The organism is Enterobacter sp. UPMP2052 (assembly GCF_053709675.1).
Genome location: NZ_JBSKJR010000001.1, coordinates 1,895,425 through 1,952,666, shown reverse-complemented (window position 1 = coordinate 1,952,666; position 57,242 = coordinate 1,895,425). Strand labels below are relative to the sequence as shown.

Annotated in this window: 50 protein-coding genes and 1 riboswitch (2 of these 51 only partly in view); of the genes, 21 read left to right on the top strand and 29 right to left on the bottom strand. The window is 57.3% G+C overall.

Translation table 11 applies throughout. The annotated features are described in order from the left end of the window. Both bioD and uvrB read left to right on the top strand, forming a co-directional pair. Positions 1-483, top strand: the 3' portion of a protein-coding gene (bioD, locus tag ACWKX3_RS09030) for a dethiobiotin synthase (protein ID WP_454541616.1). It extends 207 nt beyond the left edge of the window; only the last 483 of its 690 coding nucleotides appear in the window; its start codon lies off the left edge, out of view; its stop codon occupies positions 481-483. Positions 484-1,030: 547 nt separating this feature from the next. Then, positions 1,031-3,046 (top strand): excinuclease ABC subunit UvrB, encoded by a 2,016-nt coding sequence (gene uvrB, locus ACWKX3_RS09025; protein WP_101738021.1) that lies wholly within the window; start codon positions 1,031-1,033, stop codon positions 3,044-3,046. An 89-nt stretch (positions 3,047-3,135) separates the two neighbouring features. Here uvrB and yvcK read toward each other — a convergent pair whose 3' ends face one another. Then, positions 3,136-4,044 carry a uridine diphosphate-N-acetylglucosamine-binding protein YvcK gene (gene yvcK, locus ACWKX3_RS09020; RefSeq protein ID WP_101738020.1) on the bottom strand — a complete coding sequence of 303 codons (909 nt, stop codon included), beginning with the start codon at positions 4,042-4,044 and terminating at the stop codon, positions 3,136-3,138. 226 nt (positions 4,045-4,270) lie between these two features. Then, positions 4,271-4,405: riboswitch (molybdenum cofactor riboswitch) on the top strand. On the opposite strand from yvcK, the gene moaA reads away from it, so the two are divergent. The 6 genes from moaA (at position 4,393) to ACWKX3_RS08990 (ending at position 7,866) form a co-directional block, all read left to right on the top strand. Further along, entirely contained in the window at positions 4,393-5,382 is a 990-nt protein-coding gene (gene moaA / locus ACWKX3_RS09015) for a GTP 3',8-cyclase MoaA (RefSeq protein ID WP_042321047.1), read from the top strand. Its footprint overlaps the riboswitch before it by 13 nt. Positions 5,383-5,406: 24 nt before the next feature. Then, positions 5,407-5,919, top strand: a complete 513-nt coding sequence (moaB, locus tag ACWKX3_RS09010; RefSeq protein WP_006177264.1) for a molybdenum cofactor biosynthesis protein B — start codon at positions 5,407-5,409, stop codon at positions 5,917-5,919. A gap of 3 nt (positions 5,920-5,922) precedes the next feature. Further along, the gene (moaC, locus tag ACWKX3_RS09005; RefSeq protein ID WP_454541615.1) at positions 5,923-6,408 is read left to right on the top strand and encodes a cyclic pyranopterin monophosphate synthase MoaC; all 486 of its coding nucleotides are present in this window, start codon (positions 5,923-5,925) and stop codon (positions 6,406-6,408) included. After that, entirely contained in the window at positions 6,401-6,646 is a 246-nt protein-coding gene (gene moaD, locus ACWKX3_RS09000; protein WP_454541614.1) for a molybdopterin synthase sulfur carrier subunit, read from the top strand. Before moaC ends, moaD begins: the two co-directional genes overlap by 8 nt. Before the next feature lies 1 nt (position 6,647). Next, positions 6,648-7,100: a molybdopterin synthase catalytic subunit MoaE gene (gene moaE, locus ACWKX3_RS08995; protein WP_006177267.1), complete on the top strand. Its 453-nt coding sequence runs from the start codon at positions 6,648-6,650 to the stop codon at positions 7,098-7,100. A 58-nt stretch (positions 7,101-7,158) separates the two neighbouring features. Next, positions 7,159-7,866: a Bax inhibitor-1/YccA family protein gene (locus ACWKX3_RS08990; protein WP_058610582.1), complete on the top strand. Its 708-nt coding sequence runs from the start codon at positions 7,159-7,161 to the stop codon at positions 7,864-7,866. Between the two features lie 109 nt (positions 7,867-7,975). Here the strand turns inward: ACWKX3_RS08990 and ACWKX3_RS08985 are convergent, their stop codons facing one another. Genes ACWKX3_RS08985 through ACWKX3_RS08975 form a run of 3 tightly spaced genes read right to left on the bottom strand, consistent with a single transcriptional unit; the run spans position 7,976 to position 10,934 of the window. Continuing rightward, complete coding sequence (locus tag ACWKX3_RS08985) at positions 7,976-8,938, bottom strand: lysylphosphatidylglycerol synthase domain-containing protein (protein ID WP_006177269.1); 963 nt, start codon at positions 8,936-8,938, stop codon at positions 7,976-7,978. Then, positions 8,938-10,176 carry a cardiolipin synthase ClsB gene (gene clsB, locus ACWKX3_RS08980; RefSeq protein ID WP_400443123.1) on the bottom strand — a complete coding sequence of 413 codons (1,239 nt, stop codon included), beginning with the start codon at positions 10,174-10,176 and terminating at the stop codon, positions 8,938-8,940. Before clsB ends, ACWKX3_RS08985 begins: the two co-directional genes overlap by 1 nt. Next, positions 10,173-10,934 (bottom strand): endonuclease/exonuclease/phosphatase family protein, encoded by a 762-nt coding sequence (locus tag ACWKX3_RS08975; RefSeq protein ID WP_006177271.1) that lies wholly within the window; start codon positions 10,932-10,934, stop codon positions 10,173-10,175. The genes clsB and ACWKX3_RS08975 overlap by 4 nt, the downstream gene beginning before the upstream one ends. Positions 10,935-11,067: 133 nt before the next feature. Here ACWKX3_RS08975 and ACWKX3_RS08970 point away from each other — a divergent pair, with 133 nt between their 5' ends. After that, positions 11,068-11,478: a YbhQ family protein gene (locus ACWKX3_RS08970; RefSeq protein WP_006177272.1), complete on the top strand. Its 411-nt coding sequence runs from the start codon at positions 11,068-11,070 to the stop codon at positions 11,476-11,478. On the opposite strand, the gene ACWKX3_RS08965 is transcribed toward ACWKX3_RS08970, so the two are convergent. Genes ACWKX3_RS08965 through cecR form a run of 5 tightly spaced genes read right to left on the bottom strand, consistent with a single transcriptional unit; the run spans position 11,440 to position 17,128 of the window. Next, positions 11,440-12,546, bottom strand: coding sequence for an ABC transporter permease (locus ACWKX3_RS08965; protein ID WP_400406282.1), 1,107 nt, complete (start codon positions 12,544-12,546; stop codon positions 11,440-11,442). The genes ACWKX3_RS08970 and ACWKX3_RS08965 overlap by 39 nt on opposite strands. A 57-nt stretch (positions 12,547-12,603) precedes the next feature. Then, the gene (locus ACWKX3_RS08960; RefSeq protein ID WP_042321052.1) at positions 12,604-13,737 is read right to left on the bottom strand and encodes an ABC transporter permease; all 1,134 of its coding nucleotides are present in this window, start codon (positions 13,735-13,737) and stop codon (positions 12,604-12,606) included. Then, positions 13,727-15,466 (bottom strand): ATP-binding cassette domain-containing protein, encoded by a 1,740-nt coding sequence (locus ACWKX3_RS08955; protein ID WP_400406288.1) that lies wholly within the window; start codon positions 15,464-15,466, stop codon positions 13,727-13,729. Before ACWKX3_RS08955 ends, ACWKX3_RS08960 begins: the two co-directional genes overlap by 11 nt. Then, on the bottom strand, positions 15,459-16,454 hold the full coding sequence (gene hlyD / locus ACWKX3_RS08950) for a secretion protein HlyD (RefSeq protein WP_006177276.1): 996 nt from the start codon (positions 16,452-16,454) through the stop codon (positions 15,459-15,461). Before hlyD ends, ACWKX3_RS08955 begins: the two co-directional genes overlap by 8 nt. After that, the gene (gene cecR / locus ACWKX3_RS08945) at positions 16,451-17,128 is read right to left on the bottom strand and encodes a transcriptional regulator CecR (RefSeq protein WP_137271820.1); all 678 of its coding nucleotides are present in this window, start codon (positions 17,126-17,128) and stop codon (positions 16,451-16,453) included. The genes hlyD and cecR overlap by 4 nt, the downstream gene beginning before the upstream one ends. 236 nt (positions 17,129-17,364) lie before the next feature. On the opposite strand from cecR, the gene rhlE reads away from it, so the two are divergent. After that, positions 17,365-18,738, top strand: coding sequence for an ATP-dependent RNA helicase RhlE (gene rhlE, locus ACWKX3_RS08940; RefSeq protein WP_088207636.1), 1,374 nt, complete (start codon positions 17,365-17,367; stop codon positions 18,736-18,738). Between the two features lie 722 nt (positions 18,739-19,460). Next, the gene (gene dinG / locus ACWKX3_RS08935) at positions 19,461-21,638 is read left to right on the top strand and encodes an ATP-dependent DNA helicase DinG (protein WP_058610588.1); all 2,178 of its coding nucleotides are present in this window, start codon (positions 19,461-19,463) and stop codon (positions 21,636-21,638) included. On the opposite strand, the gene ACWKX3_RS08930 is transcribed toward dinG, so the two are convergent. From ACWKX3_RS08930 to ACWKX3_RS08910, 5 genes are all read right to left on the bottom strand, one after another. Next, complete coding sequence (locus tag ACWKX3_RS08930) at positions 21,625-22,128, bottom strand: fimbrial protein (protein ID WP_006177280.1); 504 nt, start codon at positions 22,126-22,128, stop codon at positions 21,625-21,627. The two genes, dinG and ACWKX3_RS08930, sit on opposite strands and share 14 nt — an antisense overlap. A 6-nt stretch (positions 22,129-22,134) precedes the next feature. After that, positions 22,135-23,124: a fimbrial protein gene (locus ACWKX3_RS08925; protein ID WP_058610589.1), complete on the bottom strand. Its 990-nt coding sequence runs from the start codon at positions 23,122-23,124 to the stop codon at positions 22,135-22,137. A gap of 21 nt (positions 23,125-23,145) precedes the next feature. Beyond that, entirely contained in the window at positions 23,146-25,713 is a 2,568-nt protein-coding gene (locus ACWKX3_RS08920; protein ID WP_454541613.1) for a fimbria/pilus outer membrane usher protein, read from the bottom strand. A gap of 23 nt (positions 25,714-25,736) precedes the next feature. Next, complete coding sequence (locus tag ACWKX3_RS08915; RefSeq protein ID WP_220711242.1) at positions 25,737-26,411, bottom strand: fimbrial biogenesis chaperone; 675 nt, start codon at positions 26,409-26,411, stop codon at positions 25,737-25,739. A 63-nt stretch (positions 26,412-26,474) separates the two neighbouring features. After that, complete coding sequence (locus tag ACWKX3_RS08910) at positions 26,475-27,011, bottom strand: fimbrial protein (protein WP_006177284.1); 537 nt, start codon at positions 27,009-27,011, stop codon at positions 26,475-26,477. 248 nt (positions 27,012-27,259) lie between these two features. Between ACWKX3_RS08910 and ybiB the strand changes: the two genes are divergently transcribed. Then, complete coding sequence (gene ybiB, locus ACWKX3_RS08905) at positions 27,260-28,222, top strand: DNA-binding protein YbiB (RefSeq protein ID WP_202561884.1); 963 nt, start codon at positions 27,260-27,262, stop codon at positions 28,220-28,222. A 117-nt stretch (positions 28,223-28,339) separates the two neighbouring features. On the opposite strand, the gene ybiJ is transcribed toward ybiB, so the two are convergent. The 3 genes from ybiJ to mcbA form a co-directional block, all read right to left on the bottom strand. After that, positions 28,340-28,600 (bottom strand): DUF1471 family protein YbiJ, encoded by a 261-nt coding sequence (gene ybiJ, locus ACWKX3_RS08900; protein ID WP_006177287.1) that lies wholly within the window; start codon positions 28,598-28,600, stop codon positions 28,340-28,342. Positions 28,601-28,885: 285 nt separating this feature from the next. Next, complete coding sequence (locus ACWKX3_RS08895) at positions 28,886-29,152, bottom strand: DksA/TraR family C4-type zinc finger protein (RefSeq protein ID WP_006177289.1); 267 nt, start codon at positions 29,150-29,152, stop codon at positions 28,886-28,888. 136 nt (positions 29,153-29,288) lie between these two features. Next, positions 29,289-29,555 carry a DUF1471 family periplasmic protein McbA gene (mcbA, locus tag ACWKX3_RS08890; RefSeq protein WP_042321058.1) on the bottom strand — a complete coding sequence of 89 codons (267 nt, stop codon included), beginning with the start codon at positions 29,553-29,555 and terminating at the stop codon, positions 29,289-29,291. Between the two features lie 243 nt (positions 29,556-29,798). Here mcbA and rlmF point away from each other — a divergent pair, with 243 nt between their 5' ends. After that, positions 29,799-30,710, top strand: coding sequence for a 23S rRNA (adenine(1618)-N(6))-methyltransferase RlmF (gene rlmF / locus ACWKX3_RS08885; protein ID WP_454541612.1), 912 nt, complete (start codon positions 29,799-29,801; stop codon positions 30,708-30,710). 47 nt (positions 30,711-30,757) lie between these two features. Here the strand turns inward: rlmF and ybiO are convergent, their stop codons facing one another. From ybiO to rhtA, 6 genes are all read right to left on the bottom strand, one after another. Continuing rightward, positions 30,758-32,974: a mechanosensitive channel protein gene (ybiO, locus tag ACWKX3_RS08880; RefSeq protein WP_454541611.1), complete on the bottom strand. Its 2,217-nt coding sequence runs from the start codon at positions 32,972-32,974 to the stop codon at positions 30,758-30,760. 130 nt (positions 32,975-33,104) lie between these two features. Continuing rightward, on the bottom strand, positions 33,105-33,827 hold the full coding sequence (glnQ, locus tag ACWKX3_RS08875; RefSeq protein WP_006177294.1) for a glutamine ABC transporter ATP-binding protein GlnQ: 723 nt from the start codon (positions 33,825-33,827) through the stop codon (positions 33,105-33,107). Further along, positions 33,824-34,483: a glutamine ABC transporter permease GlnP gene (gene glnP / locus ACWKX3_RS08870; RefSeq protein ID WP_010428919.1), complete on the bottom strand. Its 660-nt coding sequence runs from the start codon at positions 34,481-34,483 to the stop codon at positions 33,824-33,826. Before glnP ends, glnQ begins: the two co-directional genes overlap by 4 nt. 99 nt (positions 34,484-34,582) lie before the next feature. Next, positions 34,583-35,326 (bottom strand): glutamine ABC transporter substrate-binding protein GlnH, encoded by a 744-nt coding sequence (gene glnH, locus ACWKX3_RS08865; RefSeq protein WP_006177296.1) that lies wholly within the window; start codon positions 35,324-35,326, stop codon positions 34,583-34,585. Positions 35,327-35,686: 360 nt separating this feature from the next. Continuing rightward, positions 35,687-36,190 carry a DNA starvation/stationary phase protection protein Dps gene (dps, locus tag ACWKX3_RS08860; RefSeq protein WP_006177298.1) on the bottom strand — a complete coding sequence of 168 codons (504 nt, stop codon included), beginning with the start codon at positions 36,188-36,190 and terminating at the stop codon, positions 35,687-35,689. 300 nt (positions 36,191-36,490) lie between these two features. Beyond that, positions 36,491-37,378, bottom strand: a complete 888-nt coding sequence (gene rhtA / locus ACWKX3_RS08855; protein ID WP_042321066.1) for a threonine/homoserine exporter RhtA — start codon at positions 37,376-37,378, stop codon at positions 36,491-36,493. Positions 37,379-37,732: 354 nt separating this feature from the next. On the opposite strand from rhtA, the gene ompX reads away from it, so the two are divergent. Continuing rightward, a complete protein-coding gene (gene ompX / locus ACWKX3_RS08850; protein ID WP_006177301.1) occupies positions 37,733-38,251 on the top strand; it encodes an outer membrane protein OmpX in 519 nt (172 codons plus the stop codon). 656 nt (positions 38,252-38,907) lie between these two features. Here the strand turns inward: ompX and ACWKX3_RS08845 are convergent. Both ACWKX3_RS08845 and mntS read right to left on the bottom strand, forming a co-directional pair. Further along, positions 38,908-40,491, bottom strand: coding sequence for a phosphoethanolamine transferase (locus ACWKX3_RS08845; RefSeq protein ID WP_454541610.1), 1,584 nt, complete (start codon positions 40,489-40,491; stop codon positions 38,908-38,910). Positions 40,492-40,770: 279 nt separating this feature from the next. Next, entirely contained in the window at positions 40,771-40,899 is a 129-nt protein-coding gene (mntS, locus tag ACWKX3_RS08840) for a manganase accumulation protein MntS (RefSeq protein WP_042321071.1), read from the bottom strand. Between the two features lie 182 nt (positions 40,900-41,081). Between mntS and mntR the strand changes: the two genes are divergently transcribed. From mntR to iroN, 7 genes are all read left to right on the top strand, one after another. Beyond that, the gene (gene mntR, locus ACWKX3_RS08835) at positions 41,082-41,555 is read left to right on the top strand and encodes a manganese-binding transcriptional regulator MntR (protein WP_042321075.1); all 474 of its coding nucleotides are present in this window, start codon (positions 41,082-41,084) and stop codon (positions 41,553-41,555) included. Beyond that, entirely contained in the window at positions 41,552-42,661 is a 1,110-nt protein-coding gene (locus tag ACWKX3_RS08830) for an anion transporter (RefSeq protein ID WP_058610597.1), read from the top strand. The genes mntR and ACWKX3_RS08830 overlap by 4 nt, the downstream gene beginning before the upstream one ends. A 100-nt stretch (positions 42,662-42,761) precedes the next feature. Beyond that, positions 42,762-43,856 (top strand): HlyD family secretion protein, encoded by a 1,095-nt coding sequence (locus ACWKX3_RS08825; RefSeq protein WP_058610598.1) that lies wholly within the window; start codon positions 42,762-42,764, stop codon positions 43,854-43,856. Next, positions 43,853-45,424, top strand: a complete 1,572-nt coding sequence (locus tag ACWKX3_RS08820) for a DHA2 family efflux MFS transporter permease subunit (RefSeq protein ID WP_006177309.1) — start codon at positions 43,853-43,855, stop codon at positions 45,422-45,424. Before ACWKX3_RS08825 ends, ACWKX3_RS08820 begins: the two co-directional genes overlap by 4 nt. Next, positions 45,424-46,947 carry an efflux transporter outer membrane subunit gene (locus ACWKX3_RS08815; RefSeq protein ID WP_454541609.1) on the top strand — a complete coding sequence of 508 codons (1,524 nt, stop codon included), beginning with the start codon at positions 45,424-45,426 and terminating at the stop codon, positions 46,945-46,947. The genes ACWKX3_RS08820 and ACWKX3_RS08815 overlap by 1 nt, the downstream gene beginning before the upstream one ends. A 103-nt stretch (positions 46,948-47,050) precedes the next feature. Further along, complete coding sequence (locus ACWKX3_RS08810; protein ID WP_102891202.1) at positions 47,051-48,091, top strand: aldo/keto reductase; 1,041 nt, start codon at positions 47,051-47,053, stop codon at positions 48,089-48,091. Between the two features lie 347 nt (positions 48,092-48,438). Then, entirely contained in the window at positions 48,439-50,613 is a 2,175-nt protein-coding gene (gene iroN / locus ACWKX3_RS08805) for a siderophore salmochelin receptor IroN (protein ID WP_454541608.1), read from the top strand. A 44-nt stretch (positions 50,614-50,657) separates the two neighbouring features. Here iroN and ACWKX3_RS08800 read toward each other — a convergent pair whose 3' ends face one another. The 4 genes from ACWKX3_RS08800 to iroB form a co-directional block, all read right to left on the bottom strand. After that, positions 50,658-51,614 (bottom strand): alpha/beta hydrolase, encoded by a 957-nt coding sequence (locus tag ACWKX3_RS08800; protein WP_454541607.1) that lies wholly within the window; start codon positions 51,612-51,614, stop codon positions 50,658-50,660. Between the two features lie 83 nt (positions 51,615-51,697). Continuing rightward, a complete protein-coding gene (locus ACWKX3_RS08795; RefSeq protein ID WP_454541606.1) occupies positions 51,698-52,927 on the bottom strand; it encodes an alpha/beta hydrolase-fold protein in 1,230 nt (409 codons plus the stop codon). A gap of 101 nt (positions 52,928-53,028) precedes the next feature. Then, complete coding sequence (gene iroC, locus ACWKX3_RS08790; RefSeq protein WP_454541605.1) at positions 53,029-56,688, bottom strand: salmochelin/enterobactin export ABC transporter IroC; 3,660 nt, start codon at positions 56,686-56,688, stop codon at positions 53,029-53,031. Between the two features lie 141 nt (positions 56,689-56,829). Further along, positions 56,830-57,242, bottom strand: the 3' end of a protein-coding gene (gene iroB, locus ACWKX3_RS08785; protein ID WP_058610605.1) for a salmochelin biosynthesis C-glycosyltransferase IroB. 703 nt of this gene lie beyond the right edge of the window; 413 of the gene's 1,116 nt are visible here — the last part of the coding sequence; the start codon falls outside the window, past its right edge; its stop codon occupies positions 56,830-56,832.

The window sequence follows — 57,242 nt, the reverse complement described above, 5'->3', positions numbered from 1 at the left end:
GCGGCGGTGAATCCCTATACCTTCGCGGAGCCAACCTCACCGCACATCATCAGCGCGGACGAGGGGCGTCCGATTGCGTTTGACGTACTTTCGGCCGGGCTGCGTACCCTGGAAGAACAGGCGGACTGGGTGCTGGTGGAAGGGGCGGGCGGCTGGTTTACGCCACTCTCAGAGCAGCATACCTTTGCCGACTGGGTTGAGGCAGAGAGGCTGCCGGTAATTCTGGTGGTCGGCGTTAAGCTTGGCTGTATCAACCACGCGGTGTTGACCGCGCAGGCCGTGCAGCAGTCAGGCCTGCGTCTGGCTGGCTGGATCGCGAACGATGTGGTCGCACCGGGCAAACGTCATCCGGAGTATCTGGCGACGCTTAAGCGAATGCTGCCCGCGCCGTTTCTGGGGGAGATCCCGTGGCTCAGCGGCAACGCAGAAAATGCTGAAACCGGGAAATACCTTGACCTCAGCGCATTGCAGAAATGTGATTAAGATCTCGCCAGTCCATAAGGATAAACCTCGCGCTTGCGCGTCAAAAAAGGGTGATAAAATTTTTTTGCTGCCGCTTCGTGGGAAAAACCGGGACGTTGCCGAGCGGCAGTCTGTATGGGCTGCACGCAGTTATCCACTATTCCTGTGGATAACCTTGTGTATGAGAGTTAGAAAACACGCGATAAGCGAGAGAATACGCGGCTTAAGCCTGAATTGATGCGAAACGCGGCTTTCGGAAATATCCTCTGTTAATCAACTTGTTAGATAAAAGCAATTGCCGTCACTAAACTGTCATCCACTGCCATAAAACTTTCATTACGTAGCTTGACAAATGTTAAAAAAGGAAAATTTTTGGGGATAACCGCGAACGCTGGTGTTTTATCTCGTCCCTGTCGATATTTCGACCGGGTTTACGCTCATCATCCGGCTGCTATGCTAAATATCCTGACATGCTACTGGTTTTTCATCCAGTGTTTTTTACTGGCAATCCTGGCAACAAGGAGTAAAATTACACGTCTGCCGCTAAATCCGTCATCAGGTCGTTGCCATGAGTAAACCGTTCAAATTGAATTCCGCTTTCCGTCCATCGGGGGATCAGCCTGAGGCGATTCGCCGCCTGGAAGAGGGGCTGGAAGATGGGCTTGCACACCAGACGCTGCTGGGGGTGACCGGCTCGGGTAAAACCTTTACCGTCGCCAACGTGATTGCCGACCTGCAGCGCCCAACCATGGTGCTGGCACCCAACAAAACCCTCGCGGCACAGCTTTACGGCGAGATGAAAGAGTTCTTCCCGGAAAACGCGGTGGAGTATTTCGTCTCTTACTACGATTACTACCAGCCGGAAGCCTACGTTCCCAGCTCTGACACCTTTATCGAAAAAGATGCCTCGGTGAACGAACACATCGAACAGATGCGTCTGTCGGCCACCAAAGCGCTGCTTGAGCGGCGTGATGTGGTGGTGGTCGCGTCGGTCTCGGCCATCTACGGCCTGGGCGACCCGGATCTGTACCTGAAGATGATGCTTCACCTCACGGTGGGGATGATTATCGACCAGCGTGCGATCCTGCGCCGGCTGGCAGAGCTGCAGTACACCCGCAACGACCAGGCTTTCCAGCGCGGCACGTTCCGCGTGCGCGGCGAGGTAATTGATATCTTCCCGGCGGAATCGGACGACATGGCCCTGCGCGTGGAGCTGTTCGACGAAGAGGTTGAGCGGCTGTCGCTGTTCGACCCGCTGACGGGGCACATTGAATCAGTGATCCAACGCTTTACCGTCTACCCTAAAACGCACTACGTCACGCCGCGCGAGCGTATCGTGCAGGCGATGGAAGATATCAAGGCCGAACTGGCAGACCGGCGCAAGGTGCTGCTGGCGAACAACAAGCTGCTCGAAGAGCAGCGTTTAAGCCAGCGAACCCAGTTTGACCTGGAGATGATGAACGAGCTGGGCTACTGCTCCGGCATCGAAAACTACTCGCGCTACCTCTCCGGGCGCGGGCCGGGCGAAGCGCCGCCGACGCTGTTTGACTACCTTCCTGCGGATGGCCTGCTGGTGATCGACGAATCCCACGTCACCATCCCGCAAATCGGCGGGATGTATCGCGGCGACCGCGCGCGTAAAGAGACGCTGGTGGAGTATGGCTTCCGCCTACCGTCGGCGCTGGATAACCGCCCGATGAAGTTTGAAGAGTTTGAGGCCCTCGCGCCGCAAACCATCTACGTGTCGGCAACGCCGGGCAACTACGAGCTGGAAAAATCCGGCGAGGACGTGGTTGATCAGGTGGTGCGTCCGACCGGGCTGCTCGACCCGATTATCGAAGTGCGTCCTGTCGCCACCCAGGTGGACGATCTGCTCTCGGAGATCCGTCTCCGCTCCGCTATTAACGAGCGCGTACTGGTCACCACGCTGACCAAACGTATGGCCGAAGACCTGACCGAATATCTGGAAGAGCACGGCGAGAAGGTGCGGTATCTGCACTCGGACATCGATACCGTTGAGCGTATGGAGATCATCCGCGACCTGCGCCTTGGCGAGTTTGACGTGCTGGTGGGGATCAACCTTCTGCGAGAAGGCCTGGACATGCCGGAGGTGTCGCTGGTTGCGATACTTGACGCCGACAAAGAGGGCTTCCTGCGTTCTGAACGTTCACTCATTCAGACCATTGGCCGTGCCGCCCGTAACGTCAACGGTAAGGCCATTCTGTACGGCGATAAGATCACCCCGTCAATGGCGAAAGCGATTGGCGAAACGGAACGTCGCCGCGAGAAGCAGCAGCGCTACAACGAAGAGCACGGCATCACGCCTCAGGGTCTGAACAAGAAAGTGGTGGATATTCTGGCGCTGGGTCAGAACATTGCGAAGACCAAAACCAAAGGGCGCGGGAAAGCCCGTCCAGTGGTGGAGGAGGATACCGTCGCGCTGACGCCGAAAGCGTTGCAGCAGAAGATCCACGAGCTGGAAGGGCAGATGATGCAGCACGCGCAGAATCTGGAGTTCGAGGAGGCCGCGCAAATCCGCGACCAGCTGCATCAGCTGAGGGATCTGTTCATCGCGGCATCGTAAGTGGTTTTTGCCCGGTGGCGCTGCGCTTACCGGGCCTACTTTTTTCCCCCTCTCCCTGTGGGTGAGGGCATCAGGCCGCAAAAACGTACCTAACCTAACGCCTGAATCGCCTTCTCCAGCGCGTCACGCAACAGGTGGCGGTCGTGGCGATATTTGATATCGCTCGCCTCCAGCGGCTCCTGCACCACCACGCGATCGCCAATGCCGGAGATATCCACTTTTGGTCCCACCACCACGCCGTCGATGATTTTCTTGCCGACGTACTGCTCCATCAGATCCAGTTTGTCCCCCAGCGACAGGCTCGCAGCCGCCGGACTGAGTTCGCGGCCTAAGTTACCGATATACACCATCGGTGCGGGCGTTCTGCGCAGCGCCTGGGCCAGCTCCTTCACCAGTAACAGCGGCATCAGGCTGGTGTAAAAACTGCCGGGGCCAATCAGGATAAGATCCGCTTCGCCAATCGCCTCGACGGCTTCCCGCGTGGCTGGCACGCTGGGGTAGGTCATGAGCTCTTTTGGCGGCAGCAGAAGCTGGTCGATATTCACTTCGCCATACACTTCATGTCCTTCGGCATCGATCGCCATTAAATCGACCGGTTGCTCTGACATGGGGATCAGAAACGCATCCACTTTCAGCAGATTACGAATCAAATTGATCGCTTCGAGAGGGCGCACGCTCAGGTGGTCCAGCGCCTTTAACATCAGGTTTCCGAGGTTATGCCCCGAAAGCTCGCCATTTCCACCAAAACGGTACTCAAACATGGCGGACGCCACGCTGGGTTCGGTGATTAACTGATTCAGACAGTTGCGCATATCGCCCCAGGCAATCCCGCCTTCCGCACGGCGGATCCGGCCCGTCGAGCCTCCGTTATCCGTCGTTGTCACTATCCCTGTCAGCCGCGAGCCGAGTGAGGATAATGAGGACATGACCCTGCCCAGGCCATGGCCTCCGCCCAGAGCGACCACCCGGTCAAGATCGGCAAAAGTGCGATTGCGCATTTATTTTCCTTATGAGGTTCTGACCGCGTAACAGTAACCCAACTACCCCGAAAAGACGATTGCTGACCCGATGCATAATGACGTAAATCAATGCGAAATTGCGGTTTTTAGGTATTCTGTCGTTAAAATGCACGATCGTGACGTTATGTAGAGAATTATATAGCGAAAAGCGATAATGGCGAAGTGGTGATTTACGCGCTACTATCGCCTTAACCACGTTTTCAAATTTGAAAACATACACTCTAGCCTTAGCGCCTGTGTCGAACAGATATGGCGCTCTGGCCGTGGCGGATTGCCACCAGGGTACAGAAAGAAATGACTGTGCCTCCCGTATCTGGAAAGGTGTACATGGCTTCACAACTTACTGATGCTTTCGCGCGTAAGTTTTTCTACTTACGTCTGTCGATTACCGATGTGTGCAACTTCCGTTGCACCTACTGTCTGCCTGACGGCTACAAGCCGGGCAGCGTCACCAATAACGGTTTTCTCTCCGTCGATGAAGTGCGTCGCGTTACGCGCGCGTTCTCAGAACTCGGTACTGAAAAAGTCCGTCTGACCGGCGGCGAGCCTTCTCTGCGTCGCGATTTTCCCGACATCATTGCCGCCGTGCGCGAAAATGAGCGCATCCGGCAAATTGCCGTGACCACTAACGGCTACCGTATGGCCCGTGACGTGGCGGCCTGGCGCGATGCGGGCCTGACGGCGATTAACGTCAGCGTGGACAGCCTCGACGCGCGCCAGTTTCACGCCATCACCGGACAGGACAAGTTCCGTCAGGTTATGGACGGCATTGACGCGGCGTTTGCAGCCGGTTTCGATAAAGTCAAAGTCAACACGGTTCTGATGCGTGATGTGAACCATCACCAGCTGGACACCTTCCTGGCGTGGATCAAACCGCGCCGCATTCAACTGCGTTTTATTGAGCTGATGGAAACCGGCGAAGGCAGCGAACTGTTCCGCCGCCATCATATTTCCGGCATGGTGCTGCGCGACGCGCTGCTGCGACGCGGCTGGATCCACCAGATCCGCCAGCGCAGCGATGGCCCGGCGCAGGTCTTTTGTCACCCCGATTACGAAGGGGAAATAGGGCTTATCATGCCGTATGAAAAAGACTTCTGCGCCAGCTGCAACCGCCTGCGCGTCTCGTCCATCGGCAAACTGCATTTGTGCCTGTTCGGCGACGGCGGTGTGGATCTGCGCGATCTGCTGGAGAACGATGCTCAGCAGGAGGCGCTTGAAGCGCGTATTTCTGAGGCGCTAACGCACAAAAAGCAGACCCACTTCCTGCATCAGGGCAACACCGGTATTACTCAGAACCTGTCCTACATTGGCGGGTAATCAGCTTTAAGAAGGAACCAGAAGATGAGTCAGGTAAGCGCAGAATTTATCCCGACACGCATTGCCATTCTTACCGTTTCCGAGCGCCGTGGCGAAGAGGACGACACCTCCGGCCACTGGCTGCGCGACGCGGCGCACGACGCCGGGCACCAGATCGTGGATAAAGCCATTGTGAAAGAGAACCGCTACGCCATTCGCGCGCAGGTGTCACAGTGGATCGCCAGCGATGAAGTGCAGGTGGTGCTGATTACCGGCGGCACCGGTTTTACCGCGGGCGACCAGGCCCCGGAAGCGTTGCTGCCGCTGTTTGACCGCGAAGTAGAAGGATTTGGTGAAGTGTTCCGCATGCTCTCGTTTGAAGAGATTGGCACCTCCACGCTGCAGTCCCGCGCCGTGGCGGGGATCGCCAATAAGACGCTGATTTTCGCCATGCCAGGCTCGACCAAAGCTTGCCGTACCGCGTGGGAGAACATCATCGCGCCACAGCTTGATGCCCGTACCCGTCCGTGTAATTTCCATCCTCATTTGAAGAAATAAGCTATGTCGCAACTGACCCACATTAACGCCGCTGGCGAAGCGCATATGGTCGACGTCTCTGCCAAAGCGGAAACGGTGCGCGAAGCGCGTGCCGAAGCCTTTGTCACCATGCTGCCAGACACCCTGGCAATGATCATTGACGGTAGCCACCACAAAGGCGACGTCTTTGCCACCGCCCGCATTGCCGGTATTCAGGCGGCAAAACGCACCTGGGAGTTAATCCCGCTCTGCCACCCGCTGATGCTCAGCAAGGTTGAAGTCAATCTGCAGGCGCAGCCGGAACACAGCCGCGTGCGCATTGAGTCGCTTTGTCGCTTAAGCGGTAAAACCGGCGTGGAGATGGAGGCGTTGACGGCGGCCTCCGTCTCGGCGTTGACCATCTACGACATGTGCAAGGCCGTGCAGAAAGATATGGTTATTGGCCCGGTTCGCCTGCTGGCGAAAAGCGGCGGCAAATCCGGTGATTTTAAGGTGGACAGCCATGATTAAGGTGCTCTTTTTTGCGCAGGTTCGTGAGCTGGTTGATACCGACAGCCTGACGCTTGATACCCCCTTTGAAAACGTGGCCGCGCTGCGCGCGCACCTTGCGGCACAGGGCGATCGCTGGGCGCTGGCGCTGGACGAAGGCAAGCTGCTGGCTGCCGTTAACCAGACGCTGGTTGAGTTTAGCTATCCGCTGACGGCGGGTGATGAAGTGGCGTTCTTCCCGCCGGTCACGGGGGGCTGATATGGACGACACCCGAATTCTGGTCAGCCCCGACCGCTTTAACGTCGGCACGGAATATGCCTGGCTGGCCGAGCGCGATGAAGATGGCGCGGTCGTCACCTTTACCGGCAAAGTGCGTAACCATAACCTCGGCGACAGCGTCAAGGCGTTAACCCTGGAGCACTATCCGGGCATGACCGAGAAATCCCTCGCGGAGATCGTCGTTGAAGCGCGGGGCCGCTGGCCGCTCGGGCGCGTCACGGTTATCCACCGCATCGGCGAAATGTGGCCGGGTGAAGAGATTGTGTTTGTTGGCGTGACCAGCGCACACCGCAGCAGCGCCTTTGCGGCGGGGGAGTTCATTATGGATTACCTCAAAACAAAAGCCCCGTTCTGGAAGCGTGAAGCGACGCCGGAAGGCGACCGCTGGGTAGAGTCGCGCGACAGCGACAAACAGGCCGCCAGCCGTTGGTAACAGGTTGACGCAGATGTGTTAGTCTTAACGTGTGTCTCTACTTAATCAGGAGTGAATCATGGACCGATTTCCGCGTTCCGATTCGATAGTACAGCAGACCCGTAGCGGCCTGCAGACGTATATGGCTCAGGTTTACGGCTGGATGACGGTCGGCCTGCTGTTGACCGCGTTTATCGCGTGGTATGCGGCAAACACGCCCGAGCTGATGATGTTTATCTTCTCCAGCAAAATCACCTTCTTTGGGTTGATTATCGCGCAGCTGGCATTGGTATTCGTGCTTTCAGGGCTGGTGCATAAGCTCAGCGCTGGCATGGCGACCACGCTCTTTATGCTCTATTCGGCGCTGACGGGGCTGACGCTCTCCAGTATCTTCATCGTTTATACCTACTCTTCCATCGCCAGCACCTTCGTGGTGGCCGGGGGGATGTTCGGTGCGATGAGTCTTTACGGCTACACCACCAAACGTGACCTGAGCGGTTTAGGCAGCATGCTGTTTATGGGGCTGATTGGGATTGTGCTGGCGTCGCTGGTCAACCTGTGGCTCAAAAGCGAGGCGCTGATGTGGGCCGTGACCTATATCGGCGTGGTGGTCTTTGTGGGGCTGACGGCGTACGACACGCAGAAGCTGAAAAACATTGGCAACCAGATTGACGTGCGCGACGGCACCACCCTGCGCAAATACTCCATTCTTGGCGCGCTGACGCTGTATCTGGACTTTATCAACCTGTTCCTGATGCTGCTGCGTATTATGGGTAATCGTCGATAAGTTTGTTTTCCCCTCACCCTAACCCTCTCCCCATAGGGGAGAGGGGATTGCACGGTGCAGCCTTTTCTCCCTCGCCCCTATGGGGAGAGGGCCGGGGTGAGGGGGGCTGTTATTTCGCCATCGCCTTCTCGTTTTTCGCCCGCAGCTTCTTCGCACGACTTTCCAGAGCCAGATAGCACACCGTGGCCAGCGCCAGCGGCAGGAAGTAGTAGATCATGCGATACGCAAGCAGGGCGGCAATAATGGCTCCCTGCGAGACATGCTCTCCGGCAAGCAGCGCAATAAACACCGCCTCCAGCACGCCGATCCCGGCGGGAATGTGCACGATAACCCCGGCAATACTGCTCACCAGCAGCACGCCGAGCACGAAGAAGTAATTCACGTCTTCGCCAATCAGCAGCCAGATAATGGCCCCCATCGCCATCCAGTTCGCGCTGGAGACCGCCATTTGCAGAACCGCAAATTTCCACGACGGCAGCACCAGCTTTTGCTTTTTGATGGTGATATGGCGACGTTTGGCAAATGCGCAGGCCCAGAGATACACGGCAATGATCAGCAGCAGCACCACACCCAGAATACGCAGCGTGGCTTCGTCGATATACCAGTGCGCCGGGAGCTGCACCACGCCGACAGTGAATATCACCCCGCCGAGCAGAATATAGCCCAGCCAGTTGGTGGTAATACTCAGCGAGAAAATGCGGGTGATGGTGCCGCCCGGCAGCCCGAGGCGCGAGTAAAGGCGATAGCGCATGCCAATCCCACCGACCCAGGTGCTGAGCGTCAGGTTAAAGGCGTAGCAGATAAACGACACCAGCATCACCTGGCGTTTTGCCAGCTTATGGCCGCAGTAGGCGCGTCCTAGCAGGTCATAGCAGCCGTACATCAGGTAACTCACAATCACCAGCCCGACGGCGCTCAGCAGCACCATGCGGTTATAGTTGCGAATCACCTTCCAGACCTCTTCCCAGTCAACTTTCTGGGCATACACGACCAGCAGCACGGCGACGGCAATAAAGAACAGCCAGGTGAGGATCTTCTTCGCCAGACGCCAGCGGGGATGGGATTTTGACATCAGGTTTTCCCTCCATTTTCCGCTTCTACGCGGTCCTGGGTTTCCATTTCGGGCTGCACCGGTGGGTCCACCAGTTCAAGTTTTGGGGTATGCGCAGGCAGCCAGCCTACCATGGCCGGGAAGTGGCGCAGGAAGTGGAACACCACCACGCCAATGCCCAGGTTCCACCATGTGCGTTTGGGCACCATGGTTTCATCCACCCGCACACAGTCGTTGACGATAAGTCCGTGAAGGTTCTCGCGCAGGGTGTGGTTAAACTGACGGTCGTGGATGATCAGGTTGGCTTCCAGGTTAAGGGACAAACTCAGCGGGTCGAGGTTGCTGGAGCCGACGGTCGCCCAGTGATCGTCCATGAGTGCCACCTTGCCGTGCAGCGGTCGGCGGCGATATTCATATATCTGCACGCCGCCTTTCACCAGATAGTTATAGAGCAGGCGCGCGCCCACCTTCACAATCGGCATATCCGGCTCGCCCTGAACGATTAGCTTCACGCGTACCCCACGGCGTGCGGCGCTGCGCATAGCGTGCAGCAGGCGGTAGCCGGGGAAGAAGTAGGCGTTGGCGATAATCACCTCGCGCTTCGCGTTCGCCAGCATCTTCAGGTAATGGCGTTCGATATCGTCCCGGTGCTCGCCGTTATCGCGCCAGACAAACAGCGCCTGGGCCTCGCCGGGATGGCGGTTCTCTTCCGGGCGATGACGGCGTCGCCACCAGCGGCGCGCTGCCTCTTTTCCGGGCAGGTTCTCCAGTTCAAACAGCAAAATATCCTGCACCACCGGGCCTTCGATCCGAATGGCATAGTCCTGCTTGGCCTCTGGACCGTAGTCCGACATGTGCTCGGCGGAGTAGTTAATGCCGCCGACAAACGCCACGGTCTCATCGATCACCACAATTTTGCGGTGCATACGGCGGAAAAGGTTGGTGCGCATGCCAAACAGGCGCGGGCCGGGATCGTAGTAACGGAATACCACCCCAGCGGAGGTCAATTCGCTAACAAACTCTTTGCTGAGATCGGGCGAACCGTAGCCGTCGAGCAGCACTTCGATTTTGATACCGCGCTGGGCGGCGCGCAGCAACACGCCGTGCAGTTGCTTGCCAACGTCGTCTTCGAACCAGATAAAGGTTTCAAGGATCACCCTCTGCCGGGCGCGATCGATAGCCTCAAAGACGGCCGGATAATAGTTATCGCCATTTTCCAGCAGCGTAATACGGTTTCCTTCCTGCCATGTACATTTCATAGGTGTATCTCCGCGCTGAGCGGGGCATGGTCAGACAGATGTCGCCAGTTAAGAAGCGCCAGCGCGGTTGGGCTGCTGGCGTGAGCATTTTTTACGTAGATACGGTCAAGGCGCAGCAGGGGAAAGCGCACCGGGAACGTGCGCGCTGGCCTGCCGTGGGCGCGGGTGAATATCTCCTCCAGCCCGGCTTCGGCCTTCAGCGGATGATTCGCCCGCTGCCGCCAGTCGTTGAAATCGCCCGCGACCACCACCGGTTCGCCTTCCGGCAGGGCGTTGGTCCACTCGGCGAGCATCTGCAGCTGCGCCTGGCGGTGCGCCTCCCGCAGGCCGAGATGCACACAGCCTACGTGGATGGGGAATGTCAGATCCGGCGGGGCGATACGGCAGTAAAGCAGCCCGCGTTTTTCACTTTCACCGACGGAGACGTCGCGGTTTTCGTAATGCTCAATGGGAAAACGCGACAGCACCGCATTGCCGTGATGCCCTTCCGGGTAAACCGCGTTGCGCCCGTAGGCGTAATCGCTCCACATGGTATCCGCCAGAAATTCGTAGTGGGGCGTATCGGGCCAGTTTTCAACGTGCATCGGATGCACTTCGTGCGCGCCCATCACCTCCTGCAGGCAGACAATATCTGCGCTGACGGTGCGTACAGCGTCGCGCAGTTCCGGTAAAATGAAGCGGCGATTAAATGCTGTGAAGCCTTTATGAATATTAATCGTCAACACCTTAAGTGAGAAATGCTGTTTTTTATTGGTCATACACTCCTGCCAGCGTCACTATCCTGATGAAAATAAAGTGTAGTCGTCGTCACAAAAAGATGCGGCGTTACGGAATTTTCCGTAAAGTGCGGTAGTCTGAATTAGCAGAGAAAAATCCTTCAGGAGAGAAGCCATGAAGTGGCAACAACGCGTTCGTGTCGCAACGGGACTGAGTTGTTGGCAGATAATGTTGCATTTACTGGTCGTGGCCGTACTGGTGATGGGCTGGATGAGCGGTACGCTGGTGCGTGTTGGCTTAGGCCTGTGTGTGGTTTACGGCGTGACCGTGCTGTCGATGCTGTTTTTGCAGCGTCACCATGAAGCACGCTGGCGCGAAGTGGGTGATGTGCTCGAGGAGCTGACCACCACCTGGTATTTTGGCGCGGCGATGATCGTCCTGTGGCTGCTGTCGCGCGTGCTGCAAAACAACCTGCTGCTGGCCCTGGCGGGTCTGGCAATCCTCGCAGGGCCAGCGGTGGTCTCGTTACTGACCAAAGAGAAAAAGCTACGCGATGTTTCGTCTAAACATCGCATAGGCCACTGAACCCGTCGTGGCCGCGATGACCAGTAGCGGCCATAAACTTCCCCAGACAATGTCCAGACTCGCATCCTTCAGGTAGATCTGCTTGGTGATATCCGTAAAGTGTCGAATCGGGTTTATCCACGTCAGATCCTGTAACCAGACCGGCATGTTTTCTACCGGTGAGACGTACCCCGAAAGCAATATCGCCGGCATCATAAAGACGAATACCCCGATAAACGCCTGCTGCTGCGTGGAGCAGAGCGCCGAGATAAGCAGGCCAAACCCGACCAGCGACAGCCCGTAAATCACCATGGTGAAGTAAAACAGCGCCAGCGATCCGGCGAAGGGGATCTGGTATGCCCAAATCCCGACGCCCAGCACAATGGTGGCCTGGAAGGTGGCGACAATCAGCGCCGGAATCGCTTTGCCGACGAAAATTTGCCAGGTTGCCAGCGGTGAGACCAGCAGCTGATCGAGCGTGCCTTGCTCGCGCTCGCGCGCCACGGAGAGCGAAGTGACGATCATCACGCCGATGGTGGTGATCATGGCGATCAGCGACGGCACCACAAACCACTTGTAGTCGAGGTTTGGGTTATACCAGTTCCGCACCACCAGCTCGCTGTTGTTGGGTTTGGGTTTGCCCGCCATCAGCTCCTGCTGATAATCCTTCACCACCTGCTGCAGATAATTGGCCGCAATCTGGGCGCTGTTGGAGTTGCGTCCGTCGAGGATGAGCTGCATCGGCGCGGTCTGGAAGGTGTCGAGATTGCGCGAGAAGTCGGCCGGGAAACGCACCAGCAGCAGCGCTTTCTGGGTATCGATGGTCGGCTGGATCTCCTGCGGGCTTTTTAGCAGCAGTACGTGCGTAAAGGCTTTCGCGCGGGCGAAACGCTGGGTCAGCTCAATGGCATGTTTGCCGCTGTCCTCGTTATAAATCGCGATGGTGGCGTTGGTCACTTCAAGCGTGGCGGCAAACGGGAACAGCAGTACCTGAATTAATACCGGCAGTACCAGTATCGCGCGCGTCTGCGGTTCGCGCAGCAGCGACTGCAGCTCTTTGCGGATCAATGTCCATAAACGGTGAAACATTGTGTCGTCCTCCTGTCGGGCGGCGCGTACGCTTACCCGACCTACAAAATCCGTTGGTTAATCTAATCGCCGTTTGGTCTTCATCCACGTCAGGCCGATGAACATCACGGCCGACCCCATCAAAAACAGGATGTTGATAATCAGCACCGCCGGAATATTCCCGGCAAGGAACAGGCTCTGTAAGGTACTCACGAAGTAGCGCGCCGGAATGATATAGGTCACCACCCGGATGGCCGCAGGCATGCTGTCTATCTGGAAGATAAAACCGGACAGCATAATCGACGGCAGGAACGCGGCGTTCAGCGCCACCTGCGCGGCGTTAAACTGGTTGCGGGTGACGGTGGAGATCAGCAGTCCCATGCCGAGCGTGCTCAGCAAAAACAGGCTGGTGATCAGGAACAACAGCACCAGCGAGCCGCGGTATGGCACGCCGAGGATAAAGACTGACACCAGCATACAGAGCAGCATCGCCAGCATGCCGAGGAAATAGTAGGGGATCAGCTTGCAGAGCAGCAGCTCCACCCGCGTGACCTCGGTTGAGAGCAGCGCCTCCATGGTGCCGCGCTCCCACTCGCGTGCAATCACCAGCGAGGTGAGGATCGCGCCAATCACCGTCATGATGATGGTCACCGCACCGGGAATAATAAAGTGCTGGCTGATGGCGGCGGGGTTAAACCAGTAGCGGGTCTGCACGTCGATCAGGGGCTCGAACGTTTCGCCGCGATCCTCAGCGCGCTGCATTTGCCACAGCTGCCAGATCCCCTCCGCGTAGCCCTGCACGAAGTTGGCGGTGTTAGGCTCGCTGCCGTCGGTAATCACCTGGATGGGCGCCTCGGTTCCGGCGCGCGCCATATTGGCGGCAAAATCTACCGGAATGACGATCAGCCCGCGTATTTTCCCGGCCTGCATCTTCTGGATCAGTTCCTGGCGGTTGTCGCTAATCGTCGCGTCAATGTAAGGCGAGCCGGTCAGGGCGTGGGTGAAATCCAGCGCCTCTTTGCTCTGCTGCTCCAGCAACACCCCGACCCGCAGCTTGCTGGAGTCGAGGTTAATTCCGTAGCCAAAGATAAACAGCAGCAGCAGGGGGATCACCACTGCAATGAGCCAGCTGCTCGGGTCGCGCACAATCTGCCGCGTCTCTTTGACGCACAGCGCGCGCACCCTGCGCCACGAAATGGCGTTACTGCGCATGAGCATTCTCCTTATCCCAGTCGTGGATGAGGGTGATAAACGCCTGCTCCATGGTCGGGTCCGGGACGTCATCATCGGCGGCCTGCGCTTTGAGATCGTCCGGCGTACCGTGAGCGATGAGCTTGCCGCGATAGACCAGCCCGATACGGTCGCAATACTCCGCCTCGTCCATAAAGTGGGTGGTGACCATCACCGTCACGCCTTTTTCCACCATGCTGTTGATGTGCAGCCAGAACTCGCGGCGGGTGAGCGGGTCAACGCCCGACGTCGGTTCATCGAGAAACAGAATATCCGGCTCGTGCATCAGCGAGCAGGCCAGGGCGAGGCGTTGCTTAAAGCCGAGCGGCAGTTCGTCGGTGGCGTGGGAGGCGATGCTGGTCAGGCCAAACGCGTCGCGCATGCGGCTGATTTTTTCGTTCTGCGCCCGTCCCCGCAGGCCATAGACGCCGGAGAAAAAGCGCAAGTTTTGCTCGACCGTCAGGTTGCCGTAGAGCGAAAACTTCTGTGCCATATAGCCGAGGTGCTGGCGCGCCTTGCCGGAACTGACCTTGAGGTCCATATCCAGCACCAGCGCTTTGCCGGAGGTAGGCACCAGCAGGCCGCACATCATTTTAAAGGTTGTGGATTTTCCCGCGCCGTTTGGCCCCAGCAGGCCAAAGATCTCGCCACGCTTCACCGTGAAGTTAACGTTATCCGTCGCGGCAAAATCACCGAATTTTTTGGTGAGCGATTTCGCCTCGATCACCGTTTCACCCGCCGTGCCCTCGACCGTATGCAGAATAGCGGCCAGCGGGGATTCCGACGTTCCCGCACCGCCGAGCAGGTCGATAAACGCATCCTCGAAGCGCGGGGCGGTTTCGTTTATCTCAATCTCGGGCATGCCCTGGGCCTGGCGGATATCGTCGGGAGTCGCCTCTTTTTTGAGGATCACGCGCACCGAACGACCCTGAATCATGCTGTCGCTGACCTGCGGCAGTTTCAGGACCCGCTGCAGCAGCTGGCGGTTGGTCTCCTGCGGGCTGTGCAGCAGAAAGCTGCGCCCGGCCATGCTCTGCGTCAGCGCGGTGGGCTCGCCCTGATAGAGCAACTCTCCCTCGTTCATCAGCAGCACGTCGCGGCACTGCTCGGCTTCGTCGAGGTAGGAGGTACTCCACAGAATTAACATGCCGTCGCCCGCCAGCTCATGCACCATCTGCCATAGCTCGCGGCGCGAGATCGGGTCGACGCCGACGCCGGGCTCATCAAGCAGCAGCACCTTCGGCTCACCTACAAGGGTACAGGCCAGCCCCAGCTTCTGCTTCATCCCGCCGGAGAGTTTCCCCGCCAGACGGTCGGTAAACGGCCCGAGCGAGGTGAACTCCAGCAGACGGGCGAAGGTTTTCTGCCGGGTGTCACCGGTCACGCTGCGCAGGTCGGCGTACAGATTAAGGTTCTCCATCACCGTCAGATCTTCATACAGACCGAACTTTTGCGGCATATAGCCCAGCATGGCGTGGAGCGCACCGTCGTCGTTAATCGGATCGAGGCCGAGCACGCTGGCCGAGCCTTCATCCGGCTTCAGCAAGCCCGCGAGCATGCGCATCAGCGTGGTTTTACCCGCGCCGTCCGGGCCAACCAGCCCGGTGACGTAGCCTTTTTGCAGCGTGCAGTTTAGCGGCGCGACGGCGGGTTTATCCATCCCGGCGAAGCGCTTGACCAGATTATTGAGCTGGATAACCGCGTCATTCATGTCGTTCCCCGTCGGTGAGTTTTACGGTCACGGGCATGCCCTGGCGCAGCGCATCGTCTGCATCGGTCACGATGATGCGCAGGCGGTAGACCAGATCGGTGCGCAGGTCCGGCGTTTCAACGGTTTTCGGGGTGAACTCGGCGGTGGGGGAGACAAAGCCGACCTTCCCGTGGTACGGCTTGTCCGGGCGGCCATCGGTGTACAGCAGCAGCTCGCGGCCCGGCTGCATCTGGCCGAGATTCGGCTCATCAATATAGGCGCGTACCCACACCGGGCGGGTCAGGGAGAGTGTTAAGACGGTGCTGCCCGCGCTCAGCATGCTGCCCGGCTCCACGGCGCGGGTCATCAGCGTGCCGTCGGACGGGGCAACCAGGGTGGTGTCGCGCAGATCCAGTTCCGCCTGTGCCAGCTGCGCCTGCGCCTGCTCGAGGCTGGCTTTTGCCTGGGCGATATCCTGCGGGCGGTTACCGGTGCGGTACTGGCTCAATTTATCCTGCGCCGATTTCAGCGTCGCCTGAGCCTGATCGCGGGACGAACGCGCGTTTTCCAGGTCGTTGGCAGAAATCGTGCGGCTTTTCCACAGCCCCTGCTGGCGATTATAGAAGTTCTTCGCGTAGTCATACGCCGCCTGCGCCTGTCTGACGGCGGCGGTGGCCTGGGCGATCTCTTCATCACGATAGCCAGCCTGCATCAAATCATACTGCGCCTGCGCGACGGAGACGCCCGCCTTTGCCTGCATCAGGGCGTTCTCGAAGGGCGCTTTATCCAGCATCCCCAGCGTCTGGCCGGTTTTGATGGCGTCACCTTCATCCACGTTGAGTGAGGCAAGTCGCCCCCCGACGCGGAAGCTCATATTCACGGTGCGAATATCTACGTTGCCGTAGAGCGTCAGGCCGCGATCCTGCTGGCTTTGATACCACAGCCAGCCGCCGATGCCCGCAGCAAGCAGAACAACGACCACCAGAATGATGGCGACAGGTTTTTTCATGACTTCAGGCTCCTTTGCGTTAAACCCTGCAGGATCAGGTCAACATGACAGGTAATGACCTGGCTTATCTGTGCGGCTTTATCCTCATCGAATTGTGTCCAGCCGGTACGTAGCAAAATGGTTTCTCGCCCCAGACGAAACGCGAGCACTTCGCCCAGCAGGGCGTGGGTATGCAAAATGGTGTTGGTGTCGTGCGCATCCTGGCCGGTATAGGCGGCGATCAGGCGGGTTAAATGGCCGTGCATCGGGTCAATCACCTGGCTGTGCACCAGCTGGTAGGCGGCAGTGGGGGAGAGCTGCTCGCGGGAGATAAATTTGCTCAGGCTCAGGGTGTCGTCGTGCGTCAGCAGGCGGATCATATTGTGGCAGGCGTTGAGGATCAGCTGGCGGATAGCGGCCCGGTCGGGGGAGGGCTGGCTGAGCAGCGCGCTTGCCTCCTCAACGTGTGGGCGGAAATTCTCGCCGATGAAATCGGCGATCCACTGCGCACAGGCGAGATAAAGATCCTCTTTTGAGCCAAAATAGTAGGTAATGGCCGCGATGTTTTGTCCGGCGTGCGCGGCGATATCCCGCGTGGTGGCGTGGAGTCCATACTCGCCAAACTGCGCCAGCGCGGCGGCTATGAGCTGGCTTCTGGCCTGTTCACCTTTGGTGGTGGTCGGAGTCGTATTCATGGCGGTTTTAAAAATTAATCAATCGATTGATTAAGATTATGCCCGGTTCCGGGGTTTGTCCAGCTGACTTCCCCAAAGAAAAGGGCTGTCGAGGCGCGGCTAAGGGATATTTTATGCGCCACGTCACAAAAGCTGCTACACTGCGCAACTTCACGACATTGTGGTTTTTGTCCTCCCTATTCGTAATATCTCCCTGAAAACTACACCAGTGACGGTCGGGGCGGTTCGGAGTTTTTATGTCTTTTGATTCCCTTGGCCTGAACCCGGAAATTCTGCGCGCAATCGCAGAGCAGGGCTACGTCGAGCCAACCCCTATTCAGCAGAAGGCGATTCCTGCCGTGTTGCAGGGCCGTGACCTGATGGCCAGCGCCCAGACCGGTACCGGAAAAACCGCGGGCTTTACCCTGCCGCTGTTAGAACTGCTGGTAAAAAACCAGCCGCACGCTAAAGGCCGTCGCCCGGTCCGTGCGCTGATCCTGACCCCAACCCGCGAGCTGGCCGCGCAAATTGGCGAGAACGTGCGTGATTACAGCCGCTATCTCAACATTCGCTCGCTGGTGGTTTTCGGCGGGGTGAGCATCAACCCGCAGATGATGAAACTGCGCGGCGGCGTGGACGTGCTGGTGGCAACGCCGGGCCGTCTGCTGGATCTCGAACACCAGAACGCGGTGAAGCTCGATCAGATTGAAATTCTGGTGCTGGATGAAGCTGACCGCATGCTGGATATGGGCTTTATCCACGACATTCGCCGCGTGCTGGCTAAACTGCCTGCACGTCGTCAGAACCTGCTCTTCTCCGCGACCTTCTCAGATGAGATCAAGGCGCTGGCTGAAAAGCTGCTGCATAACCCGCTGGAAGTGGAAGTGGCGCGCCGCAACACCGCCTCCGAGCAGGTGACGCAGCATGTTCACTTCGTGGATAAGAAACGTAAGCGCGAGCTGCTCTCCCAGATGATCGGGCAGGGCAACTGGCAGCAGGTGCTGGTCTTTACCCGCACCAAACACGGCGCCAACCACCTGGCGGAACAGCTGAATAAAGACGGCATCCGCAGCGCGGCAATCCACGGCAACAAGAGCCAGGGCGCGCGTACCCGTGCGCTGGCGGACTTTAAGTCTGGCGACATTCGCGTGTTGGTGGCAACGGACATCGCCGCCCGCGGTCTCGACATTGAAGAGCTGCCGCACGTGGTGAACTACGAGCTGCCAAACGTGCCGGAAGATTATGTTCACCGTATCGGCCGTACCGGTCGCGCGGCGGCCACTGGCGAAGCCCTCTCTCTGGTTTGCGTCGATGAACACAAACTGCTGCGCGATATTGAGCGTCTGCTGAAGAAAGAGATCCCGCGCATCACCACCGAAGGCTACGATGTCGATCCGTCTATTCAGGCGGAGCCGATTCAGAATGGTCGTCAGCAGCGTGGCGGCGGCGGTGGTCGTGGACAGCAGCAGCCGCGCCGTTCGGAAGGCGGCGCGCCGAAAGCATCCGGTAAACCGCCGCGCCGAAACGGCGAAGCGAAATCCGGCGGCGAGAACCCGTGGCGCAGCGGTGAAGCCCGGCCAGCAGGGGAAGGGCAGCGTCGACGCCGCCCGCGTAAACCTGCCAGCGTGTAGTTTTCTGGGATGATTGTCTGTTGGTTATAATTGAAGGTTACGTTCACCTTAATATCCACAGAATATAATACGTTCATTACCCGTGAACGTGACAAGGGGGCCACCGCGGCCCCCTTGTCAATCCCCGCGGCCCGCCATGAAATCGGTGCTTCGCACTGCGCTCACCTCCCGACCGTCTCCCTGCGGTCGGCTCGACTCGACGTCCTGTCTCGTTTCGCCTCTGGCCGCCATCCATGGCGTCCAGCCCTTGTCATCCGGTCTCCGGTTCGCCGATTTCTGCGGGACTCAACGGCGGTGCCACATTCAGGCGGCATAAAAGGTTGAGGGAGCGAGAGTCCGGCTGAAAATCGCCGAAGCGTTTCCTGAAGGCCGGGGCGACGCGCAGGGATGCGCGGCGAGGGCATAGCCTGCAGGGATGCAGGCTGGTGCCCGACCCGAAAGCCGGAAGGAATAAGCTGAGGGCACCGCGAAGCGGCGATTTTCTCTGCCGGGAGCCGGGATTGCTAAGGGGGCGGCGGTAGCCCCCTTAGCACGTTCACCGCAGAGAAATGACCAGGTAGCAGGATAGTTAAAGTGAACGGAACGATGCCACTGAAATAACAAAGAGCCTTTGCGTAGATTCGCTGCGAGGCTCTTGTCCTTACATCTGGACTTTTTCTTTTTGCGGCATCCGCCGGAAAGTGCCACAATAGTGGCTGTTTATACAGTATTTCAGGTTTACGATGGCTTTAACCGCGGCGCTCAAAGCGCAAATTGGCGCCTGGTATAAGGCGCTACAGCAGCAGATCCCCGACTTTATCCCCCGAGCGCCTCAGCGGCAGATGATTGCTGATGTGGCAAAAACGCTCGCCGGGGACGACGGGCGGCATCTGGCGATTGAAGCCCCGACGGGCGTCGGGAAGACCCTGTCGTATCTTATCCCCGGCATTGCGATTGCGCGGGAAGAGCAAAAAACGCTGGTGGTGAGTACCGCCAACGTGGCGCTGCAGGATCAAATCTTCAGCAAAGACCTGCCGCTGCTGCGCAAAATTATCCCCGATCTCCGTTTTACAGCCGCCTTTGGCCGCGGTCGCTACGTCTGCCCGCGTAACCTGGCGGCGCTCGCCAGCAGCGAGCCTGCGCAACAGGATCTGCTGGCGTTTCTTGATGATGAACTGACGCCGAACAACAAGGCCGAGCAGGAGCGGTGCGCCAAACTGAAAACCGATCTCGACGGCTATAAGTGGGACGGACTGCGCGACCACACCAGCGAGGCCATCAGCGACGATCTCTGGCGCAGGCTGAGCACCGATAAAGCGAGCTGCCTGAACCGCAACTGCCACTATTACCGCGAATGCCCGTTCTTTGTCGCCCGCCGCGAGATTCAGGAAGCGGAAGTGGTGGTCGCAAACCATGCGCTGGTGATGGCGGCGCTTGAGAGCGAAGCCGTGCTGCCGGAGCCGAAAAACCTGCTGCTGGTGCTGGATGAAGGACACCATCTGCCGGACGTCGCGCGCGATGCCCTGGAGATGAGCGCCGAAATTACCGCCCCGTGGTTCCGCCTGCAGCTCGATCTGTTCTGCAAGCTGGTGGCAACCTGCATGGAGCAGTTCCGCCCGAAAACCACGCCGCCGCTGGCGGTGCCTGAACGGCTCAACGAGCATTGCGACGAGGTATACGGGCTAATCTCGTCGCTGAATAACATCCTGAACCTGTATCTGCCGCAGACCCAGGAGGCGGAACACCGCTTTGCCATGGGCGAATTGCCGGACGAGGTGATGGAGATTTGCCAGCAGCTGGCGAAGCACCTTGAGAAACTGCGCGGGCTGGCGGAGATGTTCTTAAACGACCTGAGCGAGAAAACCGGCACCCACGACGTGGTGCGGCTTCACCGTATTTTGTTGCAGATGAACCGCGCGCTCGGCATGTTTGAGGCGCAAAGCAAGCTCTGGCGGCTGGCCTCTCTGGCGCAGGCGTCCGGCGCGCCGGTCACCAAATGGGCGACCCGGGAAACGCGGGACGGGCAGGTGCACCTCTTTTTCCACTGCGTGGGTATCCGCGTTGCCGATCAGCTGGAAAAGCTCATCTGGCGCAGCGTGCCGCATGTCGTCGTCACGTCAGCCACGCTGCGTTCCCTGAACAGCTTCTCCAGGCTGCAGGAGATGAGCGGCCTCCGGGAGAAAGCGGGCGACCGCTTCGTGGCGCTGGATTCGCCGTTTAACCACTGCGAGCAGGGCAAGCTGGTGATCCCGCGTATGCAGTACGAGCCGCTTATCGACAACGAAGAGCAGCATATCGCCGAGATGGCGGCCTACTTCCGTGAGCAGCTTGAGAGCAAAAAATTCCCCGGCATGCTGGTGCTGTTTGCCAGCGGGCGCGCGATGCAGCGCTTCCTTGAACACGTCACCGACCTGCGGTTACTGCTGCTGGTGCAGGGCGATAAGCCCCGCTACCGGCTGGTCGAGCTGCACCGCCAGCGCATTGACGGCGGCGAGCGCAGCGTGCTGATCGGCCTGCAGTCGTTCGCGGAAGGGCTGGATCTGAAGGGGGATTATTTAACCCAGGTGCATATCCATAAAATCGCCTTCCCGCCTATCGACAGCCCGGTGGTGATCACCGAGGGCGAATGGCTGAAAAGCCTGAATCGCTATCCGTTTGAGGTGCAAAGCCTGCCGGCAGCGTCGTTTAACCTGATTCAGCAGGTGGGGCGCTTGATTCGTAGCCATGGCTGCTGGGGCGAGGTGGTGATTTACGATAAACGACTGCTGACCAAAAATTACGGCCCGCGGTTGCTGAACGCCTTGCCCGTGTTCCCGATTGAACAGCCCGACGTGCCCGAGGTAAAAAAACGCCCGGCGAAAGTGATTGCCGGGCGTAAAAAAAGCATCCGTGCTAAGGGGCGCGGTCCTACTGGTAAGTGAATGTCACCTGCACAACGCTGTTAAACGTACCGGCGCTGACGGGCGTGGAGGTTGCATAGTAGCGGGCGGCCAGGGGGAACTCTGCCGTATGGTCGCTTTTGTTAATCACCACGTTAAAACTGGCCTGCGGCGAAATCAGGATGTTGTCCTGCCGGTCGGCCAGTTCAAGCGCAAGGCCTTTTGCGCTGCCGGTATTGGCGAATTTCGTCGGGTGAACGCTGTCGGGCTGGCCGTAAAAAAAGGCGTTCGACAGCGTCAGGCTTGACGGACAATGCGACACCTTCAGGGAAAATTCTTTCCACTCTCCCGTATCGCCCACGCTTTTAAAACTCGTTGCGGTTGCCTGGCCCAAATCGACGGTCAAATTTCGGCTGGCGCTGTCCACGACGCAGGTGTTGGCATAGATATGTCCCGTTATCTGGAGATTAATGTCATCTGCATGGGCGCTCGTCATCAGCCCCAGCAGCGTTAACAACATGATTTTTTTCATCTGAGATCACTTATAGGCAAGCGTGACGGTGGCGACGGTGTTGGCAGGGCCAGGGGTCACAAGGGCAGCAGTTTGTTCGTAGCGCAACTCCAGCGGAATGCGCAGCGTCTGGTTGGCATAGGCTTCGGTCCCCAGCGACTCATATTCACCAAACGTCGGGATCATGCCGTCCACCAGCATTCTGACGCCGATGCCCGTGGCGACGCCGCTCTCCTGGGTGAGCTTAATCACCCCGGGGAACGCGCTCTCGTAGCCGTTGCCGCTGGTAACCTTCATTTGCGGCTGGACTGTCGTGTCGCAGTTAACGTTGACGTAGACCGTTTGCGCCGGATCGGAGAGCGTGCCGGTACCCACAAAATCACTTAACGGGAAATCGCCAAGATTCACGGTCAGATCTTTTGGTGATACCGAGCAGGTCACCTGGTGGAGGATCACGTTGCCGGAGTAGGCGATATTGTTAGGGTTGCCGATGCCTTCATGGGCAAAGACGCCGATGCCAAATCTGGTTTGCGACTGCACAAGCGTCCCGGAGATGACGTTATCGCTGGTCTTTACCAGCTCCAGGGTGACGTTGAAGCTGAACGACTGTTTACCGTCGGTCGAGATATAGCCAATCGGCGTTTCCCGGGAGTCACACTGTACGCCGCCCGCGCCTCTGATGCGCTGACCTTGTTCGTTCATCAGGGCGACGCCAATGCCCTCAACACCCGAATCATACACCCCCCTCATGCCAGGAATTTCTGAACCGGTGCCGTAGTAGCAGGAGACAATCTCAAGGCCGCTGTCGACGCTTTCATCGCAATTGCCCGCGACGTGAACGGTCTGCTCGGTGCCTGGAATGGTTTCCCCCACCGGCAGGGTTGTCGGCACGGAAACCGAGGCAACGTTGATCATCTTCGGCATGTCCGGCGTCGTACAGGTGGCCTTTGCATGAGGCATAAAGAACGAGGCCGTGCCCAGAACGAGAAGAAAGAAGAACGATTTAACGAGTTGCATATGCTAAGCCTTCACGATGGATTAGTGACACTGCGCAGCAGCGTTAATAATGTTGGTTTTATTTTTCTCGTCCGTAAGTAGGTAGTTTGCGACACAGTGCTCGCTGGCGTCCTGCCCCCATGACACGTCGAGCTTGCCGCGCCTCGGCAGCCCGGAGAGATAGGTCTGGCCGTCAACCCCCACGATAAACTCGCTGTCTTTATCTTCCGTGGTGACCGTTGCGCCGAACGGCAGCGGCTTGCCGCCGTGCGTCAGCGTCATCAGCACCCGGTTGCCCACGCGGGTGTTGAAGGTGGCGCGCACCACCGCGCCGCGGGTGGGGGTGACGATTTGCGCCGCGTGCGTCACGTCGGCATCGTCCGGCAGCGTTTCGGTATCCAGCTCGATGGTGTTGTGTCGGTATGCGGTCACAAACGGCACCACGGTATAGCCGCGGAAGTCGGTCTCAACGCCGGTCTGGTTGGCGATGTGCGTCCCGTGCGTGCCCGGCGCTTTCACCAGGGCGATGGTCTCGCCCAGCGGCTGGCTCAGGGTGATGCCGTTGGCATGGGCGATAACCCCGCCCTGCAGGCCCACGTTGGCGGTGCGCTGGTTTTTATCCTGGCTCAGGCCGCCGCTCAGTTCGCCGTAGGTGGCCTTATAGTCGGCGTTCATGCTGGTTGAGTTGCCGTTACCGGAGGAGTCCAGACCTTCCTGAACGTTCCAGTTAAGGTTGTTCTCCTCCAGCGCCGTGCCGTTTACCCCGAGGTTCTGTACAGTGCCGTCCTTGCTGTTGTTCATGTTGTAGGTAGCCCAGGTGTTGTGCATCCAGCGGTCGAGCGGAACCGAAACGCTCAGCGCGAACAGATTATCGTTGCTGACCGACTCGCCGTTTTCATCGCTGTCGTTGGTGTTTTTGTTCAGGCTGTAGCTCAGGCTGTAAGTGATGCCCTTCCAGCTGTTGTTGTAGCTGACGCTCATGGAGGTCATGTCCTGGCTCTGGGTCCAGTAGGTCTCTTTCACCAGGCTCAGCGTGACCGACCCCCAGCCTTCGCCCAGCGTCTGATCGATGGTGGCCTCGGTACGGGCGCGACGCTGTTGCGGGGCCGACCAGTCGCTGGCATGGGTGTACGACTCCATGGTGTCTTCCAGGGTGTAGAATCCTTTGCTGTTGTAGCGATAGCCTGCCAGCGAGAAGTTGGTACCCGTGCCGGCAAAGTCTTTGCTGTAACGCAGGCGCCAGGATTGGCCTTTGCTGGCTTTCTGTTTCTTGAGCAGCGCTTTGGCGCGCGTGACGTCAATGGAGAACGCCCCGAGATCGCCAAAGTTTTTCCCGGTGCCGAGCGCCGCGGAGTGGTAATGGCTGCTTTGCTGCAGGCCGCCGTAGGCGGTGAAGCCGTACGGTAAACCATAGATAGCGCTGCCCTGGGCAAAGGGCGTTTTCTCGACGTCTTTATCGTAGGAACGATAGCGGCCCGCGGTTGCGCTGTACTTCAGGTGCTTTTCACGCTGCAAAACGGGGACAGAGGCGTAGGGCACCACAAAGTGGCGCTCGCTGCCGTCCGTCTCTTTTACGGTGACCTGTAAATCACCGCTGCTGCCGGTGGGGTACAAATCGTTAATTTCGAACGCGCCAGGCGCCACGGTGTTCTGATAAATGACGTAGCCGTTCTGGCGGACCACCACCTGCGCGTTGCTGTGTGCGGTACCGCGAATGATAGGGGCGTAGCCTCTTTCGCTGTCTGGCAGCATGTCGCTGTCGGAGTTAAGCTGCACGCCGGTGTAGGGCACGCTGTCAAAGACGTCGGCCGGGGAGCTGCTCTGGCCCAGCGTCACATCGCTTTTCATCGCCACGATATCGCGTTGGGCATAGGTGTAAACCGACGAGAATTTCTGCTGCTCTTCGTGGCCGGTGGTGCTTCGGTTCCAGGTGGAATAGTTACGGATGCGCCACGCGCCGATGTTCAGGCCGGGGCGAAGGTTCACGTACTGGCTGCTGCTGTCCTGCATGCCGGGCTGGCGGGCCTGCGTCTGGCTGGCGGTGGCGCTGTAGTTGAGTATGCCGGCGGTGATCCCTTCATCAAATTCTTTCGGGTCGATATAGCCGCGCGGCACCTGGCCCAGCGCGGATTGCGGAATGCTCAGCAGCAGCTGCTGATTGCTGACGCGAAACGTGGCCGAGGCCGCCGGAATGGCGTGCAGGTTGGCACATTTCCCCGCGCCCGCCAGCCCAGGAAACGATTTGGTTTTAATGCCGAGGCTCTTTAATTCGTCCAGGCTAAAACAGGGCTGAAGCGAAGTCTCGCCCAACGCCGCTTTTTGCAGCGTAAAAGTGACGTCGCGGGTATCAATTTTATTGTTATTGATATAAATGGCGACCTGATATTTTCCTGGCGCCTGACCTGGACCTTTTTCATAAATAGACAGGTCAGTTTTTTCCTGCTGTGGATTATCGACGTCAAGCAGCGCCGGGTTAAAATAATCATCTGCCCGCGTTTTTTGCGAAAAACCAATCACTGCCAGACCGCATATCAGGGTCAGCAGAGTCAGTAATCGGTAAACGGAAGGCAGCCTGAACGGCCTTCCTGGGGTAGAGGTATAAATAACCATTCAATCCACTGTTTGGCTGTCGATTAATGAACGGATGTAGACCAGCTTTTGCTGATGCTGCCGTAGTCAGTAATAATTGACCAGGTGACGTTAGAGCCGCCGGTATGAGCAGGCAGTGCGATGCGCGTTTGCGTTTCTGGCACGGCCCAGCCGGCTTTATCAATTTTGTGGCCGTTCAGCGTGACGCTCTGGAAATTCATATAAAATGGCGTGGGGTTATTAACCACCAGGTCGTTGCCCTCGCGGTGCCATTCCAGCTTATCGGCCACGTCTTCCGGTTTGCCTTTAACCGATGCCGGGCGATAAAGTAATTTAATGCGCGTGTTGATGGCGATTTGCAGCGTATTCACGCCCTCAACGCGTTTTGATGAGGGAATGGCTTTAATATTCAGCCAAAAAAGCGACTCGCGATCTTCAGGTAAATTTCCGCCGGTGCGGACAACGCGCAATACGTTATCTTCTTTGGCATCCAGGCGAAAAAGGGGAGGCGTAATCAGAAACGGCGCTTTCGCCAGATTTTTACCGCCAGAATCCGCCCAGGACTGCACCAGATAATCTGTTGCATCCGGGTTTGAAATACCGATTGAGGATTCCTTTTTCCCTCCCTGGTAAATAAGGCGCGTGCCGTTAATAATCACGCCCGCATGTGCGGTCGCTGCTACCAGTAAAAGTGTGCTCAGTAAATAACCGTGACGCATAGCTGTTTCTCAAAATAAGGAAGGACTATTGATCACGCGAAAAATAGTCCTTGAAGGATGATATCAGTTATAAATAACGGTGAATGTGGAGACGGAGTTTGCCGGGCCTGCGGTGACCGCTGCCTGGGTTTGAATATAACGTGCACCAAATTCAAGATCGTTAACGGCGGTTCCGGAAGCCAGAGGGTACTCTTTGGACGGCGTGTATAAGCTCACGGGTTGTTCAGAAGAGTCGAGCAGCTGGATCGCCACGCCGCTTGCCGCATCCGCATCCGGGGTCAGCGCCAGCGTCGTGTTGTTATTCGCATCTGGCGTACCGCCAAAATTGATGGACGCCGAGGTAACGGTTTCCGGGCAGTTTTTCAGCTCAATATCAAATTTCGTGGCGGTGCTGGTGGAACCTGCACCGGTAAAGACCGTTTTCGAGACCTTGCCTAAGGTCACGTTCAACGGATTACTTAAACCATTTACAACCTGACACGCGGAATCAATGATTTCGCCCGTAAAGTTGATTTGTCCTTCTCCGTCCGTTGCCGCAAAAGCGGAGGCCGAGCAGCCCACAACGGATGCGACGAAGAGACCTAACGCAATCTTATTCATAATTAATCCTGATGTAGGGCGGAGACCTTGCCTGGAAGTTTCCGCCGTTGTTCCTCACTAACTTCGGTCGATATTTAAACAAAATCCGGGCGGAGAAGATTCTTGTATTCAGCTCACAAATAATTGAACTTTTTCTTGCATTATTTTTTATGTTCAAAAACGCGGGCGCTGTTTTCGGGGATAAAAGGCTATCTGGCGGGACTTCATCAGGGCTATAGTGAGAGCACTATGCAGGAAGGAGAAATGTCGTGGATTATCGCAAAATTATCAAAGAAGTAGGGCGCGGGAAAAACCACGCTCGCGACCTGGATCGTGAAACTGCCCGTGCGCTCTACAGCCATATGCTGAACGGCGAAGTACCCGATCTGGAAATGGGCGGCATACTGATTGCCCTGCGGATCAAGGGGGAAGGGGAAGCCGAAATGCGCGGCTTTTACGACGCCATGCAGGCGCAGACAATCCGCCTGACGCCACCGGTGGCAAAACCAATGCCGATTGTTATTCCCAGCTATAACGGCGCGCGCAAGCAGGCGAACCTGACGCCGCTGCTGGCGATCCTGCTGCACAAGCTCGGTTTTCCGGTGGTGGTGCACGGGGTGAGTGAAGATCCTACGCGCGTTCTGACCCAGACCATTTTTGAACAGCTGGGGATTGAGCCGACCCTGCACGCCGGCCAGGCGCAGGCAAAGCTCGACAGCCATCAGCCCGTTTTTATTCCGGTGAAAGCGCTGTGCCCGCCGCTGGAGAAGCAGCTGGATATGCGCTGGCGAATGGGGGTGCGTAACAGCGCCCACACCCTGGCAAAGCTGGCGACGCCGTTTGCGGAAGATGCCGCGCTGCGTCTCTCCAGCGTGTCGCATCCGGAGTATGTCGCCCGCGTAGGCACCTTCTTTGACGCAATCGGCGGCAGGGCGTTACTGATGCACGGTACGGAAGGGGAGGTGTATGCCAACCCGCAGCGCTGTCCACAGCTGGTGCTGATCGACGCACAGGGCACGCGCGCGCTGCTTGAGCGCGGCGAGGAGAACACAGACGTTATCCTGCCTGCGGCGAAAGATCCGCATACTACCGCGCGCTGGATTGAACAGTGTCTGGCAGGCAATGTCCCTGTACCGCGCGCGATAATGCTGCAGATGGCGTGTTGTCTGCTGGCGACGGGTGAGGTGGCGACGCTGGACGCAGGGCTTGAGCGCGTGGCGCAGGCGTTTTAGGCAAAAAAAAGCCCGTCCAGTGGCGGACGGGCAAACAAAGGGTAACAACAACAGGGTCAATGAGGGTTGGAGCATCTCACCAGAGGGTAAGGTGAGGGTGGAGCATAATGCGTTCGCTTATTTGTAGATAACCGCGGTACCGCTTAACTTGTTATTGTTGTTCGCGGAGGTGATGGTGTATCCACTTGCGCCGGCAGCCGCTGCTTTCTCAGCCAGTTTTGCTTCCAGGCCGTCCAGCGTGGTAGCGCCTTCTGCACTGACCACACCGATTTTATTCATGTTCTGCGCCTGAGTGGCGGAGACAGGCTCTGCGGCGAAAGCGCCAAAGGACAGAGCGGAAAGGGCAACAGCGGCAACAGCATATTTGATGGTTTTCATGATTATTCTCTCGCAGATGATTCTGTTAAGGGGACGATGTTCCGTCGATGTGATAAGTATCACGGTTTTTTGCGGAGGATAAAATCGAAGAGAATTGACGTGGTTGCTCAAAAAAATTGAATGACAAATAACATATTGAATAGTAATAACTTCAGCGAAGCGATTTACGTTTCTTGCCGCTGCGCTTTACAGAAGCCGCGTGAAGGGCACGATTTGCTACGCGGTTCGCTGAAAAGCGTGAGCGTAAAGGAAACCGCTTTCGTCGTGAATTTGCGTAAAGCCAGGTCAACGTAACTGGCTGTCTTTCGATCCTCTGCGATTATATCCTGCGTGTGAAGTATTATGCGAATCTTTATCCTGCTGGCAGGTGATGCATAACCGCACGCCGGGGATGGCTTTTCGCCGCGCCTCGGGAATGGGATCGCCGCACTCTTCACATTCATACAAACTCTCACCGCGCGGAATTTCACCGCGAGCGCGGGCAACAGCATCTTCAATGGTACTGTTGATCTGTTCGTTTACTGCGTCGTCATTTGCCCAGCCGGAAGCCATGGCATCCTCCAGTGTCGTGTTTATATAAGTGGTGTTTATATAAAGTATAGGATCGATATGGGGTTAAAAGGTGAACGTACAAGGCGCGGTAGGGTGAAACTGCATCTGTTGCCCAGATGCAGTCGGGGGCGGAACGTTATTTATAGATAGTGGCTGTGCCGTACATATGGTTATCGCCACCGGCGGCGTTCACCACAAAACCTTTCGCACCTTCTTCACGGGCTTTTTCAGCCAGCTTGCTCTGAAGATCGTCAAGATTGCTTGCGCGGCTGACGGAGACAGTACCGGCAGGGCGCAGCTGGCTGGTGTCGTTGCTGGGGGTGAGAGGCTCTACAGACCAGGCAGAAAATGAGGCGGTCGCGAGTGCTCCGGCGATGACAGCCAGGGACAAATATTTTTTCATAATCACATCCTCCGGGAGAAACAACGGGTGATTCCAGTTAAGTTTAGATGCCCTGAGAGTGTGATTTAGCGCAAAAATTTGATGATGATCTGCTTATTTTTTGAACAATGTTAATTGACAAAACGCTGACAGATCATAGACATACACGCCGTTGATTTTTGTCGCTTTTTTGTTCGCCTCACAGAAATATTTACCGTTGGGTCAGCAAAGGGTATCTTACGCCGCTGTTTAAAGGAGAACGCCATGACTTCCCAAAAGCCCGGAATGCACCCCCGTAATCGCCACCGCAGCCGTTATGACATGAATGCCCTGTGCCAGAGCTGCCCGGAGCTAAAGACTTTTATCGTCCAGACCCCGGCCGGTGAGCCCTCGGTTATCTTTGCCGATCCGCAGGCGGTAAAAGCGCTGAACAAAGCGCTGCTGGCCCATTTCTACGGCGTGACGCACTGGGACATTCCTGAAGGCTTTCTCTGCCCGCCCGTACCCGGCCGTGCCGATTACGTTCACCACCTTGCCGATCTGCTGGCCGACGATTGCGGCGGCGTGGTTCCCGCGCAGGCAAGCGTTCTGGATATCGGTACCGGGGCGAACCTGATCTACCCGCTTATTGGCGCGCATGAATACGGCTGGCGTTTTACCGGCAGTGAAACGGGCGCAGAGGCGTTCTCAAGCGCGCAGGCCATCATCAACGCCAACCCGGGGTTAAGCCGCGCGGTTCGCCTGCGTCGCCAGAAAGATGCGTCGTCGATTTTCAACGGCATCATTCATAAGAACGAACAGTACGATGCCACGATGTGCAACCCGCCGTTCCATGACTCCGCGGCAACCGCCCGTGCGGGCAGCGAGCGCAAGCGTCGCAATCTGGGCCAGGCGCAAGATGCGGCGCTGAACTTTGGCGGCCAGCAGCAGGAGCTGTGGTGTGAAGGCGGTGAAGTGGCGTTTATCCTGCGCATGATTGATGAGAGCAAAGCCTATGGCCGCCAGGTGAAGTGGTTCACGACGTTAGTCTCACGCGGCGACAACCTGCCGCCGCTGTACCGTGCCCTGACCGATGCGGGCGCGGTAAAAGTGGTGAAAAAAGAGATGGCGCAGGGGCAGAAGCAGAGCCGATTCATCGCCTGGTCGTTTATGGACAATAACAAACGCCGCAAATAATGTGACCCATAGGCCGGGTAAGGCGAAGCCGCCACCCGGCAAACAGATTACAGCGTCGGCTCCTGCGGCGGCAGCGGTGTGGCCGAAGGCGGCGAGACGACCTGATACGTCTGCACCGGCATCCGTACATCCGCCAGATCGAAATGTTTCTTCACCATGCTGTCGAGCGCGAAGCGCACCGTCCACTGCTTCAGCGGCTGGGTGGTGAACGACACGCGTAGCGTAAAGGCGGTGTTCGACAGCCCGACAATGCCCGCAAACGACGGCTCGCCAATCACCAGCCCGCGAATGTTCTCCATCTCCATCAGCTCCGCTACCGCATCCTGCAGCGCCTGCTTCGCTTTATCGGCATCTTCATGGCGATCCACATCGTAATTCGCCACGACCGAACCAATCCCGCGCACGAAGTTGGCGAAGGTGGTGATCGAGGACCAGGGAATGATGTGGTATGCGCCGGTATCCTGACGTACGCCCACGGAGCGAATCGACATCCGCTCCACCGTGCCGGTGAGCGGCCCGATGGTCACCAGGTCACCGGTGTTCATCCCGTTCTCAAACTGGATGAAGATACCGGTGATGATGTCCTTCACCAGCGTCTGGGAGCCGAAAGAAATAGCCAGCCCCAGGGCACCGGCACCTGCGAGCAGCGGTGCGATATTCACGCCGATTTCAGAGAGCACGATCATGATGGTGATGGTACTGATAATCACCGCCAGCGCGTTGCGGAACAGGGTCAGCAGCGTGCGGGCGCGGGCGCTTGGCAAGGGCCTGCCGTGAATATCCGAAACCAGACGGTTTTCAATCAGGCTCGCCAGCAGCGTCCAGCCCACGGCAGAGAAGAACAGAATCAGCGCAATGCGGATCAGAATATCGACGGTCTTTTCCCCCGCGCCGTTGTGCAGCCAGTTCCAGAAATCGAACAACCCCCAGGCGTTCAGGAGCAACATAATGGCGACGCACACCGTCAGAATGCGCGCCACCTTCAGGGACACCGACATCCAGCCGTTAACCCGTTTTTGCAGCTCCGGATAGTTGCGCTGAACGTGTGGGGAGAGGGTGATGGTTTTCGAGATCCAGCGCGACAGTAGGCCCGAGACAAACGCCGCGATGCCAATAATCGCCAGGCTTTTGAACGTCGCACCCATCATAAATTTCAGGCTGTTGCCCGGATCAAACAGCGAGAAGAAGCACAGCACAATAAAGTACGCGCTTGCCAGCCAGTGCCAGACCAGCGCGAAGGCGCGAATAAACAGGCTGAAGAAGGAGAGGGAGCGGTCGGCCAGATGCAGCAGACTCTCGGTAATGGCTTTTTTATTGTGAAAGATAAGGTACAAGGCCCAGACGGTGATGCAGATCATGATCAGCACGTTCGCCAGCGCGCCGAACTGCACGTTCACCTGGTTGGAGATAATCGGCACGGCGACCAGCAGACCGTAGCCAATCAGGCCGCTGAGCACGCTCAGGCGTAAGGCCCAGTATTTTGCGGTGCGTTCCTGAATCGAAAAGGGGCGCAACTCCGGGACGTGTGGGCAGAAGAGTAAACGCAGCAGCGCTTTGAAAAATTCGATCAGAGCGAAGGCGTTGAGGAAAAGCGCCTGCTGAAAGGCGATGGTTTTATTGCCCGTATTGAGACGATCGGCAAGCACCTGGCCGATAGACAGGGTCAGCGCCAGCAGCAGTAAGTCGATGATAAACGCCAGGGCGATCATCGCCGGCAAATGCAGCCAGCTGCTTTTCTCGCGGTTCTTTTTACGTCCCCATTGGCCCATCTTGCGATACAGCGGCCAGGCGCACAGGCGCACCAGCGAGTAAAAAATGAATACCGTGCCTGCCAGGATGAGAAATTGCGTGGCGGCGGCAGAGAAGGTTTGGGGATTGAACGGCTTGTGGGGAGAACCAATCAGGTTGCGGTAGAGCTGGGCAAAACGTGAGGCGAGGGCATCGCCGTAGTGGCGGCTGACGTCGGTGACATTCTCCAGCACCGTTTTTTGTTCTTTCTCTTCGGGCGGGGCGATCGCCGGGACATCTTCCTGCGGTGGCGTTGCCGCGACTTTACGCAGTTGACCTATTAATTCCTGCCGGGACGCATCATTTTCAAGCACGTCGGCCAGCGCGCTGTAGGCGGCTTTCTTCTGTTCGGCGTCCGGTTCCGGTGGGGGCGTATTTTGCTGTGTAGCGGCGGTTCCGGTTGTTACACCTGGTATCGCAACGGCAAGCGAGGGAGCACTAAAAAGGCTAATCAACAGCAACAGGATCCACGGCACGGCGTCCTCCGGCGAAAATGTCCAGCAAAATGATAAGTATAGAGTGCGGGGAACCGGGGGGGATTTTTGGGAACAATCTGGCGTAAAAAAGCCGGGCATGCCCGGCTTGATGTTTAACGGCCAGCCGTCTTCAGGAGACGTGCTGCAGGAATTCCTGCAGGCGCTGGCTTGGCGGGTTGGCAATCAGCTCCTGCGGGTTGCCGTCTTCGGCAATGCGGCCTTTATCGATGAAGATCAGGCGAGACGCCACTTTCTCCGCGAAGCCGATTTCGTGGGTCACGATCACCATCGTCATCCCTTCTTCGGCCAGGTCCTGCATGACTTTCAGCACTTCGTGACGCAGCTCGGGGTCAAGCGCAGATGTCGGCTCATCGAACAGCATCATCTTGGGTTTAACCGCCAACGCGCGGGCAATCGCCACGCGCTGCTGTTGACCACCGGACAGCTCGGACGGGTAGTGATGCGCCCGCTCGGCGAGGCCCACTTTGGCGAGCAGATCTTTTGCCAGCGCTTCGGCTGCCGCTTTATTGGCACCGCGCACGCGCAGGGGGCCAAACATCACGTTTTCCAGCGCCGTGAGGTGCGGGAACAGGTAGAACTGCTGGAACACCATCCCGGCTTCCTGGCGGATCAGTCGCTCGTCAACCTTCGGATCGTTGACCTTCAGGCCATCGACAACCAGATCGCCGCTGGTGATTTCTTCCAGCTTGTTGATGCAGCGCAGCAGGGTTGATTTACCGGAACCGGACGGCCCGATAATGACCACCACTTCACCCTGTTGAATGTTGAGGTCAATATTGTGCAGCACCTTCGTCGGGCCAAAGTGCTTGGAAACGTTTTTAAATTCAATCACAGGATTTTCATCCTTCTTTCAAGACGACGCAGAACAAAGCTCAGAACCAGGGTGATGATCAGGTAGACGACGGCTACCGCACTCCAGATTTCCAGCGCACGGAAGTTGCCCGCGATAATCTCCTGGCCCTGACGGGTCAGTTCGGCTACCCCGATAACAATAAACAGCGACGTATCTTTAATGCTGATGATCCACTGGTTACCCAGCGGCGGCAGCATGCGGCGCAGCGCCAGTGGCAGGATAACGTGACGAATGGTTTCGCGACGGGAAAGCCCCAGCGCCAGACCTGCTTCGCTGAAGCCCTTATGGATCGACAGCACCGCGCCGCGGGTAATTTCCGCAATGTAGGCACCGGAGTTGATCATAATGGTGACAACGGCGGCGCTGAACGGGTCAATGCGCAGGTCGTTGAAAGCCATGGGCAGGGCGAAGTAAATGAACATAACCTGCACGACAATCGGCGTGCCGCGGATCACTTCGATGAAAACCAGCGCGATGTGGTTAGCAATCCAGCCGCCGTAGGTGCGGGCGAAACCGGCAACAAGGCCGATAATCAACCCGCCAACCAGACCGAGGACCGAAATCCACAGGGTCATTTTGGCGCCTTCAAGCAAGAGAGGAATGGCAGGCCAGATGGCGCTCCAGTCAAACTGCATGATGTATTCCTGTATACCGTGGTGAAAAACAAAAAACGAAAAACGTAGGCCCGGTAGGCGTTAGCGCCACCGGGCGTACAAACATGATTTCAGGTGAAATTATTTAGGCTCAGTACCGAACCATTTTTTGTAGATTTCGTTATAGGTGCCGTTCTCTTTCAGGGTTTTCAGCGCGCCGTTCACTTTAGTGCGCAGGTCGTCGCTGCCTTTCGGGAACGCAATACCGTACTGCTGTGCTTCCAGAGAATCGCCTACCGCTTTGAACTTGCCGTTGCCCGCAGTTTTGATGAAGTACAGGATGTTTGGCGTGTCGTGCAGAACCGCATCCGCGCGGTTGGTGCCCAGTTCCATGTAGGCATTGTCGATGTTCGGGAACTGACGCAGGTCTTTCGTTTTGATATTCGCTTTTGCGTAATCAACGGAGCCAGTACCGCCTTTCACTGCCACTACTTTGCCGTCGAGATCTTTCACGCTTTTCACATCGTTATTGTCGGCTTTAACCATCACCAGCAGGCCGCTTTTGTAGTAGCCGTCAGAGAAGTCGATCGCTTTTTTACGTTCGTCGGTAATGGTGATACCCGCCAGCGCCAGGTCAACGTTTTTGGTCTGCAGCGCAGGGATGATGCCGCTGAAGTCCATTGGCTTCAGGGTGTAATCCAGTTTGAGTTCTTTCGCAATAGCAGCCCACAGATCCACGTCGAAACCAACGTATTTATCACCCTGTTTGAATTCAAACGGAACGAAAGCCGTGTCAGTTGCCACAACCAGTTTGTCGGCGGCCTGAGAAGACACCGCAAAAGCCAGGGTAAGTGCAGCCAGTGAAACTTTTAATACAGACTTCATAGCATTTCCTTTTATATCCACGGGGCGATCCCCTGCGAGAACATCTGGCACAATGAAAAAATCATGCCAACTTTACAAGCTGTTGTTTTGCATAGGGGATGAAGACACGCACTGCACGCTAATCGTGGCAACGCGCTTGTTTTGCACCAAGATGGAGCACCGTTTTGGTGCGCTTCGTTTTGGTTAACTGACGGGGTGATATTTAGCGCAATTTCAGACCAAAAAACAATCTTCCATTAACCGTTGTGTGAGGTGATTATTACATTTTATTCACTTTTGCAGGGGGTTTAGCAAAAGTGACGCACCATAAACGTGCAAAACCCCCGCCGGGGCGAGGGTTTGATTGGAAATTCGTATGGATTATTCGATGTTAGATTCGATAAACCACAGGAATTGATCCAGGTCGCGAGACGCGGCGGTGAAGATATCCGCGGTGTCTTCGTCTTTCGCTTCACTAATGGCTTTACGCACATCGTTAGCCACGACGGCGTAACGGTCAGCCAGCTCTTTCAGGTGATCCTGTACGCTGTGGATATCCAGCGGGTAGCTTTTCAGCGCGGTCTTGCTGTTAATGACCTGCGTGGTACCCAGCGCCACACCGCCGAGCTGCACGGCACGTTCTGCCATGGTATCGAGGTGGGTGACCAGTGCGGTGCGGAATCCATCCAGCATTTCATGAACGGCAATAAAGTTTGCACCGCGCATATTCCAGTGGGCCTGTTTAGTGATCAACGACAGGTCGATGAACTGGATCACCTGGCGATTCAGCAACTCAATCGTCGCTTTTTTATCGCTGTCTGATACATCGTTACGGGTATAAAGCAGATTAGACGCTTTCGTTTTCACCAGTTTAGCGGTACTCATAATCTCATATCCTCTTGATGTTAATGTCCCAGGTAATTACCGAGAAACAGTATAGCACCTGATTTTTACTGCGGGGGTCAGGTCTTGCCTATTGGTTTAATAGTAAGAAGAGTTTTGTTTTTTTATTTTGTTGTTTTTTAAAGGATTTGTAATATTTGTCACGGGGCGTGAGATTTTTGAAATAACACGTGAGGCGTTGCGGGAATAATCTGGAATTAACACAAAAGTGTGAATGAATAATTCAGGTGAGATTTCTGGCCGATATTCTGCATGGCTATGCAGCCATGCAGAATAAAGCAATCAGTTTATATCGAGCTTTTCAACCTTCGGCTCCCGGCGCATCGTCAGCGTGGACCCCATTGAGGCCGCGATGATTGAGCACAGCGCCAGCGTCTGCGTGAAGGTCAGGGTTTCCCCGAGGAAAATCATCCCGGAGATCGCCGCCAGGGCAGGCTCCATGCTCATCAGCGTGCCGAAGATACGCGTAGGCAAGCGCGTCAGGGCAATCATCTCCAGCGAGTAGGGGAGTGCGGTCGAGAGAATGGCGACGGCCAGACCGATCGGCATGACCGACCACTGCCATATTGATTCCGTGGCTTGCGCCATGCCGAGCGGCACAAAAATGATTGCCGCAATCAGCGAACCCAGCGCCACGGTGGCCGGACCGTGCTCCTCCCCGGCGCGCTGACCAGAAAGAATATAGATCGCCCAGCAGGCTCCCGCGCCTAGCGCCAGCGCGGCACCGGTCAGGTCGATCTGCGAAACACTCTGACCCAGCGGCAGCAGGAACCATAATCCCAGCACTGCCAGCACCACCCAGATAAAATCAACCGGACGGCGTGAAGAGAAGAGGGCAACGGCCAGTGGGCCGGTAAATTCCAGTGCAACGGCAATGCCAAGCGGGATGGTTTGTATTGAGAGGTAGAACATATAGTTCATTGCGCCCAAAGACAGTCCATAATAAAGCAGAGGCAAACGCTGCTCTTTTTTAAACCGCAGTCGCCAGGGTTTGAAGATGACCACGAGGATCAGGGTGCCTAACGCGATTCGAAGCGCCGTGACGCCGGGTGCCCCCACGATGGGGAAAAGAGATTTCGCCAGCGATGCACCACTCTGGATGGACATCATGGCGATGAGTATGACGGCAACCGGCATCCAGACCGACGACGTACGGGATAAAGCAGGCATCCTTTCTCCTGTCAATTTATGTCAAGTGAGGTAAAAGTGGCAGTGTAATAGAAATATGCTGCATCGGTTGAGGTTCTGTTGAAAAAAATCCGCGCAAAACACGTAAAATGCTGATGAGTTGATGGATTTATAGACACTCAGATTAGGAATAATCTGGATGAATGTAGCGGAACTGACGCGCAATATTAGCGTTTTGTAGCGAAAATTTTATGTTATTTTAATAAGATAGCTGCTGTTGGAAATGTTCTGTTACAGGAAAATCTTAGTTAGACATCACGAATCACAAAGAGTTTCAGAAGATTTTTTGATATATTTAAAACTTACGGACTTACTTGAAGCACATTTGAGGTGGTTATGAAAAAAATTGCATGTCTTTCAGCACTGGCCGCTGTACTGGCTGTTTCCGCAGGTACTGCTGTAGCTGCTACTTCTACCGTTACCGGTGGTTACGCTCAGAGCGATATGCAGGGCGTAATGAACAAAACTAACGGTTTTAACCTGAAGTATCGTTACGAGCAAGACAACAACCCGCTGGGCGTGATCGGTTCTTTCACCTACACCGAGAAAGATCGTACTGAAAACGGCGCTTATAATAAAGGTCAGTACTACGGAATCACCGCTGGTCCTGCTTACCGCCTGAACGACTGGGCAAGCATCTACGGTGTTGTAGGTGTTGGCTACGGTAAATTCCAGCAGACCGAAAACGAAGGTCTGAACCGCACTGCAAGCAACAGCGACTACGGCTTCTCCTATGGCGCTGGTATGCAGTTCAACCCAATCGAAAACGTTGCTCTGGACTTCTCCTATGAGCAGAGCCGTATCCGCAACGTTGACGTTGGCACCTGGATTGCAGGCGTAGGTTACCGCTTCTAATCACTTCGGTGAGCCAGTAAAAAATCCGCCCAATGTGGCGGATTTTTTTTGCATTAAAAGCAGCTATCGTTACTACGCTGATCGGTAAAGTAAAGTGGAAGGTTCCGTTCACCTCAATATGTGCAGAATATACTGTGTTCAGAACCTGTGAACGTGATAAGGGGGCCACCGCGGCCCCCTTATCGATCCCCGCGGCCCCGCAGAGAAATCGGTGCTCCGCACTGCGCTCACCTCCCGACCGTTTGCCTGCGGTCGGCTCGACTCGACGTCCTGTCTCGTTTCGCCTCTGGCCGCCATCCATGGCGTCCAGCCCTTGTCCTCCGGTCTACGGTTCGCCGATTTCAGCGGGGACTCAACGGCGGTGCCACATTCACGCCGCAGAGCAGGTTGAGGGAGCCCGGATTGTTAAGGAGGCGGCGGTGAGCCTCCTTAACACGTTCACAAGTTCTATGGTTACAGAGTAGCAAGGCTCGTAAAGTGAACGGAATAACCACCACAGCCGTATGTTCCCCCTCACCCCAGCCCTCTCCCTGAATGGAGAGGGAGTGTTCTGCGCCAGGCTGTAATTTCTGGGGATTCCTCAGCCCCAATGGGGCGAAGAGATTAATTACTGCGCATTAATTTGTAGAGACTCCTCAAGCGTTGAGGGCGCGCTCTTACTTACTCTTAATATCAAAGATATCCGTCCCCAGATGGTTGTAGTCAACTTTCTGTAATTTAAAGTTGGTAACGTACACTGGGGGAGCTTTCTTGTTCGAGATAAACGTATACGCATTTTTTATCTCTTTCGCTGAAATCCCCGTCCACTGCGAGAAGAAGGTCAGGAAATCATTCGCCGAACGGCGCGCTTTAATGATGCGATGCGATTTGTCGTCGCTGGACAGCACCATAAACGGCACCTGGAAGTTTTGCTGGAACTTATCGTCATGCGCCAGGTACTGCACCTCTTTCCCGCGCTCTTTGAACGCCAGCCCGTGATCCGAGAAATAGACCAGCGAGAAACTGTCGCCCGAGTTACGAAGCTGCGCGTACAGCTTGCTTAACAGATCGTCGGTTTGCGTCATGGTGTACAAATAGCAGGACGTCTCTTTGGACTGCACAAACTCCGCGTATTTTCCCTGGGTACGATCGCAGGCCTGCGGGTGAGAACCCATGAGATGCAGGACAATCAGCTGCGGATGAGTGCGCTGTGTGGCAAAGACCTGCGCCGTCATCTTCAGCAGCGCTTCATCTTTGGTGTTTTTATCCGCTTCAAAGTCGCCGCTTTTCAGGAACTGAACCTCGTCAGCCCGTTTCGCGATGCTGGCGATGGCCGTATCGTATTCCCCAATCTGGCCCTGATTCGAGAACCACCAGGTCTGGAAACCGGCGCGGTTTGCCAGGGTAATCACGTTATCCTGATACTGAGGTTTGCCATCGACCACGCGGTTTAACGTCAGGCCGAGTGACTTTTGGGTCGAACCGCTGGCGGCAATGTAGTCGGTAAACAGCGTGCCATTTACCGAGCTGGCAAACGGCGTATTGTCCCAGTGGCCACCAAACGCCCCCAGCGCGTCGCGTCGGGCGCTTTCGCCGATCACCATCACGTAGGTGTGGTACTTCGGCTTCACGGCCAGCACGTTCCAGGTGTCTTTCATATTGGACAGTTCGGCCATGCGCGTCTGTTCGTCGAGCACTTCCTGGTTATTCACCACCACATCTTTCACAAAGCGGAAGACCGGATAACCCGTATCTTTAAGCTTAAAGACGCCACCCCAGGCCAGGTTTTGCACCGGCGCGACAAAAAAGGCAGCCACGCTCACCGCCAGACACAGATGCTCAATTTTCCCCCACGGCTTCTTGCCGTCGGGTTTACGACGCACGGCGATCGCGCCAAGCGCAAAGATGAAGAGCCCGACGACGTAGCTGTACCACGGGAAGATCGTCAGGATCTCGGTGGACTCTTCCATATTGGTGGAGTGCAGCGCCAGCAGGGTATTGAAGTTTGGCGCGCCATAGGCCTGACCAAACGGAAAATAGAGTGCTGCAATCAGGGAGCAGATCCCGACGAGGATTTTCTGCGCCCGCGGCGCGGTGCGCCACAGCAGATGGAGTATGCAGGTGAACGCGACGGCATAAAGCAGGCTAAACGGATAGCCAAGCGCAAAGTTAATCAGCAGAGATTGCAGAAAGTAAAATCCCGTCCACGGGCTTAAGGCCCGACTGCGGGTAACAAGCGTTTCTTTCAGGGTTACGTTCATAGGTCACTATCATGAAAACGCCATGTGCTCACCCTGGCGCCAAGGGTCAAAGCCTGCCTGACAGTGCGTGGAGAGGGAATGAGGGTCCGCTTCAGCGAGCCGCAAATGGTGCAGGGCTGCAAGAAGATAGTGCGCGCGCGAAATAAGGTCAACAGTTGCTACAGCGATGTTTTGCGAAGAGGGCTACAAAACCGCGAAAAAGATCGGGAAATAGAGGGCTGAAGGCCAGTGTACAGCGGAAAGATGACGGAAAAATGAAGCGGCGTACCGCGACGCCGCTTAGTGGGAAGGTTTGTCGTCCTGGTGCGGTTTGTTGCTAAACATATCGCACAGCATGTTCAACAGCATTAAGCGCACTTTGAAAGGAGAGTGGGTAAACACGTTCATACACCTCTTGAATTCGTTCATGTGACCTCCTGATTTCTGATCCCTTCGATCCGTGAAGGGTGACTGCATTACATACAGATATAGCACAGGCTATATTGTATAGCTATGGCTAAATCGTTAATTTTTTGTGGTTGTAGAGCTATGGTTTACAATGTGCGCTCCGTTACAGGGCGCTGGAAGCGTCAACCCATTGAGGAAGCACAATGAACCGTCGCGCAGGTAAGCCAACAACAAAAAAAATGACGCAACTGGTGAACGTTGAGGAGCACGTAGAAGGGTTCCGCCAGGTGCGTGAGGCGCACCGTCGCGAACTGATTGATGACTATGTGGAGCTGATCTCCGACCTTATCCGTGAGGTAGGGGAAGCGCGCCAGGTTGACATGGCCGCACGACTGGGCGTGTCCCAGCCTACGGTTGCCAAGATGTTAAAACGCCTGGCGACGGTGGGGCTGATCGAGATGATCCCGTGGCGCGGGGTCTTTCTGACGCCGGAAGGGGAAAAGCTGGCGCAGGAGAGCCGCGAGCGGCATCAGATCGTCGAGAACTTTTTACTGGTGCTGGGCGTAAGCCCGGAGATTGCCCGTCGGGACGCGGAAGGGATGGAGCATCACGTTAGCGAAGAGACGCTGGTGAAGTTCCGCGAATTTACCCTTAAATATGGTCCCTCCGCTGAATGAAGATCCCCGGACTGCAGGCTCTTGCACGCGATCGTTTCTTTCATCTGTTAATTATTACTGGAATCGGGCTGAGTCTTTTTGTGCCGTTCGCGCCGCAGGCCTGGCCGGCGGCGATTGACTGGCGCACCATCATTACCCTGAGCGGTTTGATGATGCTCACCAAAGGGGTTGAGCTGAGCGGCTATTTTGACGTGCTGGGGCGCAAAATGGTGCGCCGCTTTGCCACCGAACGCAGGCTGGCGCTGTTTATGGTGCTGTCTGCAGCAGTGCTGTCGACCTTTCTCACCAACGACGTGGCGCTGTTTATCGTTGTGCCGCTGACCCTTACGCTGCGTAAGCTGTGCGAAATCCCGGTCACCCGGCTGATCATTTTCGAGGCGCTGGCCGTCAATGCCGGTTCACTGCTGACCCCCATCGGCAACCCGCAAAATATTCTGCTGTGGGGGCGCTCCGGCCTGTCATTTGCCGCCTTTACCTGGCAGATGGCCCCGCTGGCGCTGGTGATGATGGTCTCGCTGCTGCTCGTCGCCTGGTTCGCCTTCCCAACCAAAAAACTTCAGTACCACAGCGGCACCCCCGGCCCGCAGTGGCAGCCGCGTCTGGTCTGGAGTTGCCTGGGGCTGTATATCGTTTTCCTGACGGCGCTGGAAATGAAGTTCGAACTGGCGGGCGTGCTGCTGGTGGCCGGTGGGTTCCTGCTGCTGGCAAGACGCGTGCTGGTGAGCGTCGACTGGACGCTGCTGCTTGTCTTTATGGCGATGTTTATCGATGTGCATCTGCTGATCCAGCTGCCGGTGCTACAGCACGTTCTGCACGGCGTCAGCGGCCTGTCTCAGCCGGCGCTGTGGCTGACGGCAATTGGGCTGTCGCAGTTTATCAGCAATGTCCCGTCCACCATTCTGCTGCTTAACTACGTTCCCCCAACGGCGCTGCTGGCCTGGGCGGTCAACATCGGCGGCTTTGGGCTGCTTCCCGGCTCGCTCGCGAACCTCATTGCCCTGCGGATGGCGAACGATCGCCGCATCTGGTGGCGCTTCCACCTGTGGTCGATCCCCATGCTGGCCTGGGCTGCGGGGATCGGATTCGGACTATTCCTTCTCATATAGTGCGTTATTTGTCAGTTTATCCTGGCAAATGTATAGCAACGTCCTAGCTTTAGTGAACGGCATAGTGTGATGCCGCTCACTGACAGGACCGTTGCTGACCATGGCAGAAGAACAAAATCCCCCTGCTGACGAGCAGGAAAAAAACAATAAAGAACGCAAGCGCCCCGGAAAAAAACCGTTAATTATCCTCGGCATCGTTGTCGTGGTGATGGTTGTGGTGGCGCTGGTCTGGTGGTTTTTAACCCGTAACGAAGAGACCACGGACGACGCCTTTACCGACGGCGACGTGGTGACCATCGCTCCCAAAACGGCGGGCTATGTCACCGAGCTGCGGGTGCGCGATAACCAGCGCGTGAAGAAAGGTGATGTGCTGGTGGTTATCGATCCGCGCGATACCGCCGCGCAGCGCGACCAGGCGCAGGCCCAGCTTGGGCTGGCCGTGGCACAGCTGCATCAGGCGCAGGCCCAGCTGGCGCTCTCGAAGGTGCAGTATCCTGCCCAGCGCGACGAAGCCAAAGCGCAGGTGCTCAAGGCGCAGGCAGATATGGCGAACGCTCAGGCCGAGTATCGCCGCCAGCGCGGCGTTGACCCCCGAGCGACCACCCAGCAAAGTATCGATTCCGCTAACGCCCAGCTGCGTAGCGCTCAGGCTGGCCTGGCCAGCGCGCAGGCGCAGCTTGAGGTGGCGGAGCAGGTTCAGCTGCAGATTCGCCAGCAGGAGACCAACGTCGAAGCGCGTGAACGTCAGGTTGACCAGGCGAAAGCGCAGCTCGAAACCGCCAATCTCAATCTTTCGTACACCGAGGTGCGCGCCCCGTTCGACGGCTTTGTCACCAAACGTAACGTTCAGCCCGGCACGCTGGTGCAGGCGGGAACGGCGCTGTTCTCGCTGGTCTCCCCGAACGTGTGGGTGGTTGCGAACTTCAAAGAGTCGCAGCTTGAGCGCATGAAGCCGGGCGACAAGGTCAGTGTCTCTGTGGATGCCTGGCCAGATATGGCGCTTGAGGGCCATATCGACAGCATCCAGCAGGGCAGCGGATCGCGCTTCTCGGCCTTCCCGTCGGAAAATGCCACCGGTAACTTTGTGAAAATCGTCCAGCGCGTGCCGGTAAAAATCGTCATTGATAAAGGTCTGGATCCGAACAAACCGCTGCCGCTGGGGCTGTCGGTTGAACCGAAGGTGACGGTGGAATGACGGACCACAGCCACGACAGCTGGAAGCCTGCCAGCAACCCGTGGGCGGTGGCGATTGTTGTCACGCTGGCGGTGTTTATGGAGATCCTCGACACCACCATCGTCAACGTGGCGCTGCCGCACGTCGCCGGATCGCTCTCGTCAAGCTATGACGAATCCACCTGGGTGCTCACCAGTTACCTGGTCGCCAACGGTATCGTGCTGCCTATTTCCGCCTTCCTGAGCCGGGTGTTTGGCCGCAAGCAGTTCTTTCTGATCTGCATCGTGATGTTTACCGTCTGTTCGTTCCTGTGCGGCATTGCCACCGAGCTGTGGCAGATCATTTTGTTCCGCATCATGCAGGGCTTTTTCGGCGGCGGGCTACAGCCTACCCAGCAGTCGGTGCTGCTCGATTACTTCAAGCCGGAGGATCGGGGTAAAGCCTTTGGCCTCTCGTCCATCGCCATTATCGTCGCGCCGGTGCTCGGCCCGACGCTGGGCGGCTGGATCACCGACAACTACTCCTGGCGCTGGGTATTTTTCATCAACATTCCCGTGGGGATCATTACGGTGCTGGCGATCTACCAGCTTCTGGAAGATCCGCCGTGGGAAAGTAAATCCAAAGAGAAGCTCTCCGTTGACTGGACGGGGATCGGCCTGATCGCCCTCGGGCTGGGCTGCCTGCAGGTGATGCTCGACCGGGGTGAAGATGACGACTGGTTCTACTCAAACTTTATCCGCACCTTTGCGGTGCTGACGCTGATCGGCATTATCGGCGCGATTTACTGGCTGATGTACGCCAAAAAGCCGGTGGTTGACCTGCACTGCATGAAGGATAAGAACTTTGCGGTCTCGAGCCTGCTGATGGCGGGCATGGCGATGATCCTCTACGGCAGTTCGGTGGTCATCCCGCAGCTGGCGCAGCAGGATCTGGGCTATACAGCCACCTGGTCGGGCATGGTGCTTTCGCCGGGCGCAATATTGATTGTGTTGACCATACCGCTGGTGCTGAAGCTGATGCCGGTGGTGCAGACGCGCTGGATCATCGCCTTCGGTTTTACCTGTCTGGCGGTGTCGTTCTTCTGGTCGCGCACGCTGACGCCGGATATTGATTTCGAAACGCTGGTGCTGTTCCGCAGCGCGCAGTCGATCGGGCTGGGGTTCCTGTTTGTGCCCCTGACCACCATTGCGTTTATTTCGATCCCACGGCAGCTCAACGCCGACGCGGCGGCGCTGTTTACCATGTTCCGCAACGTCGCAGGCTCGATTGGCATTTCGCTCTCGACGGCAGCGATTACCGAGCGCTCTCAGGCCCACAGCGCGCATCTGGCGTATCACGCATCGCCGTTTAACGAGCAGTTCCAGCTGGCGATCCGCGAAAGCGCCCAAGCTATCCAGAACTTCACGACGCAGGTGGGCGACCCGACGGGTATCGCCACCGGGCGGATGTACCAGACCATGATCGAACAGTCGCGCTTCCTGGCCTATATCGACGTCTTTACCATTCTGAGCGCGGTGGCCTTTTTACTGATTCCGTTTTGTTTGTTGCTCTCGCCGGTTAAGAGCGAGGGGAGTGCAGGAGCACACTGATGATACACAGACGTTTACACCCCCTGATGATAATGATGTTGCTGGTTGGCTGCGCCGTCGGGCCGGACTACCAGCAGCCCGCACCGCCACCCTCTGGCCACTGGAATGACAAGGGCGACGGCGAGGTGAAGTCGAAAACGGTTTCAGCCGCGACTAACCCGCGCTGGTGGAAAACCTTTGGCTCGCAGCAGCTCGACAGCCTGGTTGAACGCGCCATCGCCGGAAATTTATCGCTGCAGCAAACGGTGCTGCGCATCGCCGGCGCGCGTGAGCAAATTAATCAGGCGGGCGGCGCGTTTTATCCGGCGGTTAACGGCAACCTGCAGGCAACGCGCCAGCAGCTTGGGCTGGAGGGGGAGCTGAAATCTCACGGGGTGTACGACCAGCTTGATAATGTCGACCCGCAGCTGCGAGGCGCGTTAGGCCCGCTGACCCAGCCGATCAATCTTTACCAGGGCAGCTTTGACGCCCAGTGGGAAATCGACCTGTGGGGCAAGGTGCGCCGTCAGGTTGAGGCCGCCGAAGCACAGCAGAAGGTGGCCATTGAGCAGCGTAACGATGCGCTGGTGTCGCTGGAGGCGGAAGTGGCGCGGGCGTGGCTACAGCTGCGCGGCGCGCAGAGCATTATCGCCACGCTGAATACCCAGATTGAGAGCGCACAGCAGACGCTGGAGCTTACCGACAGCCGTCAGCGCGGCGGGCTTTCACCGCAGATGGATGTGGAGAATGCCCGTGCGCAGCTGGGCAACCTGGAGGCGCAGCTGCCGCAGTATCAGGCGCAGGAACGCCAGGCGATGAACGGCCTGGCCATTCTGCTCGGCAAACCGCCGGGCGCGCTGGACGCAGAGCTGCAGTCGGCACAGCCGATGCCCGCGCTGCCGGATATTGTCCAGACGGGCATTCCGTCAACGCTGGCGCGCCGCCGTCCGGACGTGCGTCAGGCAGAAGCCCGACTCCATGCGGCGACGGCGGAGATCGGCGTCTCGGTGGCGGAGCTGTTCCCGAGTTTTACCCTTTCCGGGCAGTTTGGTCTGCGCAACAGCGAAACCAACTGGCTCACCGACTGGAGCAGCCACTTTTACAGCTTTGGCCCGCAGGTTTCCATTCCCATCTTCCAGGGCGGCCGGCTGGTCTCCAGCGTGAAGGTGGCGCGCGCGCAGCAGGGCGCAGCGGTGCTGGACTATCGCCAGACGGTGCTGACCGCGCTGGGTGATGTTGAAAACGCGCTGGTGAGCTACCGCACCGACCAGCAGCGCGAAGCGGGCCTCGCGAAAACCATTGATGCGCTGCAAAACGCCTTCGACCTGGCGAGCGACAGCTATCGACAGGGGATCGCCAGCTTTATCGACGTGCTGGACGCGCAGCGTCAGCTGGCTCAGGCGCAGCAGCAGCGGGCCCAGGCGCAGGTGCAAAGCGCGCTCGACCTGGTGGCGCTGTACAAGGCGCTGGGCGGTGGCTGGGAGCCGTATCAGCAGGTGCAGCTGCCAGATTACAAGGTCTTTGGCGACGCGCCGCGGGGATAAGATTCAGAGGATTGGGCAAGAAACGGACAGGAACGCCACATTCGCGCTGGCTGAGCGGCGGGTATAACTGTTAAGCACCCAAACGAAAAGCGAGGAATGAATTATGCGTTATCAAAAACTGGGCAATACCGGTCTGTTTGTTTCTGAACTGTGCCTCGGGACCATGACCTTTGGCGGGGAAGGCGGCATGTGGGGCAAGATTGGTCAGCTTCAGCAAAGCGACGCCGAGCAGTTGGTGGGCCGCGCGCTGGACGCCGGGATCAATTTTATCGACACGGCAGATGTCTACTCGGAAGGGCGGTCGGAGGAGATCACCGGCCAGGCGCTGAAGAACCTGAAGATCCCCCGCGAGAACGTAGTGGTCGCCACAAAAGTCTTCGGTGAAACGGGAACGGCGGGGGTGAACTCGCGCGGCAGCTCGCGGTACCACATCATCAATAGCGCCAAAGAGAGCCTGCGCCGCCTGCAGCTCGATCATATCGATCTTTATCAGCTCCACGGTTTTGACCCGGCCACGCCGATCGAAGAGACGCTTTATGCGCTGGATAACCTCGTTCAGCACGGCCACGTACGCTATATCGGCGTCTCTAACTGGGCGGCATGGCAGATCGCCAAAGCGCTGGGCATTTCCGAGCGTCTGGGGCTGTCGCGATTTGCTTCGCTGCAGGCGTATTACACCCTTGCCGGGCGCGATCTGGAGCGTGAGCTGGTGCCGATGATGCAGAGCGAAGGCGTCGGGCTGATGGTCTGGAGCCCGCTGGCGGGCGGCCTGTTGAGCGGCAAGTATGACCGCAGCGGGCAGAGCGCATCAGGCGGACGTCGACTGGAGTTTGATTTCCCGCCCGTGAACAAGGATCGCGCTTTCGACTGCGTGGATGTGATGCGCACCCTGGCGGAAGGCAAGGGCGTGTCGGTGGCGCAAATTGCGCTGGCATGGCTGCTGCACCAGAAGGCGGTGACCAGCGTCATCATCGGAGCGAAACGGGTCGATCAGTTGGATGACAACATTGCCGCAACCGGCGTTCAGCTGAGCGATGATGAGCTGAAACAGCTGGATGCGGTCAGCGCGCTGCCGCGCGAGTATCCTGGCTGGATGCTGGAGCGCCAGGGCGAGTACCGTCGCAATCAGTTAGCGCAACAATAACCTTCCTTCCCCCGGTGGCGCTTGCGCTTACCGGGGCTACGTTCCCCTGTAATGACATATTAACGTTATGTCACAACACGAAATTCCCGTGGGCCGTTCTCTTCTTCCGCTGTTTCAGTATGCCAGCTTTACGAACGCACAGGGCGGTATCCGGGAAGAATCATTCCGGGTCAATGCGTGCGTTTCGTTAATGCGCGCATCCGTGTTATTAAAGATTGCCTTAACCCTCTCTAAATGATATTAATTATCATTCTTATTATAAAAATAATGGCAGTTAAAAATATCTGGCAAGGATGTGAGCTTAACGATCAATCACTTTTACGTTAGGCATGTATTAGGGAATGGGTATGAGAATTATCAAGATCTTCTGGCCGCTCACTGCGCTCCTGGCAGGGTTGAACAGTCAGGTATCACTGGCACAATCCTCCGATGATAACGACGAGACCCTGGTGGTAGAAGCCACCGCTGAGCAGGTACTCAAACAGCAGCCGGGCGTGTCGATTATTACCAGCGAAGATATTAAAAAGAACCCTCCGGTCAACGATCTCTCCGATATTATTCGCACAATGCCCGGTGTTAATCTGACCGGCAACAGCGCCTCGGGTACACGCGGTAATAACCGCCAGATCGACATTCGCGGCATGGGGCCGGAAAACACCTTAATTTTGATTGATGGTGTACCGGTGACGTCGCGCAACGCCGTGCGTTATAGCTGGCGCGGAGAGCGTGATACTCGCGGCGACACCAACTGGGTGCCACCGGAACAGGTTGAGCGTATTGAAGTGATCCGCGGCCCTGCGGCGGCACGCTACGGTTCGGGCGCAGCGGGCGGGGTGGTGAACATCATTACCAAACGCCCCACCAACGACTGGCACGGTTCGCTGTCGTTATACACTAACCAGCCGGAAAGCAGCGACGAAGGCGCTACGCGTCGCGCCAACTTTAGCCTGAGTGGGCCGCTGGCTGGCGATGCGCTGACCATGCGTCTGTACGGCAACCTGAATAAAACCGATGCCGACAGCTGGGATATTAACTCCCTGGCCGGTACGAAAAACGCGGCCGGGCATGAAGGGGTGCGCAACAAAGATATCAACGGCGTTGTCTCGTGGAAATTAAATCCGCAGCAAATTATCGATTTCGAAGCCGGATATAGCCGCCAGGGGAATATCTATGCTGGCGATACGCAAAACAGTTCTTCCAGTGCCGTCACTGAAAGCCTGGCGAAATCCGGTGAAGAGACGAACCGCCTGTACCGGCAAAATTATGGCGTTACGCACAATGGTATCTGGGACTGGGGTCAAAGCCGTTTTGGTGTCTATTATGAGAAAACCAATAACACCCGTATGAACGAAGGATTATCCGGCGGTGGTGAAGGGCGTATTTCGGCGGATGAAAAGTTCACGACCAATCGCCTGAGCTCCTGGCGAACCAGCGGCGAGGTTAATATTCCGTTGAATGCGCTGGTCGATCAAACGCTGACCGTGGGCGCGGAGTGGAGCCGCGATGAGCTCGACGATCCTTCCTCTACCAGCCTGACGGGGGCTGACAGCAATATCGGCGGCATTTCTGGTTCGGCTGCGGATCGCAGCAGTAAAAATCATTCCCAAATCAGTGCGCTCTATCTTGAAGATAATATTGAGCCGGTTCCCGGCACGAATATCATTCCCGGCCTGCGCTTTGATTATCTCAACGAGTCCGGCGGTAACTTCAGCCCCAGCCTGAACCTCTCGCAGGAATTGGGGGATTACTTCAAAGTCAAAGCGGGGATTGCCAGAACCTTTAAAGCACCCAACCTGTATCAAACCAGCGAAGGTTATCTGCTCTACTCGAAAGGCAACGGTTGCCCAAAAGATATTACATCGGGCGGCTGCTACCTGATCGGTAATAAAGATCTCGATCCGGAAATCAGCATCAATAAAGAAATTGGGCTGGAGTTCGCCTGGGAAGATTACCACGCCAGCGTGACCTACTTCCGCAATGACTACCAGAATAAGATTGTGGCCGGAGATAATGTTATCGGGCAAACCGCTTCCGGCGCATATATTCTCCAGTGGCAGAACGGCGGGAAAGCGCTGGTGGACGGTATCGAAGCCAGCATGGCGTTCCCGCTGGTGAAAGATCGTCTGAACTGGAATACCAATGCCACCTGGATGATCACCTCGGAGCAAAAAGACACCGGTAACCCGCTGTCGATCATCCCGAAATACACCATTAATAACTCGCTTGACTGGACCATCACCCAGGCGTTCTCTGCCAGCGTCAACTGGACGTTATACGGCAGACAAAAACCGCGTACTCATTCGGAAACTCGTAGTGAAGATACGGGCGGTCTGTCAGGTAAAGAGCTGGGCGCTTATTCGCTGGTGGGGACGAACTTTAATTACGATATTAATAAAAATCTGCGTCTTAACGTTGGTGTCAGCAATATCTTCGATAAACAGATCTACCGATCTTCCGAAGGGGCGAATACCTATAACGAGCCTGGTCGGGCTTATTATGCCGGTGTTACCGCGTCATTCTGATCGTAGTGCCAGAGGCGTACTGCCCGCGTCAAGGCGGGCAGTGTTTAGCGGTTTAATGGATGACAACCTGCTGTGTTACCTGCGTTTTCACCACTGATATCTAACAGCGCTCCGCGAAATGAAGCGTTGAACATTGGTCCGTGTCCCAGGTTCGGGAAATCCCAAAAGGCGGCATTGACGCCTTTATCTTCCAGCGTGGCGAGGGTGGCATGAATTTTCGTCAGCACCCCGGCAGCATGCGTTTCCCGGTTATCGCCCGGCGTCGCCGAACCTTCCATTATCATCAGGCGCCTGGCGCAGTATTGCGACGGCTCAACCGCCGTGATGCGGCTCAACAGCGCATCATGGCCTCTGCCCAACGACGGGCTGGCGCTGTAGTACGTCCGGAAATAAGAGGAGGACAGCCAGGCATCCAGCACGAACAGGCCGCCGTAGGAGTGCCCCCACAGGCCGCGGCGCTGCCGATCGATATTCAATCCCTGTTCCACCTTTGGCGCTATACGCGTTTCCAGTAACTGGCGGAAGTCGTTGCTACCCCCACTCTTACGGCTAAAACGCCCGTTACGGGTATCCGTTTTGCCGCTTTCTGCTGCTGGCGTATAGTCGTAGGCCCTGCCGTTGAGATCGAAGGGGAGGTTGGTCTGATACCCGACAGCCACAATCACCGGCGGTGATTTTTCTGCCAGCTGTTTGAGCAGGTCGTCGTTCAGGCGGTCCATAACTGCGTTGCCGTCGAGCATATATAAAATCGGGTAGCCCGACGCCGGTGCGGCTTTATTTGGCACGGCCGTCCATACCCGATAATGGCGGCTGCCATCGGCGGAGTCGAACGAGTTGACGCTGAAATGGTAAAACGCGGAGCCTTTATCGGCGATATTTGGCCCCAGTGGCTGCATATCCGGCTTTGCGAAAGCGTGCGCACTCCAGATAAGGGTAAGACCAGAAAAAAGAGTGACAAGCGCCTTGCGTGGGCGTGTTGGGCGATACTCGCGGGCATACATCTGATGATTATTCCTTTTCCGCAGGTGAGATTTTCTTTATTCAGGAAGCCTGTACAGTTGCCTGAATGTGTTCGCGGGTCAAGTCAACCCTGCAGTAAACCAAGCCCGTCAATCAGTGCGCCGCGCCACCATGCGTAATCGTGACCCCCGGTATATATTGCGCAATGGCTGTCGACGCCCGCGGTAAGCAACTGCTGATGGAGCTGCTGAACGTGCGGTACCGTCGAACCTTCCAGCGATCCCACGCACAGGCGGATGCGCACGCCCTGCGGTGGGGCAGAAAGCAGATGTTCGCTCACCCAAGACGTATCGGTTTCGCTGAACACGTTTGGCCGGCTGGCACCCTCTGGCGTCCACCACATCGAAGGGGAGTGGCTGAGCGCCAGGCCGAACGTTTCCGGTGCGTGACGAGCGGCCATGAGCGCGCTGACCCCGCCGAGGCTTTGTCCGGCCAGCACGGTGCGCGAACGGTCTGCCCACTGCCGCTGTGGGTGTTCAGCGCGGATCGTCGGCAACAACTGGCCGGCGATATCCTTTATCAGCTCGCTGCGCCCGCCGAGTATCGCAGTTCGCTCGTGTTCATCAATGTTGTCGATGCCAAGTACAGCCACGGGCACGATGCGTCCGTTGTTTATGGCGGCGTCTATTGCCGCGCATACGCCAAGGTGATCGAACCAGGTTTCACCATCAGGCAGCACCACCAGGCCGAGGGGCTGCGAAACATCAACGTCCGGCAGATAGAGCCGAACCCGGCGCGATTCCCCGGCGATAGTGCGCGCCGAGGTAAGCAATTGCCCGCTGGGTGACCCGCCGCGCCATTCGGACTGGGCGGGGGCTTTATCAAGCGCCAGCACCGACTCCTGTGTGCTTCCCCGAACGTTGATCCCCGGCGTTTTGTTTAGCGGATCGGCGTGCCCGACGAGGGTAGCAAAGCGGCCTCCGGACTGTGCAATCGTCTCGGCCGGGGTGCCGGGGGGGATTTCCACCAGCGAATAGGAGCCGCAGTAGCTTGCGGGTAAACGCAGCGTCAGAGTCCAGATATCCGTCGCGGGAAGGGCGGTCATCATCCCTTTCGCCACGTGCTCTTTATCCGTCACCCGATTCAGACGCAGATAAACGCCCTGCAGAGGGTGCCTGGCGCGCCACAGAAATGTCACATCACGCTCGTCTTTCGCTCCGTCCACTGGCGTCGCCAGCGGTACATTCAGCGACTCAGCGTCTTGCCAGAAGTCAGAAAGGTTAGCAATGTGGCCTGCTGCCAGCTGGCTGCGCAGCCTGGCGATAGCAGAGGGATGTTGTTGCATGTTCAGCATTCACTCTCTTTGAATATGAAGGGTGTCAGTATAAATAGCTAAAGCGGCTATTCCGGGAACAGCCGCTTCAGCGCGTGTTTTTTAATGTCTTAGGTGCGCAATCACTCTTCCACGATTTCCCCCGTGATGGCGTGCTGGCGATGGAAAACAGCGCTGCCGACGCTGTCATGCCACAAGCGGGTATAGAGGCCGCCGGCCGCTAACAGCTGTGCGTGGGTGCCGTATTCGGCAAGCTGCCCCTTATCGATAACGGCAATCAGATCGCAGCGCTGCGCGGTGGTCAGACGGTGCGCCACAATCAGCGCCAGGTGCTTCCCGGCGTGCGCGACGTCTGTTAACGATGACATCAATCGCTCTTCGGATGTGCGATCCAGACGCGACGTGGCTTCATCAAGCAGCAGGATGTGAGCATTCGCCAGTTGTGCGCGGGCCAGCGCAATCAGCTGGCGCTGACCTGCGGACAGATCGGCACCGCCGTTATTCACCGGTGTCCGGAATCCCTGCGGCAGATTGCGCACCGTCTCATACAGCCCTGCCCGCTGAGAGGCAATCTCAACGTCCTCATTGGTACTGGATGGCCGTGAGTAACGAATGTTTTCCGCAATATCACCACTAAACAACGCCACATCCTGATCGACCAGCCCAATCTGGCGACGGTAATCGGCAAGCGAGGCATCATCAATCATCCGATCGCCAATGCTGATCCTGCCGTGGGTGGGGGAATACAATCCGGCGATCAGCTTAATCAGCGTTGACTTACCCGCACCGCTGCGACCAACGACCGCGACGACCCTTCCCTCAGGGATTGTCAGGGTAAGTTTGTTCAGCGCGGGTTCAGAACTGTCGGGATAACTGAACGTGACCTCATCAAGATGCAGCGCGCCAGTGGCGGGCGGTGCGGAAGAGGGCTCGATGTTCTCTGTGCCTTCGGTCGCCAGCAGTTCATTGATATGTTTGCCGCTGGCCGTCGCCTGCTGCCAGGCGTCGACAATTCCTGATAACTGCTGCACTGGCCCATAGAATTGCCCCAGCAGCAGGAAGAAAGCCGCCAGCACCCCGGCGGTCATTTCGCCTTCGGCGACCCGCGATGCACCCACCAGAAGAACGGCGGCATAGGAGGCCTCGGTGCAGAAGGTCAGGAACGGGAAATAGACGGCAAGGTATTTTTGCGCACGTACGCGGGTCGCACGGAACCGATCCGATAACGCGCGCAGCCGGGCGGCTTCCTGTTCCTGCTGGCCATGCGATTGCACAACGCGCAAGCCGGAGACTTTTTCCTGCAGGGTGCTGTTGACTTTGCCTATTTCCAGCCGCGCCTGCGCATAAGCAGGGGAGCTGAGGCGGCGATAAATCCAGGTTGCCAGTGCGACCACGGGCACCGCGCTTAATGCCGTCAGCGCCAGGAGCGGGTCGAGCCAGAACATGGCGGCGGCGATGGCGAACATTGTCACCATGCTGGTGGCTGCACCGGCAAGGCCGTTTTGCAGAAAACGGGCGAGCGAGTCCACATCTACGGTCATACGGGTCAGACGCGAATCGACATGCTTTTCATGCCAGGGGAGACCAAGACGCAGCATATGGCCGAAGCTGCGCAAGCGCACCGTATGCTGGACTGACTCTGCCGCTCTGGCGGCGAAGACAGTCTGTAGTGAATAACAGCACCAGCTCACGGCCACCAGGCACAGGGCGAATAGGGCACAAAGGCCGATAGTCGACATATCGCCTGTGGCAACGCCGGAGTCAATGCCGCGCTGCAGCAGTATCAGTACCCCGACGCCTGCCGCCGAATCGAGGGCGATCAGCAGGGCGGCGATGACGAACATCCACGCCACGGGCTTCAGCAGTGACGTGACTTTGCGGCCTTTACCGGCCAGCGCCTGCTGTACTGCATTTTCCGGCACGCGCGTCATACGGGCGACAAAGCCTTTATCCCCCGTCTGCGCCGCATCGTCTTGTGCCGCTGGTACGGTCGGCCACAATCCGTTAGGCCCACTGTGGGAAGGCGCGAGGAAATCGCCGTCGCCGGTCATCAGCGCGCGGAACGCCGGACAGCGCGCTTCAAGTTCTGCCTGGGTTCCGGTGTCCACCACCCGGCCCTTATCCAGCACCACAATCCGGCTGGCTAACTGAAGCGTCGAGCGGCGTCGGGCAATCACCAGCAGCATATGCTTTTCGTCAGCATAGCGACTCAGCGCGGTGTTGATCTCCGCTTCAGTACCGGCATCGACCGCCGAGGTGGTGTCATCGAGGATCAACACTTCCGGCGCGGTAATGAGCGCCCGTGCCAGCGCGATTCGCTGCCTCTGTCCGCCGGAAAGATTCGTACCGCGTTCGGTTAATTGGGTATCGAAGCCTTTCGGCAGGGCGGTGATAAAATCGCTGGCTCCTGCTGCCCTCGCCGCAAGGCGAATGTCGTCCGCCGTTGCCTGAGGGTGCCCGTAGGCGATATTTTCCGCCACCGTACCGGCAAACAGAAAAGCATCCTCAAACACAACGCCTACCCGACGACGAAGCGCCTCCAGCCTGAGATCGCGGAGGTTCTGTCGGCCTGCGCTGGTGTTGAGCCATATCTCTCCGGCGCTGGGATCGTAAAAACGCGCCAGCAGCATCAGCAGCGTGGATTTCCCGGAACCCGATGCGCCCACTACCGCCACGGTTTCACCGGCGTGCAGGGAAAAGGAGACATCGCTGAGGATGCGTCTGCCGCCACGGTAGTCGAAGCTCATATTCTCCAGTTGCAGCCCGATAACCTGGCCGTTAACCGCCTCCGTCCCGTCTTCCATCTGCGAACGGGTGTCGATCAGGGCAAACACCCGCTCCACGGACGCCTGGGTGCGCTGGGCGATAACCAGAAACGATGCCAGTACGCGGGTTGGCCCGGTCAGCATCGCGAGGAAGCTGGCAAACGCCACGAAGGTGCCGAGATCGATGTGCCCGTGCATGACCGACCAGCCGCCGTAGCACAGCAGGACGATTTGCCCGAGCACCGGCAGCGCCAGCATGGTGGCGCCTGGCATCGCCTGCGAAATGGCCGCGCCGATGCGTACCCGCACCATCTGCCGCGACTGGCGATCCAGCCAGCGCGTTTCACGCAGCTCCGCCACGCAGGATTTTACCACTGAGATCTGCGCCAGCACCTCGCGCATATGTTCGGTGAGATTGGCCAGTCGGTCCGAGGCCAGCCCGGTTTGCGCGAAGACCCGGCGACGCGCGCGCAGCGCAGTGATAGCCAGGCACGCCAGTACGCACACGACGATGAGCGTCATGGCGGGTGACATCCACAGCATCACGGCAATGCCGGCAATGTAATAAGTGAACACCGCCAGCGGCACCGGACACATCTGCAGCAGGGTATGCACCTGCTGCAGATCGCTGTTGGTCCGTGAAATCACTTGCCCGGTGCGCAGTGCGTCCTGGCCTGCGCCGTCAAGTTTTTGAATACTGTCGAATGCCCGTCCTCGCAGGGTGTGCTGCACCCAGAGCGAGAGCTCCCCGGCATAACCGCGGCGCACATAGTTACCGATGAAATCAAAAAAGGCGATCAGCAATAGCCCGCAGGCCAGCCACGGCAGACGAGTCGGATTGCCCGCCAGCGCGTCGTTTACCGCTTGCCTTGTCAGCAACGGCGTCAGCGCGGCCAGCAGAATGGTCGAGACCGACGCTACCACCACGATGATGCTAAGTTTCTTACGTTCCCAGCACACGCGCGCCAGGCGAACTATCCAGGACCGCGCAGGTGTGGGAGAGTGAGTCGCAGGCATTAAGCCTCCTCCGTCTGTAAACAATAGGATCCGAGTCGGATCGCTGTGCAAAAAAGCGCCAGCCCGATCCGGTCCCGCATTGTTACGGGCGTATGACTCCTGGATGCGTGCTGGCGTATGATCGTCATGACGGCGCAGTGGCTACCCTTTCTGTATCCTCGCGATCAGGCTTTTCGCCACCTCGCTTGGACAGGGTTGCGCCGCCATTTCCGCCGCTACCTCTTCAGAGGCGTCGCGAAGCGCACGATTGTCGAGGAAAGCATTGATCATGCTGCTTGACAGGCCGTCGTCGCCGGGGATGATCCCGCAGCCGCGTTCGACAACAGCGCGGGCATTGACCGGGCGATCGGCACCCTGGCCGAAGACGATCTGTGGAATACCGGCGTGCAGCGCCGTCAGTGTATTGCCCGCGCCACCATGATGAATGAAGCCATCTGCGCCGTTCAGGAATGCTCCCATGGGTATCCAGTCGACCAGGCGAACATTTGAGGGTAGTGAGCGCAGATCCGACCGCGCATTGGCCGAAAGATGCAGGATGATCTCGGCATCGACTT

Excerpts from the sequence above, each read along its gene's own strand:
- uvrB (WP_101738021.1), top strand. The coding sequence starts at position 1,031 with ATGAGTAAACCGTTCAAATTGAATTCCGCTTTCCGTCCATCGGGGGAT.
- yvcK (WP_101738020.1), bottom strand. The coding sequence starts at position 4,044 with ATGCGCAATCGCACTTTTGCCGATCTTGACCGGGTGGTCGCTCTGGGC.
- moaA (WP_042321047.1), top strand. The coding sequence starts at position 4,393 with ATGGCTTCACAACTTACTGATGCTTTCGCGCGTAAGTTTTTCTACTTA.
- moaB (WP_006177264.1), top strand. The coding sequence starts at position 5,407 with ATGAGTCAGGTAAGCGCAGAATTTATCCCGACACGCATTGCCATTCTT.
- moaC (WP_454541615.1), top strand. The coding sequence starts at position 5,923 with ATGTCGCAACTGACCCACATTAACGCCGCTGGCGAAGCGCATATGGTC.
- moaD (WP_454541614.1), top strand. The coding sequence starts at position 6,401 with ATGATTAAGGTGCTCTTTTTTGCGCAGGTTCGTGAGCTGGTTGATACC.
- moaE (WP_006177267.1), top strand. The coding sequence starts at position 6,648 with ATGGACGACACCCGAATTCTGGTCAGCCCCGACCGCTTTAACGTCGGC.
- ACWKX3_RS08990 (WP_058610582.1), top strand. The coding sequence starts at position 7,159 with ATGGACCGATTTCCGCGTTCCGATTCGATAGTACAGCAGACCCGTAGC.
- ACWKX3_RS08985 (WP_006177269.1), bottom strand. The coding sequence starts at position 8,938 with ATGTCAAAATCCCATCCCCGCTGGCGTCTGGCGAAGAAGATCCTCACC.
- clsB (WP_400443123.1), bottom strand. The coding sequence starts at position 10,176 with ATGAAATGTACATGGCAGGAAGGAAACCGTATTACGCTGCTGGAAAAT.
- ACWKX3_RS08975 (WP_006177271.1), bottom strand. The coding sequence starts at position 10,934 with ATGACCAATAAAAAACAGCATTTCTCACTTAAGGTGTTGACGATTAAT.
- ACWKX3_RS08970 (WP_006177272.1), top strand. The coding sequence starts at position 11,068 with ATGAAGTGGCAACAACGCGTTCGTGTCGCAACGGGACTGAGTTGTTGG.
- ACWKX3_RS08965 (WP_400406282.1), bottom strand. The coding sequence starts at position 12,546 with ATGTTTCACCGTTTATGGACATTGATCCGCAAAGAGCTGCAGTCGCTG.
- ACWKX3_RS08960 (WP_042321052.1), bottom strand. The coding sequence starts at position 13,737 with ATGCGCAGTAACGCCATTTCGTGGCGCAGGGTGCGCGCGCTGTGCGTC.
- ACWKX3_RS08955 (WP_400406288.1), bottom strand. The coding sequence starts at position 15,466 with ATGAATGACGCGGTTATCCAGCTCAATAATCTGGTCAAGCGCTTCGCC.
- hlyD (WP_006177276.1), bottom strand. The coding sequence starts at position 16,454 with ATGAAAAAACCTGTCGCCATCATTCTGGTGGTCGTTGTTCTGCTTGCT.
- cecR (WP_137271820.1), bottom strand. The coding sequence starts at position 17,128 with ATGAATACGACTCCGACCACCACCAAAGGTGAACAGGCCAGAAGCCAG.
- rhlE (WP_088207636.1), top strand. The coding sequence starts at position 17,365 with ATGTCTTTTGATTCCCTTGGCCTGAACCCGGAAATTCTGCGCGCAATC.
- dinG (WP_058610588.1), top strand. The coding sequence starts at position 19,461 with ATGGCTTTAACCGCGGCGCTCAAAGCGCAAATTGGCGCCTGGTATAAG.
- ACWKX3_RS08930 (WP_006177280.1), bottom strand. The coding sequence starts at position 22,128 with ATGAAAAAAATCATGTTGTTAACGCTGCTGGGGCTGATGACGAGCGCC.
- ACWKX3_RS08925 (WP_058610589.1), bottom strand. The coding sequence starts at position 23,124 with ATGCAACTCGTTAAATCGTTCTTCTTTCTTCTCGTTCTGGGCACGGCC.
- ACWKX3_RS08920 (WP_454541613.1), bottom strand. The coding sequence starts at position 25,713 with ATGGTTATTTATACCTCTACCCCAGGAAGGCCGTTCAGGCTGCCTTCC.
- ACWKX3_RS08915 (WP_220711242.1), bottom strand. The coding sequence starts at position 26,411 with ATGCGTCACGGTTATTTACTGAGCACACTTTTACTGGTAGCAGCGACC.
- ACWKX3_RS08910 (WP_006177284.1), bottom strand. The coding sequence starts at position 27,011 with ATGAATAAGATTGCGTTAGGTCTCTTCGTCGCATCCGTTGTGGGCTGC.
- ybiJ (WP_006177287.1), bottom strand. The coding sequence starts at position 28,600 with ATGAAAACCATCAAATATGCTGTTGCCGCTGTTGCCCTTTCCGCTCTG.
- ACWKX3_RS08895 (WP_006177289.1), bottom strand. The coding sequence starts at position 29,152 with ATGGCTTCCGGCTGGGCAAATGACGACGCAGTAAACGAACAGATCAAC.
- mcbA (WP_042321058.1), bottom strand. The coding sequence starts at position 29,555 with ATGAAAAAATATTTGTCCCTGGCTGTCATCGCCGGAGCACTCGCGACC.
- rlmF (WP_454541612.1), top strand. The coding sequence starts at position 29,799 with ATGACTTCCCAAAAGCCCGGAATGCACCCCCGTAATCGCCACCGCAGC.
- glnP (WP_010428919.1), bottom strand. The coding sequence starts at position 34,483 with ATGCAGTTTGACTGGAGCGCCATCTGGCCTGCCATTCCTCTCTTGCTT.
- glnH (WP_006177296.1), bottom strand. The coding sequence starts at position 35,326 with ATGAAGTCTGTATTAAAAGTTTCACTGGCTGCACTTACCCTGGCTTTT.
- dps (WP_006177298.1), bottom strand. The coding sequence starts at position 36,190 with ATGAGTACCGCTAAACTGGTGAAAACGAAAGCGTCTAATCTGCTTTAT.
- rhtA (WP_042321066.1), bottom strand. The coding sequence starts at position 37,378 with ATGCCTGCTTTATCCCGTACGTCGTCGGTCTGGATGCCGGTTGCCGTC.
- ompX (WP_006177301.1), top strand. The coding sequence starts at position 37,733 with ATGAAAAAAATTGCATGTCTTTCAGCACTGGCCGCTGTACTGGCTGTT.
- ACWKX3_RS08845 (WP_454541610.1), bottom strand. The coding sequence starts at position 40,491 with ATGAACGTAACCCTGAAAGAAACGCTTGTTACCCGCAGTCGGGCCTTA.
- mntS (WP_042321071.1), bottom strand. The coding sequence starts at position 40,899 with ATGAACGAATTCAAGAGGTGTATGAACGTGTTTACCCACTCTCCTTTC.
- mntR (WP_042321075.1), top strand. The coding sequence starts at position 41,082 with ATGAACCGTCGCGCAGGTAAGCCAACAACAAAAAAAATGACGCAACTG.
- ACWKX3_RS08830 (WP_058610597.1), top strand. The coding sequence starts at position 41,552 with ATGAAGATCCCCGGACTGCAGGCTCTTGCACGCGATCGTTTCTTTCAT.
- ACWKX3_RS08825 (WP_058610598.1), top strand. The coding sequence starts at position 42,762 with ATGGCAGAAGAACAAAATCCCCCTGCTGACGAGCAGGAAAAAAACAAT.
- ACWKX3_RS08820 (WP_006177309.1), top strand. The coding sequence starts at position 43,853 with ATGACGGACCACAGCCACGACAGCTGGAAGCCTGCCAGCAACCCGTGG.
- ACWKX3_RS08815 (WP_454541609.1), top strand. The coding sequence starts at position 45,424 with ATGATACACAGACGTTTACACCCCCTGATGATAATGATGTTGCTGGTT.
- ACWKX3_RS08810 (WP_102891202.1), top strand. The coding sequence starts at position 47,051 with ATGCGTTATCAAAAACTGGGCAATACCGGTCTGTTTGTTTCTGAACTG.
- iroN (WP_454541608.1), top strand. The coding sequence starts at position 48,439 with ATGAGAATTATCAAGATCTTCTGGCCGCTCACTGCGCTCCTGGCAGGG.
- ACWKX3_RS08800 (WP_454541607.1), bottom strand. The coding sequence starts at position 51,614 with ATGTATGCCCGCGAGTATCGCCCAACACGCCCACGCAAGGCGCTTGTC.
- ACWKX3_RS08795 (WP_454541606.1), bottom strand. The coding sequence starts at position 52,927 with ATGCTGAACATGCAACAACATCCCTCTGCTATCGCCAGGCTGCGCAGC.
- iroC (WP_454541605.1), bottom strand. The coding sequence starts at position 56,688 with ATGCCTGCGACTCACTCTCCCACACCTGCGCGGTCCTGGATAGTTCGC.